We start from the raw sequence: 57,671 nt of genomic DNA on the forward strand, positions 1-57,671 counted from the left end.
GGGGGGCTCGGCCGGTAGGTGAGGGGCGATGGCCCAACCGTCGTGTTCCGTCTCTCAGAAGCACGTTGGCGAGCAGGATCAAGGAGTTCTGAACGTGAATCCTTCGCACGATGGCCGCCGCGAGTCGCAAGCTCTGGTGGGCGCCGCCTGGCACAAGAGCACTTACAGCGGTGAGGCGGTGGGCTGCGTCGAGCACGCCTCTCTCTCCTCCGGTCGTCAGGCGGTCCGTGACACCAAGGACCGGGCGCGTGGAGTGCTGCTGTTCAGCTCGGACAGCTGGCGGCATTTCCTCGGTGGGGACCTTGACCAGTAGGTCCACCGGTAGGTCCGGCTGAGGCTTCCTGTGCCTCGGCGGGACCGCCGCACTGGCTGAACGAACCGGCTCCGCCCCTTCCGTGATCGCGGAAGGGGCGGAGCCGGTTCGGCGTCGGGATCGGGGCGGCGGTGGGCGCGGTCGGGCAGCCGTCTTCGTGCGGAGGTGTGCTCCGCTGTCCAGGGTCGGCATGGCTCGGCGGAGACCCCACGCACCGAGCCGTGCAGCGTTTCGTCCTGGCGGGGGTGTCCGGTCCCACGGCAACGTACGGCAACGTACGGCGACTTGGTGGTCGATGACCTGGTGCCGGTGCCGGTGGAAGCATTACCCCGGACGTTGTTGGCCGGTCCGCCGCAGGTGCGTGTTCGGTTCGGTGCAGGTGCTGCGGTGGTGGTCTGGGCCGGTGTCTCGCAGGGATCGGCAGGAGCCGTGACGGGGCAGCCGTGACAGGGACAGCCGTGACGGGGTTGGGTGCCCGAAGCGACGCCCCCGCTCCCTCGCCGCCCCCCTCACAGCTCCCGCAGGCCCCGGTCCGTGAAGGCGATGAGCCATTCGAAGCTCTGGTCGTTGTCGTCGCTCCACTGGAAGCCGTTGCCCGCCTCCAGGGTGGCGAAGCCGTGGCACAGGCTGCGGAGGGTGCGCAGGGCGTGGTTGAACTGGGGTTCCGGGATGTCGTAGCCGCGCAGGACGGCCGTGAACGCCTCCAGCAGGCGTTGGGCTCCGAGGATCATGGGGTCGTCGGGGCCGGACGGTTCCATGCCGATCGTCGCCGCGTACCGGCCGGGGTGCTGCAGGACGAAGGCGCGGAAGGCGCGGGCGGCTGCGGCGAGGGCGTCGCGGCCCGCGTAGCCCTGGATGGCGCCGCCCACGGCGTCGGCGGCCTGCGACAGGGCGAGGGCCGCGATGCGGTGGTTCAGGTCCTCCTGGCTGCTGACGTGTTTGTACAGGGACGGCGGGCGGACACCGAGCCGTCCGGCCAGCGCGCCCATCGTCAGCTTGGCGATGCCGACCTCGTCGGCGAGGGCGGCGCCGGCCGCGACGACGGTCGCCGGGTCCAGTCCGGCCCTAGGCACGGGCGGTGTCCTGGCGGAGGAAGGTGAGCATGAGGGAAACCACCTGGTCGGGGAACTGGTCGTGCGGGTAGTGCCCGGCGCCCTCGATCATCTCAAGGCGGCCGAGGCCCGGCGGAAGGGCCTCCACGATCGCCGCGCCCTCGGCGTGCGGGTCGGCCCAGTCGGGGTCGAGCGTGCCCATCACGACCAGGACCGGGGCGTGGACGTTGCCGAGCTGCGCGCCCGCGTCGGTCGGAGCGCTGCGGCCCATGGCCTGCATGGCCTTCATCCGGCCCGGCTCGCGCAGCGAACTGTCGATGCGGTCGAGCCGTTCCGTCCAGTCGGCCGGTTTCACGCCGGGGTAGGCCACGTCCAGGTACGAGCGCCACAGCCGCTTGCTGCCCAGGACGCCCGCGCCGAGCAGGCGCACCATGCCCTGGCGGAAGCGCTTCACCCGCAGGTCACCGAGGCGCAGGGACTGCTTGCGGGTGAACGGTCCGAGTTCGACGACCGCCGTGATCAGCGCGGGCTCCTGCGCCGCGGCGATGGTCGCGGCGCCGCCGGAGACCGAGTGGCCGACGAGCACGGCCGGGCCGCCCAGGTGGCGGATCACGGCGATCAGGTCGCCCGCGATGTCGGTACGGCTCCAGGCCGGCCAGTCGGTGCTGGACTCGCCGCAGCCGCGCAGGTCGACCGCCGCGACCCGGTAGCCCTCGGCCACGAGCAGCGGGACCATCGCGCGGTACGCGGCGCGGCTGTCGCCCATGCCGTGGGCGAGGACGACGAGGGGGCCGGAACCCGTCACCTCGTAAGCGATCGTGCCGCCGTCGACGGTGAGGTACTCGGTCATGGCATCCCCCAGGTTCGGTGAGCTGTCGGCGCCTGTCGGCTAACCGCGTTAGCCAAAAGCTATGCGCGTTAGCCGGATCTGTCAACGGGTGCCTCTCCGCACCTCTGTTGGACGGGCGGCTGGCGGGAACTTCGCCGAACGGCGGCTGGCGGGGGCTCTGCCGGTGACGCGCCACGGCACGTGTGGGGGTGCCGGTGGCGCACACGTCGGCGGCCCCGCCGTGTCGCACACGGAGAGGCCGCCGAAGGACGAGGGAACCGGACCGGGTCAGCCGATGCCGACCGGGTTGACGAAGGTGCCGGGGCGGCTGGCGCCCGACTGGTCCAGGATGGCGCCGCCGTACGGCCAGGCGAGGGTCGCGTGGGTCGTCTCGTTGGGCGGGGTGAGCAGGATCTGCGCGGGGACGAACGGCTTGACGTCCGGGTCGTTCTTCTGGGCCGGCAGGATGCTCATGCTGACCATGGCGGTGTCGTCGCCGGGCTTCAGGGTCAGCGTGGACGGCATGTCGCTGGAGCGCAGGAGGTCCCACGTCTCGCCGGTCGTGCTGACCAGCTGCACGCCCGGGTAGCCGCGCAGGGTGCAGGTGTGCGTGCTCTTGTTCGTCAGCCGGATGGTCACCTGCTGCTGGTACGTGGTGTTCATGTCGGGGCGTCCGCCGTGCGGGCCGCCCCAGGTGTAGCCGAGTTCGTTGGTGTGGCAGCGGCTGGTGGTGCTGGTGGTGGAGACGGGGTTCACCGCGTCGGTGCGGGAGCCCTGCTGGGCGGTCGTCCGCGCGGGCGTCCCGGAGGACTCCTGCGTACCGGCCTTGTCCGAACCGGCGTTGCCCGAACCGGCGTTGTCCGTACCGGCGTTGTCCGAACCGGCCTTGTCCTGTGATCCGCCCTGCTTGCCCGACGAGGACAGGTTCAGCGCCGTGTCGGAGTGCGAGCCCGCGGCCTTCGACGAGGAGTCGCCGGACGAGTCGCACGCGGTGGCACCGGCGCCGATCGCGACGGCGGCCAGTACGGCGGCGGTGCAACGAACGGCGCGGTTGAGCTTCGCGGTCATGGTTCCTCATTTCCGGCGCCGGGTCTTCGTCCGGCGCTCCCCGTGTGGAGTGCGGCTTACGGGAGGTGTGATGCGGCCTCCCCCGGGGGAGTTCACGAAAGATTGTCCGGAGCGTGTAACAGGCCCCGGCAGCGGTCGCGGCTCCCCACCGGAGGCCCTGCCGGCGTACGGCGGACGGCCGGTGCCCCACCTGGGACACCGGCCGTCCGCCGTACCGCGCGCCTCTCGTGCCGGGCCGCCCTCAGGCCGCCGCCTGTTTCCTCAGGGACGTCAGGTGGGCGAAGACGACGACGTTGGCCGAGTAGCCCTTCTTCTTGTCGAAGCGACCGCCGCAGGTCATGAGCCGCAGTTCCGGGCGGCTCGCGGGCCCGTACACCTTGTCGTCCGGGAACTCGTCCTTCGTGTACGTCTTCACCTGGTCGACGGTGAAGACGGCGGTACGCCGGTCCGCGCGGGCGACCTTCACCGTGTCGCCCCGGCGCAGCGCGTTGAGGTTGAGGAAGATCGCCGGGCCCGTCTCGGTGTCGCGGTGGCCGACGATCAGGGCGGTGCCCGCCGCCCCGGGGGGCGGGCCCTTCGCGTACCAGCCCACCTGCTTCGGTCTGCTCATCGGCGGGGTGCGGAGCCGGCCGTCCTTGTCGAGGCCCAGGCTCATGACCGGGGCCTCGATGAAGAGGGCGGGCACGCTGACCTTCAGCGGCCGGGACGGCACCAGGGGCGCGTGCGAGGCCGGCGCCTTCCGGTGCGGCGCGGGCGAGGCGCGGCGCGAGGGCTGTTCCCCGCCGCCCGCGGCGTCCCCGCCGCGGGCCGTGGTGACCGGCGGTTCGCCGGGCGAGTCGGAACACGCCCAGACGATGCCGGTCACCAGCGAGAAGGTCACGCTGAGCGTCATCGTGAGACGGCACGCGCGACTCGGTCCCCGGCGTCGCCTTCGCCGTCGTACGGGGGCGCTATGCCTCGTTGCGGGCACGGCGGCGTGCGGATCGGCGGACCAGGAGCAGCCCCGCGATTCCGGCCGCGCCCGCGGTCAGCGCGACGGGCGCCGCGAAGTTCGTGTCCTCCTCGGAGCTGACGCTCTTCATGTCCGGGACGCCCCCGCCGCCCGCGGGCACCGCGCCGGACGGCCGCTCGTAGCCGTTCTCGGAGCCCGGCGCCGAGGGACGGCCGTGCCCCGTGTGGCTGCCGCTCTTGACGGGCCGGTCGCAGTTGACCTTGAAGCTCCGCTGCTTCGGGCCCGCCGGTACGGTCCACACCAGCTGGTACGTGCCCTCGGGGAGCAGGTACTGGTGGCTGCGCGCCGCGCCGTTGATGAGCGGCAGCGTGCTCTGGAGCGTGTCGCCCGGCGGGACGGTCGGGGGCTGCGCGGTGATCGTCCAGGGGACCGCCTGGAGCGACTCGAAGTTGGTCGCCACGAGCACGAAGTGGCAGACCTCCACCCCGTTGCGGTCCCCGCGCGAGTGCCAGCCGACCGAGCGGACGTCGAGGTTGCCGCTGTCTCCGGGCGCGGCGTGGGCGGCGGGCGCCCCGGCGAGGGTGGCTCCGGCGACGGCGACCGCGGCGGCCACCGTGGTGCCCGCACGGGCTCTGCGGGAACGGACGGAAGCGGAAGTGCGCATGGCTGGGCTCCTTCAAGCCGAGATGATTGTCATACTGATCACCTGATCGCCTAAGGAATGCCATGGGCCACCGAAGGGGCGCGCCGAGACACGGGGAAATCGCCCGGAAGAGACCTGAACGGCCCACCGGGCCCCGTGGAGGGCGCCGTGGAAATCTCGACGAGGTCCCCCGGCGGAGAGGCTGTCAGCCCTCTTTCCCTCCCTCTCCCTCTCCCTCTTCCGCCTGCTCCTTCTCGGGAGTTTCGGGAGTTTCGGGAGCTTAGGGAGCCTCGGGAGTTTCGGGAGCCTCGGAGGCCTCGGGGGCGCCGTTGAAGAAGTCGAGGAACCCGTTGGGGGCGTTGTCGCCGAGGCACAGGTCCAGGATTTCGCGCGCGTCCTCGTAGAAGGCGGCGCTGCGCGGGAACATCGCCTCCTCGTAGGCGGTGAGTGCCGCTTCGACGTCGCCGGGGTGGGCGGCGATCGCCTTGCCGAGTTCGGCGCCGTCGAACATCGCGAGGTTCGCTCCGTCGCCGGACGGCGGCATCAGGTGCGCGGCGTCGCCGAGCAGCGTCACCCCCGGCACGCGGTCCCACCGGTGTCCGTCCGGAAGCGTGTGGATCATGCGCGCGACCGGGGCGGTCTCGCCCTCGGTGATCAGCGCGGTGAGGTGCGGGGCCCAGCCTTCGTACTCGGTCGCGATCCGGGCCCTCGCGGCGTCGGCGTCGGCGAAGTCGATCTCGGCGAACCACTCGGCGGAACGGTTCAGCTGCACGTAGGTGTGCAGCACGTCCCCCGCCTCACGGTGCGCGGTGATGCCCTTCCCCGGAGTGAGTACGTACAGGGCGCCGGGGCCCACTGCCGCAGCCGTGGCGGGGTGCCGTACGTCGACGTCGTGCAGGTAGGTCTCGACGAAGGTCGTGCCGACGTACTCGGGCCTCGCGTCCGACAGCAGCGGCCGGACCCGCGACCAGGCGCCGTCGGCGCCGACCAGGAGGCCGGTGGTCACGGTCGAGCCGTCGGCGAAGGACAGCTCGTGCCGGCCCTCGCCGAGGGAGCGTACGCCGGTGACCTTGCGCCCCCACTGGACCGTGCCGTCCGGCAGCGAGTCCAGCAGGATCTGGCGCAGGTCGCCGCGCAGGACCTCGGGGCGTGCCAGGGAGTCGCCGGGGGCGTCGAGCAGCAGCTCGCCGTTCTCGTCCAGTACGCGCGCCGCGTCGGCTCCCTCGTGGATGATCGCGTGGAACTCGTCGGTGAGGCCGGCGTCCGCGAGCGCGCGCTGTCCGTCTTCCTCGTGGATGTCGAGCTGACCGCCCTGCGTGCGGGCGGCGGCCGAGGGGTCGGACTCGTAGACCGTCGAGGCGATGCCGTGGACGTGCAGGACGCGGGCGAGGGTGAGGCCACCGAGGCCGGCGCCGATGATCGTGACAGGTGTGGTCGTCATGGCTGGTTCCTTTCGCGGTACGCGCCCGGGAGGCGCGTGGGCCGAGTGAGGCGGAAGCTCATGGAACACTGTTCCATGACTCCATGTTGGAACATCGTTCCATTCATGTCAAACTAGGCGCATGGCGACCAGGGAACAGCGAGGCGAACGGCGTACGGACGCGCTCTCGAAGCAGCGGATCGTCGAGGCCGCGATCGAGCTCCTCGACGCGGGCGGCGAGAGCGCCCTGACCTTCCGCGCGCTCGCGGCGCGCCTGTCCACCGGGGCCGGAGCCATCTACTGGCACGTCGCCAACAAGGACGAGCTGCTCGCGGCGGCCACCGACGACGTCATCGCCCGGGTCGTGACGGACGTGGCCGGGGACGCGGAACCGCGAGAGGCGATCCGGACCGTCGCCCTCGGAGTCTTCGACGCGATCGACGCACACCCCTGGGTGGGCGCCCAGCTCTCCCGCTCGCCGTGGCTGACCGCGATGCCGCAGATATTCGAGAGCATCGGCAGCCAGCTCCACGCGCTGGGCGTTCCCGAGCGGGCGCAGTTCGACTCGACGTCGGCGCTCGTGCTTTACGTCCTGGGCGTCGCCGGGCAGAACGCCGCGAACGGCCGCCTGTACGCGCACGGCACCGACCGCGCCGCCTTCCTCGGCGAGGTCGCCCGGCGGTGGACGGGGCTCGACCCCGCGCGCTACCCGTTCGTGCACCGGGTGGCGGCCCAGCTTCCCGAGCACGACGACCGCGAACAGTTCCTCGCCGGTGTCGACCTGATCCTGAACGGCGTCGAGACGGGGCGCTAGGCGCGGGGCCGGCAGGGCGGCCCGCACCAGGTCCGGGGGGCAGGGGTAAACCGGTGGACGGTTCCGGGAGGGCCCGCATACTCTCCCCGTCCGTGGTCCGTCCACGCCGACTGAGGGGGGAAGGCCGTGCGCGACGCCGTGGTGACACCCGGGGGTGACCGTATGCGCTGGGTCGAACTGCCGGGGCAGGAGCCGTCCCGGGTGTACGTGCACGGTCTCGGGGCCTCCTCGCCCGCCTACTTCACGGAGTCGGCGGTCAACCCCCTTCTGGCCGGGCGCCGTTCACTGCTGGTCGACCTGCTGGGACACGGCATCAGCGACCGGCCGGCCGGTTTCCGCTACACGCTGGAGGACCACGCCGACGCGCTCGCCGCCGCCCTGACCTCCGCCGGTGTCACGGGCGGTGAGGTCGTCGGCCACAGCATGGGCGGCTCGGTGGCGATCGTGCTGGCCGCGCGCCACCCGCACCTCGTCTCCCGGCTGGTCCTGGTCGACGCCAACCTCGACCCGGTCCCCGCCGCGACCGCCACCGGGGGCAGCGGCCACATCGCCTCCTTCACGGAGGAGGAGTTCCTGGACCACGGCTGGCAGGAGGTCCGGGACCAGGCCGGACCCCACTGGTGGGCCACGATGCGCCTGACCGGCCGGGAGGCCCTGCACCGCAGCGCGACCCACCTCGCACGCGGCACCGTCCCCACCATGCGCGAGCTGCTGCTCGACCTGAAGATCCCCCGCACCTTCCTGCTCCCCGAGGTTGACGGCCCCCTCCCCGGCACGGACGCCCTCACCGAGGCCGGGGTACGCGTCGTCGCGATCCCGGACTGCGGGCACAACATCATGCTGGACAACCCCGAGGGCTTCGCCCGGGCGACAGCGACAGCCCTCACGGAGCCGGACCGGGGCTAGGCAGTCGATTCGACGCCCTGCCGTGCTCGTCAGCGCGCGGGCCCCGGCGCCACTGTCCCGACGAAGGACGGACTCGGACGGTCCCGGCGCCACTGTCCCGACGGAGGACTCGGACCGGTCCCGGCGTCGCGTCGCGAAGGCTCCGTTCCCGCCCCATCGCCGCCGGGCCGGACGTCCGTTGACCGGTGGAGCTTCCCGGTCGCAGCGCCATCGTGTTGACCGTCCCCGGCAGGCAGTGTTTGAGTCGGCGCGTGGACAGCGCCTCTGCCAACCGGCGGTTCTGGAACCGGATCAGCAGCGCCTACCAGCAGGAGCACGACCCGCAGATCGGCGCGACGCCCCGGCTGTGGGGCACGTACGCCGTCCCCGACGCGCAGCTGCACGCCCTGGGCGACGTCACCGGCAAGCGCGTCCTCGAACTCGGCTGCGGCGCCGGTCAGTGGTCCAGGGCGCTCGCCGCCGAGGGCGCCAACGTGGTCGGGCTCGACCTGTCCGAAGCCCAGCTCGCCGCGGCAGCTCGCGCGAGAGGAGCGGCCCGCTACCCGCTGGTGCAAGGCGCCGCCGAACGCCTCCCGTTCGCCGCCGACAGCTTCGACCTGGTGTTCTGTGACTACGGCGGGCTCAGCTGGGCGCCCCCGCGCCTGGTCGTCCCGCAGGCCGCACGGGTCCTGCGCAGCGGTGGGCGCCTGGTGTTCAACGTCGCCGGCCCGTGGTTCGAAGCCTGCTACGACGAAGCGGCCGGCCGCGCCACCACGACGCTGCACCAGGACTACTTCGGGCTGGACGCCATCGCCGAAGGCCAGGACGCGGTCAGCTATCAGCTCACCTACGGCGGCTGGATCAAGGTCCTGCGCGGCGCGGGTCTCCTCGTCGACGACCTCATCGAGCCGCGGCCCGAACCCGGAACAGCCAACGGCTACAACCGGACCGAACCGCCCGACTGGGCACACCGCTGGCCGGCGGAAGCGCTCTGGGTGACCCGCAAACCGTAAGCACCGCCGCACCGGTGCGGCTTCGGCTGAGCCAACTCCTCCTCGTGAGACCTCCATCGCGAGATCGTTCCGGACAACGAGATCGTTCCGGACAACACCCCGGCGCCACCACGGCGGCCCGGCGCGCGCGGGACTGACAACCCGTCGCGGTGGGCAGGTGTGGGGCGTGCGCCGTGAAGTCCGGGCGGTGGCACAGGTGGGGGCCGACGCCCTGAGTACGAGTGGCTGGAGTGCAGATGTCCGACGCGGTTGTCGAGGTCACGGACGAGTCGTTCGAGACCGATGTCCTCGGGGCCGCAGGCCCGGTGCTGGTCATGTTCTGGGCGGAGTGGAACGGGCCGTCCAAGATGGTGGCCCCGATGCTCGACGAAGTCGCTCGCGACTACGCGGGCAGGCTCACCGCGGCGAAGCTGAACATCGACCAGAACCCCGAGACGGCGCCCCGCTACGAGGTGCGCGGGCTCCCGACGCTGCTGTTGTTCAAGGACGGCCAGGTGGCGGCGACCAAGGTGGGGGCCGTGTCGAAGGGGCAACTGACGGAGTTCCTGGACGCGAATCTGTGAGGTGGCGGCGCGGCCCTGGGCCGCGTGGGCGCGGGCCGCGTGGTCGGGCACGGTGAGACGGCCGGCCGCCGACCCGGCCCGGGCGGACCCGTCACCACTTCCGCGCCGCGCCGCGCCGACTGCGCCCCGGGCCCCGGGCCTCAAGCCCCGGGCCTCGGGCCCTTTTTGGGTTTTGGTGGTGGGGGGTAACTACCTACCTCCCTCCCCACCCTCTCCGTCCCCTTCGGCGTGCCTTCGCCGCGCCTCGGCGTCATCGCGGGGCCGCGCGTCACTCGATTAGCTGACGTTGCGTGATCAGCTTGCGTCAGCGCGTGACATCCCTCTAGCTTCAGCCCCAAAGGGGATCTCGAAAGAGGTCGACCCCAGGCGGAGGATTGGAACCCGTATCCGCCCAGGGCCTGACCACGAGATCGACTGAATCCACAACCCAACAAGGAAGTCGACATCTCATGGCTGCAAGCCAGGTTAGTGCTGTCCGTTCCCGTTCCGCGTGGCAAATGGCCAAACCCGGATTCGGGAAACGGCTCGCCCCCGGCCAGACCGAGGCACTTCCCGGCACCTTCGCACACCTGCCCAAGAGGGAGGCGGCGATCGCCGGGTTCATCGACCGGCTGCCCGTGGGTGCCGCCATCGGCTACAAGGCGCTCGCCGCGCAGATCAGCGGCTACGGGCAGCAGGCGTGCCGCCGCGCCCTGGAGTTCCTGACCGACCGGGGCCACCTGCGGCGCGTCAAGCAGCACGTGACCGTCGAGGACGGCTCCCGGCGCTGGGTGACCCGCACGTTCTTCTCCCGTACGGCCCGGGACGCCGCCTGGTGGCGGGAGTTCGTCCGGTCCGTCAAGGGGATCGACCTGGACGCCGCCGCCTCCGGCGCGCCGGAGACCGCCGGGACCGCCGTCCCGGCCACGGGAGCGGAAGGTGCGCGCGCGGCTGGGCCTGCTGGGCCTGCTGGGCCTGCTGAGCCCGCTGGGCTTGCTGGGCCTGCTGAGCCCGGGGCCGAGGCCCCTGGAGCCCCCGCCCCCGACGTCACCGACTCCGACGCCACCGCCCCAGGCACACACGGCACCACCGACTCCGACCCGACCGCAGGTGAGCCGTACCGACTGCTCGCCCGGGTCGGCCGTGTCGAGCCCCGGATGGCCCTCTCGCACAGCGAATGTCTCGCCCTCGTGCCGCTCGCCGCCGAGTGGATCGCGCGTGGCGCGGGGGCGGTTGAGCTGACGCGTGTGCTCACCGACCGTTTGCCCGACCCCGTGCACAGCCCGGCCGCCATGGCCCGTACCCGACTGGAGAACAAGATGCCCCCGAAGCCCGCGCCCTTCCGCGAGACCGTGCTCGAAGCGTTCGAGATCTGTGTCGGCTGCGAGGTGCCCGAGAACGTCATGCCGCTCACCAACGGGCTGTGCCAGGAGTGCCGGCTGCACCTGGACCACGAGTGCGACGAGCGGTGCGGCGGCTGGCGTGACGACGACGAGGACGAGGACGGCTGGGAGGTGCTCACCCACGGCACCGTCGTCCCGGACACCTTCCTCTCGGCCCCACGCGGTACCACCACCCAGGACACGCGCATCCCTGACGTCGCCGAACGCGTCGCGCTGCTGCGGCAGATGGCCGCCATCGGCAGGGAGCGCGGCTGAGGCAGGGGGCCGTCCGGGGCGTCGGCCTGGCGTCCGTCAGGCGTCGGGTCGCGGGCGCGCCGGTGGGTCCGTACGGGCCAGGACGGCCTCGGCGACGGTGTCACGGACCGCTTCCCTCGTGAGCGTCCTGCCGGGTCCCGGGAAGGTGCGTGTGAAGAGCGGTTCCTCCGCGCCGGTGGCCGCCGGGCGGCGTTCCCAGCGCTGCCACAGGGGGCGGAAGCCGTGCCGGGCCCAGAAGACGCTGGAGAGCGGGTTCAGCGGGTGGAACCACAGATAGGCGTGGTCCGCGCCGCGTGCGCGGAGTCCGGCGAGCGCTGTCTCCGTGAGGGCGTGACCCGCCCCCGTCCCCCGAGCGCCGGGGGCCACGACGACGCTGTTGAGGTACGCGTACGTGCCGGGGCGCAGCCTGCGGGGGGCCGTCGTGTCCGTCACGGTCACCAGGGCGCAGCCCGCGACGCCGACGACTCCGTGTTCCGTCTCGGCGACCCACACGGCGCCCGGCTCCTCGGTGAGGTCCTTCTCCGTCGCCTCGCGCACGAGCCGGGCTGTGCCGGGCCGTGTCCGGGTGTACGAGTAGGGCTCGGCGAACGCGAACTCGGCGAGCCGCAGCGCCGTGATCGCCTCGACGTCCTCGGGGCGCGCGGCCCGTACCCGGGGGCCCGCACCGGGCGGTGGCGGCGCGGCGGGCGTGGTCCGGATCGCCAGGACCGTGAAGACCTGGAGTCCGGCGGCGGCCAGGACGCGGTGTGCCTCGTGGTCCCGGGCGGGCCACAGTACGACGGCCGCGCTGTCGCCGGTGGCCGGGAGGCCCGCCGTCCAGGACGCCATGATCTGCGCCAATTCGACTTCTGCCTGCGGCCCTTGACCCATATACGGGGTGAGTGTGCGGGTGTCGCGGGCGAGGACGGCGTACATCAGGTCTTCGGGGGACACCTTCACGGCGCCCGGCACGGCCGCGCAGTGGGCCGCGTCCGGTCCGGCGGCGGGCCACAGTGGTCCGGCCTCCGGGGCGGGTGGTGCGGGAGTGGGCAGCAGGGGGTCCAGTCGGGCCAGGCGCCGGGCGTGTTCCTCGGCCACGCGCGCGAGTGGGGTGTCCGAGGACTGTTCCGGCACCATGTGCACTCCCTTCACGGCCGAGTTGTACGGCACCCGGTTGCCACGCAGGGGACGTGCTCACTGCTTGCCGGTGCCGACCGGGTCGACGACGACCTGGGCGGAGGCGTCGGGGGTGACCGGGAAGTTGATGCTGACCGACAGGGACTTGGAGTGGGTCTCGTTGGGCGGGGTGACCTTGACGGCGCTGACGTAGACGCCGGTGCCGCCGGTGTTGTTCGGCGGGTAGTGCACGGTGAAGCGGGTCGACTCGCCGGGGAGGACCGCGACGGCCGGGGCGGCGAGTCCGCTGCGCTTGGCGCTGAGCGGGCCGGAGGCGTCCTGGGACAGGAAGTCGACTCCGGGGAAGCCCTTGAGCGTGCAGGCGTCGCCGCCGTTGTTCTTGAAGCTGAAGAGGAGGTCTCCCTCGCCCATGCCGTGGGAGACGCTGAAGCCGAGGTCCGCCGTCTTGCACATGCCGGTGGTGATCTGGCCGCCGCCGCTGCCCTTGTCGGCGTCCATGCCGGAGTCGGTCGAGCGGCTGCCGGTTCCGGTGCCGGTGCCGGTGCCGCTGCCGGTGTTGCTGCTGGTGTTGGTCGCCTTGCCGCCCGAGGTTCCGCTCTGCGAGGAGGAGCCCGAGGTCCCGTTCTGCGAGGAGGAGTCCGACGATCCGGCCGAGGAGTCGGAGGAGTCCGTCGATCCGGCCGAGGAGTCGGAGGTACCGGCCGAGGAGGAGGACGCGGCGGAGCCGTTGTCGTGCAGGCTCGTGGCGGCGTCGTCGCTGCCGTTGCAGGCGGTGAGCGAGAGGCCGGCGGTGAGGGCCAGGGCGGCGAGGGTGAGCTTCTTGGCGCGCATGGTGTCTTCCTTCGCGGTCGGTGTCCGGTGGCGGTCGGCGGAGTCGCTCGTACCGGTGTCGGTGTCGGTGTCGGTGCCGTCTGTCCGGCCCGGTGTGCGTTTCTGGGAGGTGCGATCCCCCGGGGCCGGGAAAAGTTCGGGCCGGACGCCCGCCAGGACATTCCTGTTACACGCGCGTCGGCCTCCGGGCCCGGGAAACGGGGCCCGCAGGCCGCTTCCGCACGTGCCGCCCACCGCCCGGCCGCCGGTTCGGGGGTCCTCCCGCGCGCACCGTCACGGGCGCGGGCCGCCGGGACAGAGCCGTGACGGACGGCCCCTTGAAGAACACCGGTTCCATGGCCTACGGAGCCGTGCCACGCGATGCCGCAGCGCCCCCGCGCGTGGACGGGGGCGGGCGATCGCCCCGGCTACCGGCCCGGCCGAGAAGTGGTTTCCCGGGCGTGGCCCGGCCGGACTCCCGTTACCCTCCCGCGCATGTCTGTCGCCATCCCCTCCGGCCAGGCCCCGGTGGCGGTGTTCAGGGTTCAGGTGCGCGCGCCGCCGTGGGCGGTCGTCGGAGTCCCGGCTGCCCCCGTGGTCCCCGTGGTCCCTGTGGGCCCCGCGTTCTCCGTGGCCCGCCCCGTCAGTTCGTCCAGCTTTCGCTGTGACTCCGAGCCGGGCTCCGCGTGGTAGACGACCATGACCTGGCCCTCGACCCCGTTGATGTTGAGTTTGTCGCGGTACAGGTCGAGGTCGCCGGCCTGCGGGTGGTGCATGGGGCTGCGGACGGAGTCGGCGCGGGACACGTCGTGGCGGGCCCACAGGCTGTGGAAAACCTCGCTCCGCTGCGACAGCTCGTCCACCAGCCCGGCCAGCCTCGGGTCGGGGTCGAAGGGCCCCACCGAGGCACGCAGCTGGGCCACCATGCCGACCACCTCCGTGTCCCAGGACCGGTACAGGGCGCGTTCGGCCGGGTCGAGGAAGGTCGCGAGCAGCCGGTTCGCCCCCGGGGCCATGTTCGGGGACAGCGCCTCGGCCTGCGGGTTCGCCGCCAGGACGTCGAAGAACCTGCCGTGCAGGAACGCCGGCGCCGGCATCCGGGACAGCAGGAAACGCACGCTGTCCGAGACCCGCTCGCTCGCCGGCGCGTCCTCGGCCGTCCCCGTCCCCGTCCCCGTCCCCGTGGACGTGGACGTCACCCCGCCGTACGCCCGCCGGGGGCCGCCGGCGGCCAGGCCCTCCAGGTAGGCGCGCGCGTCGGCGTCCAGTCGCAGGACCCGGGCCAGCGCGCCCACGACCTGCTGGGAGGGGTTGCGGTCCCGGCCCCGCTCCAGGCGCAGGTAGTAGTCCGCGCTGATCCCGGCCAGTATCGCGACCTCCTCCCGCCGCAGCCCCGCCACCCGGCGCACCCCCTGCGGCGTGATGCCCACGTCCTCGGGCCGCACCTGTTCGCGCCGCGCCCGCAGAAAGGCGCCGAGAGGGTTGGTGTGCTCCATGCGCCCAACGGTATGCCGAGGCGGCCCCGCCGGACGGCTCCCGCCCCGGCACTGGCCCCACCTGGGGAAACCCGCCTGCCAGGGACCCGCGGTCCTAGGAACACGGGGGCACTGGCCGCTCTCCGCAGGATGCCGGAGAGTGGAAGACACGGGAGAAGGACGCCGAACCCGGCACACGGCACCCGGCGGACACCGCGACCAGCGGCGGACGCCGTACCCGGTGGACACCGCGACCAGCGGGCGGACGCCGTACCCGGCGCCCACGGTGCCGACCGGTCGCCGACACCCCGGTGGCCGACACCCCGGTGGCCGTAGACAACGCCGGTCGCCCGGGAGCGGCCCCCACCGCCCCCACAGTCCCCACCGAGTCCCCACCGAGTCCCCGCCCGGGAGCCCCCTCTCCCCGTCCCACCACCCACGCACTTCACAAGGAGCGGCCCCATGAGCAGCAGCACCACGCTTCCCGGCGGAACCCTGACCCTCGCCGAGGACCTGACGGTGACGCGGATGGGCTACGGGGCGATGCAGCTCGCCGGCCCCGGTGTGTTCGGGCCGCCGAAGGACCGGGGCCAGGCCCTCGCCGTCCTGCGTGCCGCCGTCGACGCGGGCATCACGCACATCGACACGAGCGACTACTACGGGCCGTACGTCGTCAACGAGCTGATCAAGGAGGCGCTGCACCCCTACCCGGAGGAGCTGCACCTCGTCACGAAGGTCGGCGCCCGGCGGGACGACACGGGGGCCTGGCTGCCCGCCCTCGACCCCGCCGAGCTGAAGACCCAGGTCCACGACAACCTGCGCCGCCTCGGCCTCGAAGCCCTCGACGTGGTGAACCTGCGGGTCGGCACCGACCTGGGCACCACCGAGGACCCCCTCACCGAGCAGTTCGCCGCCCTCGCCGAACTGCGCGAGCAGGGGCTGATCCGGCACCTCGGGATCAGCAACGTCACCGCCGGGCAACTGGCCGAGGCCCAGACCGTCGCACCGGTCGTGTCCGTGCAGAACCTGTACAACCTCGCGCACCGCAAGGACGACGCCCTCGTCGCCCTGTGCGCCGAGCAGAACACCGCCTTCGCCCCGTTCTTCCCGCTCGGCGGCTTCAGCCCCCTCCAGTCCGCGACCCTGACGAAGGTCGCCGAGCGGCTCGGCGCGAGCGCCCAGCAGGTGGCGCTCGCCTGGCTGCTCCAGCGCTCCCCGAACATCGTCCTCATCCCCGGCACCTCCTCCGTCGGGCACCTGCGCGAGAACATCGCCGCCGCCGCACTCGTCCTCCCCGAGGCGGAGATCGCCGAACTCGACGCGATCGGCGGGTAGCGGGGCGCCCGCGCCGGGCGGAAAAGCGGAGGCGTCGAGCGGCCCCCTCCCGTAAGGTCGCCGCCCATGCGCGTTCTCGTACTGGGTGGTACCGCCTTCGTGGGCCGGGCGATCGTGGCGGAGGCCCTGCGGACCGGCGCCGAGGTGACGCTCTTCGGACGGGGCAGGACCGGCCGGGACCTGTTCCCCGGGGTGCCCAGACTCCTCGGGGACCGCGACACCGGGGACTACGCCTCCCTCGTCCGGACCGTCCAGGAGGCCGCCGGGCAGGGCCGCGCCGCCTTCGACGCCGTGATCGACGTCAGCGGCTACGTGGTCCGGCACGTGCGACAGGCCATGGACGCGCTCGACTCCGCCGGCGGCCACCTCGGCCGGTACCTGTTCGTCTCCAGCCACGCCGTCTACGTACCGGGCGGCGGCCCCGGCTCCGACGAGGACGCCCCGCGCCGCCCGCCCCGGTACGACGTGGACGACGCCGCCCTCCTCGACGGCTCGACGTACGGGCCCGCCAAAGTGGCCTGCGAGGACGAGGTGACCGCGCGGTACGGGACGCGGGCCACCGTCGTACGGCCCGGGAAGGTCGCCGGGCCGCACGACCCGTCCGGCATGTTCACCTACTGGGTACGGCGCGCCGCGCGCGGCGGCCGGATCGCGCTGCCCGGCGACCCGGACCAGCCGATCCAGATCCTCGACGTACGGGACCTCGCGCGGCTCGTCGTACGGCTCGTGCGGGACGAGCGGCCGGGCGCCTTCCACGCGGTCGGCCCCGCCCGGCCGGTCACCCTGGGCGAGCTGATCGAGACCTGCGCGCGCGTCGCGGGCACGGCCGCGTCGACCGAGATCGTCCCGGTCCAGGACCCGCAGGCCCCGCCGTTCTTCCCGCTCGTCCGCGCCGACCACGACGGCCAGCGCCGCAGCCCGGCCCGCGCGCGAGCCGCCGGGCTCACCGCCACCCCGCTCGACGTCACCGCCGCGGACGTCCTCGCCTGGGACCGCGCACGCGGCCGGCCCCCGCTCACCAACGGCTACTCACCGGAACGGGAGGCCGAAGTCCTCGCCACGGCAGGGCAGTCCGCCGCCGCCCGCCGTCCCGTCAGGCCACTCGGCTTCTTCCCGGAACTGGAACCGGGCAGGGACTAGGACCAGCCGCTCGCGGGCCCGATCCGGGACGCGGTGCGGGAGCACGGCGAGCCGGACGAGGCGCGGATCCTGGAGTACCTGTACGAGGGGACCGAACTGTTCAGCTGGATGGGCGGTGAGCCCGATGTGCTCCGGGAGGACGACGGCGGCCCGGTGCTGCTCGGCGGCTCCTCGGGTCGCCGGGCAGAACCGACTGCCGGGATGAGGAGGAGGGCGGCGTCGGGCTCGGCGGAGGTGTAGGACTGGGTGAACGTGTTGCGGACGGGGTCGAAGCCCTTCTCGCACACCTCCGCATGGATGCGCGCGGCCAGCTCACGCAGCGGGACCGGGTCGAGGGTGAGGGTGCCGGCCTCGGCGAGGCGGGCGGTGCGGTCCACGGCCCCCCATAACATCACCTTCGAGTGCACGTAGGTTCGCGACTCCTAGGACACGACCCGCTCTTCGCTCCGCGTGAGCCCGCACGCTTGGGAGGAGTTCCTGCGGACGACCAACTGACCTACCACGCGAGACGGGGCCTCCCGGCGAAGTTTGGCGAGGCCCCACCTCGACACCTTTCAGTCAGAACTACTCGTCTCCGTACCATCGCGGAGAGATGGAGAGATTCTCTTCTCTCCCATCGATCCGTCGCCGCGTTCTTGCACACGACATGCAAGAAGATCGAGTGACGCGCTGTCGTCATCGGGCCGATAGGCGCCCATGCGCGTGTACCCGAGCCGGTCGTAGAACCTCTGCGAAGCGGAGCCGGGCAGAGCGAGGAGTGATGCCCACTCGGGCCTTAGACGCTCAAGCAGCACGTCATGGAGAAGTGTGCCTGTACCGCGTCCTTGCTCTGCCCGGCGTACGGCGATTTCACAGATCCCGGCGAGACGTGTGGCAGTACGTTGTCCCGCCGGTATGGCCGGTAGGAGGTCTGGGCCGTACCAGTACTCCGGGGTGCACAGGAAGCCGTACGCGAATCCGGTGCAGTTCCCGCCTTCGTCGTGAGCCGTCACGAGCGTGAAGGTGTCGTGTCCTGCGTGTCCGCCGACTTGACGGCGGAGCGCTTCCGGCGTGAATCCTGCCGCGAAGACGGCGGGGTCGGCGGAGTGAGCTTCGGTCCAGACCGCGACGAGGGTGTCGACGAGGGCGGGCAGGTCCTCAGGGCCGTGGATCTGTAGGTCGGGGGCGGGGTGCGGCACGTACGTTCTCCTCAGGCGGCGGCGCAGGCATCGAGATACGCGGCGACGCTCGACACCGAACGGTGAGGGGCCAGTTCCTCGGCGATGCGGTCCAGCGAGTGCATGAGGCGGCTCGATCCGACCTGCGGGAGTTGGGCGAGAGCTTCGCGCGCGGCGGCGGTCGCCGCGTCCAGGTCGGGCTTGTCCTTTCGGGCGTTGAGGAGGGCGAGGTCCGCGGTGTAGAGCGCGCGGTTGCGGTGGTGGTGAGGGGCTTGGAGCAGTACGGCCTGTTCGGCGCCTGCGCAGGCTCGGTCGTACTGGTGGAGGTCCGCGAGGCAGAGGCTTTCCAGTCCGGCGAGTTCGGCCGGGGTGTAGAAGCCGAGCCAGTCCGGGTCTGCCTCGCTCGTCCCCTCCTCGTACAGGCGATAGGCCGTTGCGAGCGCGCGGCCCGTGGCGCGAGCGTCGCCCTGGAGAGCCCACCCCCGTGCTTCGCGGCAGTGCAGGAGTGAGAGCCAGCGGGGTGAGCCGAGTCCCGCTACGGCGCGCTGTGCGACTTGGGCTGTGCCGATGGCTTCGCGGGGGTGGCCCGTGGCTGTGGCGAGGAGCGAGAGGCATCCGAAGGCGTGGGCCTCCAGCGCCGGATCGTCGACCTGGCGAGCGTTGACCAGGGCCTCGGTATAGAGGCTGCGGGCCTCGGTGGTGTGCCCGGAGTCGAGGGCGATCCACCCGGCCGCGACGGCGAGTCGTCCGGTCGCGGTCTGGAGCGCACGTCCTGTGGCCGGTGAGTACCGGCCGTGGCCGAGCCACCAGTTCGCGCAGCCGAGCACCGCTTCCGCGCTGAGGTCGGCGGAACCGAGTTCGCTGTCGTGGGCGTAGAGACGCTGCTCGGCGGCGAGGAGGGTTTCCACGTGCCGCTGGCCCAGGGCCGGGGCGTGGCCGGAATGCAGCGCGGCCGAAGGGATGGCCGCAGCGGTGCCGGCCATGAGCGTGCGTCGCAACATGTCCTCGGTCCCTTCGTCGAGGCGTGGGGCGTGCCCGGGTACGAGGAGCGCGGCGTACGGGGGTGTGAAGCCCAGCGCGGTGGCATTGCGGCCGGTCATGGCGCGCAAGATGCGTAAATACACCGGGCGCGGGCATCGGGTGGTGCCGTCCTCCCATGTGGTGAGGGTACGGGCGACACAGCTGACGGGCTCCCCGAGTTCGATCGATTTCTGGACGATCCGCTTGGCGGCCTCCGTCCTGCTGCACTGCCACTCGGTCTCGCGGATGGCGCGGAAGACGTGGTTGGGGTTGCCGCCCATGGCGCCTCCAGGGAGTTCCTACCTCTGCGACGACGGTAGCGGCTACGGCACTAGTCAGGAGAGGTTCTGTGCCCGTTCGTGGGCCCGACGGGACGTTCTTTCCGCGCTTCTTCCGCTCTTCTGCTTCTCGCCGACATCGCTTCGCCACGTACTCCCCGGCTTTGCTGACTCACGTACACCGCGCTGCCTCCCGTACGAGAGCCGGCGTCCCGGTGTGCGACTGCCCCCACCGAGGGAGGAGTTGCTGTGCGCATCCTTGTCGACGGACTCGACCTGTCCGGCAAGACGACGCTTGTCACTGAATTGCTCGCCGCGTTCGAGCGGGCCGGGATCTCCGCCGTGCGGCACCGGGGAATGCTCTCCGAGCACCACCCCTTCGAGAAGCCGCTCAAGCGGCTCCCGCTGGCGCGGCAGGCCCGTTCGTCCGGCATCACGGCGGCCTATCTGGCCGCCGGTTTCGTCGTGGACGGGCTGCTCGTGAAGGTGGACCCGCCTCGATCGGACGGGGCTTGGCTGATCCAGGAGGGGTACGCGGACCGCACGATCGCAGTAGGCATCGCGGGTGGCCCCTATCTCCCGGCGCTGTTGGCGCTGCGGGCACAGCGGATCTTCGCCTCCTTCGACCTGGCGGTGCTGCTCCACACCTCGGACCAGAGCGAGCGCCTGGCCAGGCTCGGGCAGCGAGGACTCGGGGACGAGGGCGACCGGCGCGCAGCCCTCGACCAGGACTTCGCCGAGCGCTTCAACTCCGCGCTCGTGCATCACCTCGCGCTCCGGCACCGCCACCGGCTGATCGTGGACACCGCCGTCATTTCGCCTGGCGAGATCGTCGATCTGGTCTTCGAGCACCTCGGTATCGAGCCCTGCGCGCCGCCGCTCGGCAAGATTGCGGCGGCCTGACATGGCGGAACTCTTCGACTCTCCGGAAAGTGCCTCGCTACGCGCGGTCGCGGACGCGCTGGTCCGGCCGGGAGAGTTGTCCGTCGACTCCGGCGAGACGGAAAGTTTCCTCCTGGCTCGAACGGGCCGAGGCTCGGGCCGTATCGGGAAGGACACCGCCGTCGGCCCGGTGCCGTTGCGCTCCATGGTGGCTCTAGTCGCCGAATCGGGCGACCGACCGCTGCTGCTGAGCGTCAACCAGGAGGGCGGACGCCTCAACGCCCTCGACTGGCCCGGCACGGAACAGCTACCGGGAGCACTCGCGCTCGGAGCGGCGGACTCGGAAGAGCTTGCCGCGCTCGCGGGGGCGGCGACCGGAGCGCAGCTGCGGGCGACCGGGCTGCGATGGAATCTGGCGCCGGTGTGCGACCTCGCCCGGTGGCCTTCTGCGCGAGTCGTGGGGGCTCGTGCCTTCGGCCCGGACCCGGGGCGCGTCGCCGCTCTGGCCGCCGCGTTCGTCCGGGGCTGCCAGAAGGAGAACGTGGCCGCCTGCGCCAAGCACTTCCCCGGGCTGGGAACGGCGACCACCGACCCGCACGAGACCCTGACGGTCGTAGACGCTTTGCCGCCGGGCAGTCTGCTGCCGTTCCGGGAAGCCGTAGGCGCGGGCGTCGCAAGCGTCATGGTGGGCAGCCACGTCGTCCGGTGTTTTGGTGATCGTCCCGCCTTCGCCTCTCCCGAGGTTCTCGCCCTCCTGCGTGAGGAGTTGGGTTTCGACGGCGTGGCGGTGAGCGAGAACCTGTCGATCCCGGCTGCGCACGCGCCGTTCGGAAGCGTTGAAGCGGCTGCGGTCGCGGCCGTGGCGGCGGGCATCGATGTCGTGATGCTCGACTCGGAGATCTCGCGGGGCGGGCAGGACGTGGAACGACGCATCGCGGCGATTCACCTGCGACAGCGCGTTGTCGCCGCCCTCTGCCGGGCGGTGGAGAAGGGGAGCATCCCGGCGGAGCGGGTGTACGAAGCCGCGCGACGCGTTACGGCGATGCGCGCGCGGTACGGCCTGCGTCGCGGCGAGACGCTTCCCCCGTGGGCGGCGGCGAACCACCGTGCCAAGGCGGCGGCGCTGACCATCGCCAGGGCCGGACTCGCCGTGCCTCGTGGCCAGGACCTGCTTCCTCTTCCCGAACGGCAAGCGGTCGTCGTCGCGCGTGTACCGGATCGCGGTTCCCGGCGGGCGGACAGCGCGCGCTTCGCACCGCATCTCCTCCCGGAGTGTCTTGCCCGGTCCGTGCCCGTGACCAGCGCAGAACCCGCGTCCGTCGTGCCGGGGACTGGGCCAGTACTGGTCTGCGGCTACGACACGACGACCCCGTCCGGCGGAAGCGCATCGGCGGTCGCGGCGAACCGGATCGCGGCTTCCGGTCGCTTCGTCGTCCACGTGTCGTTCGGCACCCTGGACGAGTTCGATGGCTCCCTCGCACCCGTGCTCATCGCCGCCGGTTCTCCGCACGCGGCCAGTGTGCAGGCGGTGGCCGAGGCGCTGCTCGGCCGGCTCCGGCCGTCCGGGCGTCTCCCCATAGGTGGACCGTGGTGACGCGCGTACGCACTGCCGAGCTTGCGACCCTGCTGACCGGCTTGTACCGGGCGACGGGGATGACCCGGGGCGGCGCGCGTGTCCTGGCGGAGGCACACCTGAGCGCGCAGGCGAGAGGTGTCGAGAGCCACGGGGTCCGGCTGGCGCCGGGGTTCCTCGCGAAGCTGCGAGCCGGACGTCTCGTGCCGCGACCGAGGCTGTGCGTGACGCGCACGTCGAGCGTGACGGCTTGGGTGCGGGCGGACCGTGCCCCGGGACCGCTGGCCGCTCACGCGGCGATGTCCTTGGCGGGTGCACGGGCGCGACGCCACGGGGTCGGCTTGATCACCGTAAGGGGAATGGGCCACGTCGGAGCCCTCGGCGACACCATCGTGCCGCTCGCTCGTACGGGACTGATCGGCCTCGCCGTCGCGCAAACCTCCTCACCCGGCGTCGCTCTCCTTCCGCACGGCACCGAACCCGTTCTCGGGACCACTCCCTTGGCCTTCGCCGCCCCGGCCGGGAACGCACGCGAGCCCTTGCTCTACGACGGCGCACCGGCCGCGCTCTCGTGGGGCGCCGTCAAGCACGCCCGCCGCGCCCGTACCCCCTTGCCGCCCGCCGGCGCGCTCGACGGCGAGGGCCGGATGACCCGGTCCGCGAAGGACGTCGCCGCGCTCCTGCCCTCGTCCCCGCAGGCTCAGGCCCTCGCCCTCTGCCTTGAACTGATGGCCGGGCCCCTCACAGGCAGCGAACCGATCCCCTCGGGGAAGGACGGACGTGGACTCCTCGTCCTGGCCGTGTCGCCCGCCTTCCTCGGGCTGAACGCGGCCACCGTGCCCTCCGCCGTCGAGCTGCTCCGCGGGGCAGCTCACGCCGCCGGAGCACGACTGCCCGGCGACGGCTCCTGGCCACACGCCGCAGCACACACCGACCACTACGACCTCGACGACGACGTGCTGGATTCCCTGCTAGCCGCCGCACACGCGGGCGGCGTCCGCGTCACCCTCACTCGACCCCCTGAAAAAGGCGGTACGCCATGAGCACCACGCCCCTTGCCCCCGACCCCCTCACCGCTCCCACAAGCTCCCTCAGCGCGGGAGCCGGGCGACGCCGCATCGCCAAGGAACTCGGCGCCTCGCTCGATCTCGCCGACCCGTACCCGACCATCGTCGCCGCCTCCTCCCACGCGCAGCCGCCGGTGCGTGCAGCGCTCGACGAGGTGGCCGCCGGGCGTCTGCTCCACGAGCCGTACGGCCGCCGTGTGCCCCTCCAGGAACTCTCCTCGCGCGTGGTCGCCCCTCTCGCCACCGCCCACCAGCTCGACGCGGCGGGCACCGACGAAATGGAGTTCGCTCTGCGCTGCACCTTCGCGTTCCCGGGGCGCGTGGGAACCCCGGACGCGCCCTTCGCTCTCAAGGAGACGTTGCCCGACGGCTTCCACCCGGCGGCGACGCTGGAGGAGATCGCCCGGACACAGGCCGCCGCTGGCCCCGACGGGCTCAACACCGCCTACATGGTGTCCCAGATGAAGGGCGGCATGTCGGCCGACTTCGGTATCGGCTGCCCTCTGATGTGCGCCTACTGCTACCGCAGGGAAGGCGACACGGTCGACGGGTACCTCGGCTCCTGGGAACCGAAGGGCTTCCTGGAACCCGAGGAGATCGTGGATCGGCTCCTGTCCCACCCGTGGTTCACCCCGCACGTGACGCCGATCGGGCTGCACATGTCCACGAGCGAGGCGTTCCTGCCGAAGCTGTGGCCGCGGACCTGGAAGTCCCTCCAGCTCCTCGACGGCCTGGGGCTGACCAATCGCGTCTCGTGCATCACCAAGTACGCCTTGACCGACGAGCAAATCGGCCTGCTGGAGTCGCTGGCGAACATCAGCCTGGACATCAACATTTGCTACGCCGCGATGCCGGAGGCCATCGAGCCTCCGAACAGGCGACGGCGACTCGATTTCCTCCGTCGCGCGCTCAGCTCCGACAAGCTGAATGTCCTGGCCTACTACCGGCCCATCGCCGAGGGCCTGAACACGACCGACGCCCATCTGCGCCACGTCTGGCAGGAGTTCAAGGACGCCGGGGCCCGTACCGTCGTCCTCGGCGGTCTCAAGTTCGGCGACGACCACGTCCACAGCTTCATGTCGTACGGGCTGCCGCTGCCCCAGGGCTCCTTCACGCCGGGCAAGAAGCTGCTCACCGCCGACACCGAGAAGCGGATCATGGCCGCGTTCCACGAGGTCTACGCGGACGTCGTCGAGGGAGACCGCCCCGCCGTCCTCAAGCGCTCCTCCTGCGGCCGTACCGTCGAGCGAGGCAGCCACCTCCCCGACTACAACGGCCACTACGACCTCCCGGCGACCAACTGCCGACTGCGCTGCCCCGCCGCACAGCACGGCGCGTGCGCGACCGCGAAGGCCCCGGACACGGAGGTCGTGCACCACCTCCTGGACCGCATCGGCCGCGGTGCCACCCGTTTCGACATCGTGCGCACCACGGTGATCGTCTACGCCGAACTCTCCCAGTTCGAGCGCACGTTCCTGCGGCAGAACCTGCTCTTCCCCGTCCACACCGCCGAGCAGGCCGCCGTACTCTTCGCCGGGAGGCTCAACCGATGACATCCACGACCGGGCGGATCTTCCTGCCCCTGAGCGAGTCGCCGTTGTCCCGTCCCCTGGCCCCCGCCGAGGACATGAACGCCGTCATGCGGCTCGCCCACCGGGCAACTCCGACACCCAAGCTTGTAAAGGCTCTCCTGTCGGTGGGCGACCCCCAGTCGGCTCTCCGTGTCGCCTACGCGCTCGACGCCCGGGACGACCTCCCGCCCGAAGCCCTCGCACTGCTCGTCGCCGCCCGGCCCGAGCTGCGCGCCTCCGTCGCCAGACTCAGGAGGGACCTCTTCCCCGGCGACACCGGCTCCTGCCACTCCTTCGCACGCACCATCGCCCAGATCCTTTACGCCCCCAGCCTCCTCGACGCCGACTACCTCGACAGCCCCAAGTTCGCGAGGGCAGCGGCCCACGCTGACCCGGGCGTACTTCTGGACCTCCTGGCCGAGCTGCTGGCGAAGGACTCGCCCGCGCCTGCCGCCGTCGCTGCACTCCAGCACCTGAGCGACGCCCGCACACACGCGAAGGTCGCTGTGGCCGCCCTCGACCTCCGGACCGACGCGGCCTGTGCCCGCTGGTACGGGAACAATTGCCGACGGCTCCTGCACGCGAGCCGTTCCCGGGGCGTTGCCGCGCTCACCGCACAGACCAACGGGCTCAGCCTGCTGGCCGAGACCTGGTACTCCGCGCTCGTCGACGCCGTCGAGACTCCGGCGCAGGAACGCGAGGCCCTCGCGGCCATCGACCACGCTCCGAAGGCTCTCGCGGCAGGACAGCCGCTCGTCACCCCTTCGCCCGCTGCAGACGCTCGCTGGCCCCACCTGATCGCTCTCGCGGCCCGTCGCTCTCCTGCATCGGACCGCTGGCGCACCGCGTGGGATGCGGCCGAGCACACCCCCGACGGTTCCGCATGGGACCCGGTGCAGCGCGGCCTGGTCGCCGGGTACGAACTCCTCACCGAGCACACCCGCAGCCGCCTCACCACCAGCGACGAACTCCCCACCCCGGACCGCTTCTGGGCCGCCGACCCCGACGGCCGCGCGCTACTGCACCGGATCGCCGACGGACTGACCGGCTACCTCGGGCACAGCCCCCTCCCGCACTTCGACGAAACCCTCCTGATCGCCTTCATTCGGGGGCTCGCCAAGAACCGTCGCGACAAGGTCCCCGGCGCCCTGCACGTGCACGGCCTCGTGGCCTCACTGAAAGCAGCACGGTCGAAAGCGTCCGTCATCACCCGCGCCACGCCGACGGACATCGGGCTCGTCATCCCCATGCGCGGCGAAGCCGAGCGCGCCGCCGCCACGGCCGATGTCCTGGGCGTCAAATGGGCCCAGCTCACGTGGCTGGTCGACCAGCGGCCCGATGCCCGCATCAACGTGCTGCTCGTGGACGAGGACCCCGACCAGGCCAGCACCAAGGCACTTGCGCAACCACCGGCGCACCCGCAGATCACCCTCCGCCGGGCGGCCCGGCCGGATGCCGCCAGCGCCAAGGGAGGCGCCGTCCTCTGGGGCCTCGGACAGCTCGTCGCAGCAGGGGCCGCCACCGTCGCCTACACCGACCTCGACCTCACCTATCCCCTCGACCAGCTCGGCGTGCTCCAAGCCGCCCTGGACACGAAGGGAGCGGTCGCCGCGATCGGCTCCCGCGTCAGGCCCGACTCGTACGGGTACTACCGCCCCGGCGGCCCGTCGCCCACGACCCAGCGGTACCGCACCCTCGTACAGGAACTCCTCGGCCTCGACGTACGAGACCCGCAAGCCGGCTTCAAGGCATTCCCCTCAGAGCCGCTCGGCCGCCTCCTCCCTCGGATCGCCGAACGCGGCCTGTCCTTCGACACCGGCCTGCTCGCGGCCCTCAGCCCGCACGGCAAAATAGTCGAGACCGGGATCGCCGCCCTCCACCGGTACACCGACGCGCCCACCGGTACACCGCGCGACTACGACGCGATGCTGCGAGCGGTCCACCTCCAAGCACACCGCAATGGCCGCCCGCCCGAAGAACGGCCTACACCCGCCTGGGACCGCTACCTCACTGCAGGAACCCTCCGCGCGATGAACACGCCCGATGAAGGCGGGCCTGCGGGGGCCGCCCGCCCTTGACGCAGCGCCTGCCGTTGCCACGCTGTCCGGTCGCCGTACGTACGGCGACCGGACAGCGTTTCTCAGGCGTAAGGCCCGGCTTTAACCTCCCGGCCCGCGCTCGACGATTAGACTCGATGGCCTGTCCGGACGTGGCCCGCCGCACCCGCGCGGGCACCGAGCGAAGGGTGCGCGCGATCAAGGCCGTCATCGCAGTTGCCGGAGCGGGAAGCCGCTTCTTCCCCATCGGCAAGACCATCAACAAGAGCATGCTGCCGATCCTGGACCGCCCCGTCCTCGACTACGCGGTCGCCGACTGCGTCGCCGCCGGAGCCCAGGAAATCGCCGTCGTCGTCGGGCCGGGACCTGCGGGCCAGCAGGTACGCCACTACCTCAGCCACGACACCGACCTCGAACAGTACTTCGCCGAACGCGGCTGGGAAGAGAAGTACAAGCCCCTCGCCGACCTCCACACCAGGGCACGCTTCACCTTCATCGAGCAACCCCGAACCCATCGCTACGGCACGGCGCTCCCGGCCATGATCGCCGCCGACTGGGTAGGAGCGGACGACTTCCTCCTCATCGCCGGAGACGACCTCCTCCTACGCCAGGACGGCGGCTCGGATCTCGCCGACCTCGTGCGCACACGCGCTGAAGGAGGCGCGAGCGGAGCGATCGCAGCAGCGAGCGTCCCCGGAACCCAGGCATACCGCTACGGCGTACTCAGGGCCCACTCCCGCAACGAAGCCCAACTCTTGGATGGCTTCGACGAGAAGCCCCTCAACTACGAGGGCGCCACGGCCTACATCAACATCTCCCGGAGCCTGCTTCCTAGCGAAGCACTCGACTGCTTCCGAGCGCTGAAACCGTCGCCGGTCAACGGCGAATACCAGGCGACCGACGCCATCGCCGCCTTCGCACGGGACCACGACCTCCTCGTCCACCCCGTGCAAGGGGCCTACCACGACTGCGGGAACCCCGCCGGCTGGCTCACGGCGAACAACGCTGCCGCGCGCCTTACGGGCGAAGGTGAGGAGCGGTGAGCGATCAGACCGAAGCAATCGCTGTCCGGGCCTGTGCCGCCATACTCAACCGCGGTTCCCTCTGCCTGATCCGGCGCGGTCGCCTCGACGGAGACCAGTACTCCCTGCCAGGTGGGCTCGTCTGCCCGGAGGAGAGCGTCGCACAGGCCCTGGCCCGAGAGCTCAAGGAAGAGCTCCACCTCGATATCGACACCCTCGACGGACCTCCAACCCTCCTATGGGTACAGGATCAACAGAACACGCGACCGGATCACGAGGGTGCCTTCCGCCGCCTGCACCTCATCCACCGCCTGTCGATCCCCGACGGCACACGCCGAAGTCTCCCGGCCGTCGAGCAGGACGCCGATGACGCGAATGCCGTCATGTGGGTACCGCTGCGGCGAGCCGCCGAACTCCACCTCTACCCCGCGGTGGGCCCGTATCTCGGCGCCATCGACGAGCTTCCGTCTGAGCCGAACGTCATGCTGCCGCCGATGAATGATGAGAAGTTTGCTTGGCGGTGATCTCCTTGTGAGCCGGGCACACTGAGAATCCGGAGGGAGTGCGAGGCCGCGTCGATGACGTCGGGCGCGCCCGACGCGAAGAGTTCGGCGGACGACGGGGCGTGTGGCGGTTCTCGACGCGGACCAGCCGATCCAGATCCTCGACGTACGGGACCTCGCGCGGCTCGTCGTACGGCTCGTGCGGGACGAGCGGCCGGGCGCCTTCCACGCGGTCGGCCCCGCCCGGCCGGTCACCCTGGGCGAGCTGATCGAGACCTGCGCGCGCGTCGCGGGCACGGCCGCGTCGACCGAGATCGTCCCGGTCCAGGACCCGCAGGCCCCGCCGTTCTTCCCGCTCGTCCGCGCCAACCACGACGGCCAGCGCCGCAGCCCGGCCCGCGCGCGAGCCGCCGGGCTCACCGCCACCCCGCTCGACGTCACCGCCGCGGACGTCCTCGCCTGGGACCGCGCACGCGGCCGGCCCCCGCTCACCAACGGCTACTCACCGGAACGGGAGGCCGAAGTCCTCGCCACGGCAGGGCAGTCCGCCGCCTCCCACCGTCCCGTCAGGCCACTCGGCTTCTTCCCGGAACTGGAACCGGGCAGGGACTAGGACCAGCCGCTCGCGGGCCCGATCCGGGACGCGGTGCGGGAGCACGGCGAGCCGGACGAGGCGCGGATCCTGGAGTACCTGTACGAGGGGACCGAACTGTTCAGCTGGATGGGCGGTGAGCCCGATGTGCTCCGGGAGGACGACGGCGGCCCGGTGCTGCTCGGCGGCTCCTCGTTGTGCAGCGACGGGACGTGGGTGTGGCGAAAGTACCTCACCTCCTACTTCCCGACGTACCACCTGGCCGTCCCCCCCGGACTTCCTCGCCCACGTGCGCGGCGCGGACTACCGGCCGCCGCCGGTGACGGAGGAGCGGGGACGGGAGATCCTGGCCGCGTTCGGTCTCCGGTGAGGCGACCCTTGACACGCATCAGCATCGACGACCCCGCCGTGGACAGGGAGCCGGACCAGTCGCTCACGTATCGCGGTGAGCTGTTCACGGGCGAGGCGGTCGAACCGCGTCCCGCCATCCCCCGGCCCCGACGCGCCCCGCCCCCTTACTCCTCCCGGCCCCTTGCTCCTCCCGGTCCCGGACGCGCCCCTCCGTTTCCGCCCCTCCCGGCACCACGTGCCGGACGTGACCTGTCCCACAATCCGAGTGCTCCCCGGCCCGCTGGGCAAGGGCTGGTAAAGAGTGGCACCGGGTGCCGCAGCCGTCTCCCGACGCGGGGACGGCCGGTACGGCCGGTGGGCGCGGCGGGCGGGACGGGCTCGGCGGGCGGGGCGGGCGTGATGTCCCACCGGTCGATATGTCTCACCTGTCGGTACCCGCCGGGCGAAAACCCGCCGCTCGTTAAACTGAGCCGATCGCAACACTGACTACCGAGGAGCGCACGTGGGCCTTGTCGTGCAGAAGTACGGAGGCTCATCCGTTGCCGATGCCGAAGGCATCAAGCGGGTCGCCAAGCGAATCGTGGAAGCCAAGAAGAACGGCCATCAGGTCGTCGTCGTGGTGTCCGCGATGGGTGACACGACGGACGAGTTGATCGATCTCGCGGAGCAGGTGTCACCGATGCCTCCCGGCCGCGAGATGGACATGCTGCTGACCGCGGGGGAGCGGATCTCCATGGCCCTGCTGGCCATGGCGATCAAAAACCTGGGCCACGAGGCCCAGTCCTTCACCGGCAGCCAGGCAGGTGTCATCACCGACTCCTCCCACGGAAAAGCGCGCATCATCGATGTCACGCCCGGCCGTATCCGTACGGCCGTGGACGAGGGCAACATCGCGATCGTGGCCGGCTTCCAGGGCGTGTCCCAGGAGAAGAAGGACATCACCACCCTGGGGCGCGGCGGCTCGGACACCACCGCCGTCGCCCTCGCCGCCGCGCTCGACGCCGAGGTCTGCGAGATCTACACCGACGTGGACGGGGTCTTCACCGCCGACCCGCGCGTCGTGAAGAAGGCCCGCAAGATCGACCACATCGGCTACGAGGACATGCTGGAGCTGGCCAGTTCCGGTTCCAAGGTGCTGCTGCACCGCTGCGTCGAGTACGCACGCCGTTACACCATCCCGATCCACGTCCGCTCCTCCTTCTCGGGGCTCCAGGGCACGTGGGTCGGCCAAGCGCGAGGGAACGAAGCGATGGAGCAGGCACTCATCTCCGGTGTCGCGCACGACACCTCCGAGGCGAAGATCACCGTCGTCGGGGTGCCGGACAAGCCGGGCGAGGCCGCCGCGATCTTCAAGACGATCGCGACCGCCGAGGTCAACATCGACATGATCGTGCAGAACGTGTCGGCCGCCTCCACGGGCCTCACCGACATCTCCTTCACCCTCCCGAAGGACGAGGGCCGCAAGGCCATCGACGCCCTGGAGAAGCTCAAGGCCACCGTCGCCTTCGAGTCCCTGCGCTACGACGACCAGATCGCCAAGATCTCCCTGGTCGGCGCCGGTATGAAGACCAACCCCGGGGTCACCGCCACGTTCTTCGAGGCGCTGTCCAAGGCGAACGTCAACATCGAGCTGATCTCGACCTCCGAGATCCGCATCTCGGTCGTGACCCGCGCCGACGACGTCAACGAGGCCGTGCGCGCCGTGCACACCGCCTTCGGGCTCGACAGCGACAGCGACGAGGCCGTGGTCTACGGAGGCACCGGGCGATGACGTCCCCCTCCGGCGGCGCGGGCACCCCCGGCCGCGGTCACCTCACCGGTGACCGCGCGGGCGGTGCCCGCGCCGCTGTGGCGGTCACCGTGCCGCGTACCGGGCGCCGCCGCGCGGCCGCGTCCCGTCCGGCGGTGCCGAGGTGACCGCGCGTCCCACGCTCGCCGTGGTCGGCGCCACCGGCGCCGTCGGCACCGTACTGCTGGGCATCCTGTCCCAGCACGCGGACATCTGGGGAGAGATCCGGCTCATCGCCTCCGCGCGTTCCGCCGGGCGCAAACTGACCGTGCGCGGCGTCGAGACCGAGGTCGTCGCGCTGAGCGAGGCGGCCTTCGACGGCGTGGACCTCGCCCTCTTCGACGTGCCCGACGCCGTGGCCGCGCACTGGGCGCCGGTCGCCGCCGCGCGCGGCGCCGTCGTCGTCGACAACTCGGCCGCCTTCCGCATGGACCCCGAGGTGCCCCTCGTCGTCCCCGAGGTCAACCCGCACGCCGCCCGTAACCGGCCGCGCTCGATCCTCGCGAGCCCCAACTGCACGACGCTCTCCATGATCGTCGCGGTGGGCGCGCTGCACGCCGAGTTCGGGCTCAGCGAACTGATCGTCTCCTCCTACCAGGCGGTCAGCGGTGCGGGCCGCGCGGGCGTCGACACCCTGCGCGAACAGCTCGCCCTCGTCGCCGGTACCGAACTCGGCACCTCCCCGGGCGACGTGCGCCGCGCGGTCGGCGAGGCCAACGGGCCCTTCCCCGCGCCGCTCGCCCTCAACGTCGTGCCGTGGGCCGGTTCGTACGCCCGCGACGGCTGGTCCACCGAGGAGCTGAAGGTCCGCGAGGAGTCCCGGAAGATCCTCGGGCTGCCCGGCCTCAGGGTCACCGCGACCTGCGTGCGCGTCCCCGTCGTCACGACCCACTCGCTGACCGTCCACGCCCGCTTCGAGGACGAGGTGACCGTCGATCACGCCCGGGAGATCCTGGCGACCGCGCCCGGTGTCGTCCTCTTCGACGACCCGGCGGCCGGCGAGTTCCCCACGCCCGCCGACGTCGTCGGCACCGACCCCACCTGGGTCGGACGCGTACGGCGCTCCCTGGACGACCCGACCGCCCTCGAACTCTTCGTGTGCGGGGACAATTTGCGCAAAGGCGCGGCGCTCAACACCGTGCAGATCGCGGAGCTCGTCGCCTCCGAGTCCCGCGGCTGAGCCCGTACCGCCCGGCCGGGCCGCTTACCTGACATACCCTCGGTTCCCGTCCTTCCCGGTGGCTTCCGCGCATAGCGGAGGCTCGGGAAAACCGTTCCCAAACCGCCCAGTTGGGACCCGGCAGGGCACACCGGACCAGCTGCGGGCAGCCCTCGGCGCCGCCCGCCGTCATGTGGCCTCCCTGTGTGATCAATGTGATGCCCGTGTGCTCAAATCCATGACCGGGGCCACTTGTGTGCGGTTGCCTTCGCAACGGACGATGCGAGGGAACTTCCCTGCAACCGTGTACGGGATGTGTGGCGTCTATGCGGACATCCGGCAGGTGGCATCCGCAGGGCGACGTTCGGTGCGGTGAGGGATGAGCTGGTGCATGTGAGGGCGGTGGGGGCGGTTTCCCGGGGGACCCGGAACAGGGGCGAGGGACGGCCCGGCGAAGGGGGAACGGCCACCGGTACGGCCGGGAGCGCACCCGTGTGCGCGGCGGCGGCGGACGCCTGCCGCGTCCACCCGGGCGGGCTCGTACGGCGGTCGCGGCGGGCCTCACGGGCGGGCGGCGCGGCGCGCGCTCCGCACGAGCTTCAGGTCCCGTACAACCCTGCGGTGGGCAGGCGTGTCCAACTGGCGTGGCAGAGGTTCTCGAATTCACGGTGGCGCGGGCTGCGACAGCCCCCTTGCGCCCGCTCAGGCGACCCCGCGCGCCAGGTGCCTCCGGCACGATGCCGGTGATTGCGCCGATGCCCTTGACCAGGCCCTCGGCCCGTATCCCGGGACAGCGTGAGGCGTCCGCCGAGCAGACCGCGGCGGCCGGCACGACTGTCGACCACCTCACCGAGACCTACCGCGCGCACTACCGCTCGCTGCTGGGTCTCGCCGCGCTGCTCCTGGACGACACCGCCTCGTGCGAGGACGTCGTGCAGGAGGCGTTCATCCGTGTGCACTCCGCGCGCAAACGCGTCCGGGACCCGGAGAAGACCCTCGCCTACTTGCGGCAGACCGTCGTCAACCTGTCCCGCTCCGCGCTGCGCCGGCGCATCCTCGGCCTCAAGCTGCTCTCGAAGCCGATGCCGGACATGGCCAGCGCCGAGGAGGGCGCGTACGACCTGCTGGAGCGCGACGAGCTGATCAAGGCGATGCGCGGTCTGCAACGCCGCCAGCGCGAGGTCCTCGTCCTGCGCTACTTCGCGGACATGACCGAGGCCCAGGTCGCCGAGACCCTCGGCATATCGCTCGGCTCGGTCAAGGCATACGGCTCACGCGGCATCGCCGCGCTGCGGATCGCGATGGAGGACCCGGCGTGAGCGAGACACCCCCCGCGCGGCACGACGAGACACCCCCCACGCCGGACACGGACGACACCACGGAGACGGCAGCGGCGCCCGCCCCCGAGCGCCCCGCCGCCCCGTCGGACACTTCGCAGGACACGCTTGATGAACCGCAACCACAACCACAACACCGCTCGCACCCGCACCCGCGCCCGCACCTCTCGGCCCTGTCCCGGTCGCCACGGAATGAGCCCCGCGCTCCCGGAACCCCCGGTGGGGACGAGGGCGGGACGGCGGCCATGACTCAGGAAACGGACGACCTCGACGAACTGGCCCTGCGCCGCCTCCTGCAGAGCGCCGTCGGCGGTATCGAGCCCTCCACGGCCTCCCTGGACCGGCTGCGCGTCGCGGTCCCGGCCCGCAGGGCCAGGAAGCGGCAGGCGCTGGTCGGTGTCGCGGCCGCCGCCCTCCTCCTCGGTACGGCGATCCCCGCCGCCGTGCACGTCGTGAGCGCCCCGGCGGGCGAGGACGACACGGCGATCGCGGGCAGCAGCCAGGACGCCCGCGACCACCCGGCCGGCTCCGGCAGCCCCCGGGACGGCCACCGCGCCGGGCCCGGACCCCGGCACAGCGGCGACTCCGGGGAGGACGGCACCGACGAGAGCGGCGAGGGGAAGCACGGCGGGAAGGGCGCCCCCAGCGGCATCCCGGAACCGACGAGCAGCGCCGCCCTCGCCGCCGCCCCCGCGTGCGCGGCGACCCAGCTCGGCGACACCGTCGCGAACTCCGGGAGCCCGGGGCCCGACGGCACCGTCTACGGCAGCTTCCGCGTCGCCAACGTCTCCGGCAAGGGCTGCACCGTCGACAGCCCGGGGCAGCTGAACGCGACCGCCCACGGCGCGGCGGCCCGCACCGTCATCCAGGTCGTGGAGCACACGGCCGGCGACCCGGCGGGCCGGCTGCCCGCCCCCTCGGCCGCGGTGCCCGCCATGGTGCTCGCGCCGGGAGCCTCGTACGAGGTGCGCTTCGCCTACGTGCCGAAGGCCGAGTGCCCGAGCGACCCCGGCACCGTACCGGGCGAGGGCGAGAACAGCGGCGGCACGGGCGGCGGCGAGGGCGACAGCGGCGGGGGCGGCGGTACGGCGCCGAGCCAGCCGGCCGAGCCGACCCCGTCGACGTCCGCGGGCACCCCCGGGGAGGGGCCGGACTCCGGGCCCTCACCCGTGGTGGACAGCGGTACGGGGGGCGGGAGTCCGCAGGGCGGGCAGAAGAGCGGCCCGGCGACGGCGGACACCGCGGTCACCACGCAGCTCCTGACGACCGCGCTCGTCCAGGACAAGGGGGAGCCGGGCGGCGTCTCGCTCACCCACACCACGCTGCCCGGCGGACCGAGCGCCGGTACGACACTGCCCGAGGCGTGCGGCGGAGGCACCGTCTACCGCACGGGCATCCTCCAGACACCCGGCACGACGGGCTGAACCTGAGCCCCACGGACTGAGCCCCACGGACTGAGCCCACGGTCTGAGCCCCACGGACGGGCCGAGCCGACGACCGGCGGGCCACGGCGGGGGGGGGCGGGGCGCCTCGCGGAGGGGACGAGGCGCCCCGTCACCGCTCCCCGGGCAGCCCCCGCCGGGCAGGCACGGTCAGCGGGAGCCGGCCTCGGCGGTCTCGGCCACCGCGTCCCCGGACTCCGTGCCCGCCCTGTCCGCGTCGTCCCCTTCGCCGTCCGCGCCGTCCTCGCCGTCCTCGCCGTCCTCGGGGAGGATGCCGAGCAGCGCGTCGCGCTGTGCCTCGACCTCGCGCCGCAGCAGCCGGTACCACATGAAGACGACGAACCCGGCGAAGACGAACCACTCGCCGGTGTACCCGAGGTTCTGGAACGCCTTGAGGTCGAGCCCGCTGTCCGGCGCCGCCTCCGCCGGGACCGGCTTCATCCCGCCCTCGGCCTTCTCCTGCGTGATCCAGCCGTCGTACACGTCGTCCGGTACGAGGTTGACGAGGGAGGCCGCGCTGATCATGCCGAGCTGGCCCTCGGGCAGACCGCCCTCGGTGTGCACGCCCTTCGTCTCGGTGGTCTCCGGTGCCTGGAGCGCGCCCGTGACCGTGACCTCGCCCTTCGGCAGCGGCGGCGCGGCGTCCGCCCGGGCCGTGCCCGGCAGCCAGCCGCGCACGACGGGCAGGACCTTGTCCTCGTCGGTGCGCAGCAGCCCCAGGACGTAGAAGCCCCGCCGCTCGTCCAGCTCGCGCCCGGGAACCAGGTACTGCCTGACGTACCGGCCGTCGGCGACCGTGCGGTCCCCGACGGTGTCCGTCGTCACCGGCAGGACCTCGGCGAGCGGCGCGGCGCGCTCGTGGCGCTGCGCGGACTGCGCCTGGTCACTGTCCTTGTGCTGGTCGACGCGGTCCTCGAACCGGCCGAGCTGCCAGGAACCCATGAACACGCAGAACGGGATGGCCAGCAGGACGAACACGTGGATTCCCCACCACCGGGGAGTCAGCAGGAACCGGTACACACCCCCACGGTACGGGGCGACCGCCGGTCTCCCGGCGGCGGCCCCGTACCACGACGGAGCGACCCCTCCTCCCGGCCGGTCGCCGCCGGCCCCGGATCAGGGCTTGAGGTGCCTTCGTACGAAGTCCATCTCCAGCCGGAGCTGCTTGATCCGCTCGTCGACGACGAGGGAACCGTGCCCGGCGTCGTAGCGGTACACCTCGTGCGGGGCCGCGCGGGCCGCGAGCCGGTCCACGTAGTTCTCGACCTGCCGGATCGGGCAGCGCGGGTCGTTGACGCCCGCCGAGATGTACACCGGGGCGCGCACCGCGTCGACGTACGTGAGCGGCGAGGAGTCCCGGAACCGCTCCGGCACCTCCTCCGGCGTACCGCCCAGCAGGGTGCGGTCCATCGCCTTCAGCGCCTCCATCTCGTCGTGGTACGCCGTGACGTAGTCCGCGACCGGCACCGCCGCGACCCCCACCGCCCACGCCTCGGGCTGCACGCCGAGACCCAGCAGCGTCAGGTAGCCGCCCCAGGAACCGCCCGAGAGGACGAGCCGCTCCGGGTCCGCGAGCCCGCTGTCCACCGCCCACGCGCGGACGGCGGCGATGTCCTCCAGCTCGATGAGGCCCACCCGGTGCTTGAGCGCGTCCGTCCAGGCCCGCCCGTACCCGGTCGACCCCCGGTAGTTGACGCGGACGACGGCGAAGCCGTGGTCGAGCCACGCGGCGGGCGCCGCCGCGAAGGCGTCGCTGTCGTGCCAGGTCGGGCCGCCGTGGATCTCGAACACCGTCGGGAACGGCCCCTCGCCCCGGGCGGGACGCTGCACCAGCGCGTGCACCCGGCCGCCGGGACCCTCCACCCAGGCGTCCTCCACCGGCACCGAACCCGGCGCCTTCGTCCCGGGCGGGTCCAGGACGACCCGGCCGCTCGTGGACCGCACCACCGGCGGCTCGGCGGCCGAGGACCACAGGTACTCGACGCTCCCGTCCGGCCGCACCCCCGCCCCCGACACCGAGCCCGCCGGGATCTCCACCCGCGTCAGGGCCGCGGTCGCCAGGTCGTAGCGGAACAGTTCGTCGCGCGCCTCGAAGCTGTGCTCGACCAGCAGCGCCGAACCGTCCGGGTACCACTCGGCGCTCACATCGCCCGGCAGGTCCACGGACAGACCGGTCTCCGTACCCGCCACCGGGTCCCAGATCATCGGCTCCCAGCGCCCGCGCCGCTGATGCCCGACGAGCAGCCGCGTGTCCCCGTCGACGGGCGCGAAGCCCATGACGGCCAGGCCCAGCTCCTTCGTCCCGCCCTCCGTGTCGTCCAGTTCGGCGACGACCTGCGGGGAAGCGGCCCCGGTGGGCGCGCCCGCCGTGTCCAGACGCAGGACGCGCAGCGCCGAGTGCATCGCGTCACCGTGCTCGGTGTGCTCGATCACCAGCAGCGACTCGTCGTGCGACAGGTCCCCGACCCCGGCCGACTCCCGGTGCCGGTACACCTCGACGGGCTCCCCCTCGTCCCGTACGACGTGCACGCTCGACCCGTGCTCGTCGGTGGACCGCCCCACGACCACGGTCCGCCCGCCCCGCCCCAGCGCCAGCCCCGCCGGGTACGAGGGCGCGAGGCCCGGCACCGCCTCGGTGTCCTGCCCGCCCGGGAAGGGCTGCCGCATCCACACCCCGAACTCGTCGCCGTCGCTGTCGTTGAACCACCAGATCCACCGCCCGTCCGGGGACAGCGTCCCGTCGGTCGTCCCGTTGGGCCGGTCCGTGACCTGCCGCTGCTCCCCGGTCGAGCGGTCCCAGGAGTACAGCTCGTAGGTCCCCGTCGCGTTCGACACGAAGAGGGAATGGTCCGGAGCGTCCTGTGCCCACTCGGGCAGGGACACCCGGGGAGCCCGGAACCTCTTCTCCCAGTCGGGCATGCCGGTACCGGTGTCGGTACCGGTGTCGGGACCGGCGCCCGTGCCGGCACCCGGCCCGGTGTCCGTACGGGGGAGTCCGGCCGCGTCATCACTCATGTCACTCATACCGCCATCCAACCCGATGGGGCGGGGCAGGGGTGGCGGGCCCGGGGCGGGTAACGAGAGGGAACGAGAACTGACGGCCCCGGTCCGCACAAGGCGCGACCGTTGCGGGAAAGGCGGTACGGCGTGCGCACGGTCGGTGTGGAGGAAGAGCTGTTGCTGGTGGACGAGGAGACGGGCGAGGCCCAGTCCCGGTCCTCCGCCGTCCTGGCCTCGGCGGAACGGGACGGGGGCGTCGGCGCGCCCGACGACCCCGAGGAGCTGCCCCTGGAGCGAGAACTCCACGGCCAGCAGATCGAGTTCGCGACCCGCCCCGCCACGGACATGACGGAACTGGCCCAGGAGATCCGGCGGCTGCGCACCGAGGTCTCCACGCACGCGGCCCGCGCCGGAACGGCCGTCGCCCCGCTCGCCACCTCCCCGCTGCCCGTCAACCCCCGCCTGAGCACCGGCGAACGCTACCGCTGGCTCGCCGAACAGTTCGGCCCCACCGCCCAGGAACAACTGACCTGCGGCTGCCACGTCCACGTCTTGGTCGACTCCGACGAGGAGGGCGTCGCCGTCATCGACCGCCTCCGCCCCTGGCTGCCGCTGCTCCTCGCCATGAGCGCCAACTCCCCTTTCTGGCAAGGGGAGGACACCTCCTACGGCAGCTACCGCAGCCGCGTGTGGAACCGCTGGCCCTCGGCCGGCCCCACGGAACCCTTCGGCTCGGCCCGCCGCTACCACGAGGAGACCGAGGCGATGGTCGCGAGCGGCGTGATCCGCGACAAGGGCATGGTCTACTTCGACGCCCGCCTCTCCCACCGCTACCCGACCGTCGAGATCCGGGTGGCCGACGTGTGCCTCGACCCCTCCACCCCCGTCCTCCTCGCCGCCCTGACCCGCGCCCTGGTCGACACGGCCGCCGAGGAGTGGCGCGCGGACACCCCCGCCCCCACCACCGGAGTCCCCCTCCTGCGCCTCGCCGCCTGGCGCTCCGCCCGCTCCGGCCTCGACGGCGACCTCCTCCACCCCGTCACCCACACCCCGGTCCCCGCCGAAGAGGCCCTCACCACCCTCCTCGACCACATCCGCCCGGCGCTGAAGAGCAACGACGACCTCACCCTCGCCGAGAACGGCATCACCAGGCTGCTGCGGGACGGCAACGGGGCCCGCGTCCAACGGGAGCTGCTGGCGCAGACGGGGAGCCTGCGGGAGGTGGTGGGGGAGTGCGTGCGGCGGGGGGAGTGAGCGTGACCCACGGGTGAACGCCCTGGGCACACCGCGCGGGTGCTCGTGGCAGGCGCGGGTGACCTCGGCAGGCGCGGGTGCTCCGGCCCGGCGGCTGGTCAGTCCGCGTCGTCCAGCCGTCGGCGCAGCTCCTCCATCAGACCGGGCGGGCTGCCCATCTCCGTGTGAAGGGCGATCGCCCGCGTCAGGTCCTCCCGCAGGTGTGACCGGTCCCCTCCGGGGCGTTCGGCGATGGACGCCAGGTCGAGCAGCGCCTCGGCTTCGTAGGCGTACGTCTCCTGCTCCCGCAACGACCGGGCCGCCTCCCGCAGGGTGGTCACCGCCTCCTCGGTGCGCCCCAGATGATCGAGGACACGGCCGAGCGCCGCGGTCGCCCGGGCCGCCATGCGACGGTCCGGGGCGGCCAGGGACAGCAGGTCCGTCCTGGCCTGCCGAAGAGTGGCGAGTGCCTGGTCCGCCTCGCCGTGCGCGTCCTGGGCGCGGCCGAGGAAGAAGGCCGCGATCGCCGCACCCCGCGGCTCGTCGCCCCGCAGGTTCAGTTCCATGGAGCGCTGGTACGCCGTGACCGCACGGGCCGGGTCGAAGCGGTCCCAGTAGCGGCCGGAGAACTCCAGCACGGACGCGTGCAACACCTGGTCGCCGGCCACCTCGGCGCAGGCCAGGGCCGTCTCCAGCGCCTCGCGGGCCGAGCTGTACTCACCGAGGTCCATCAGCGGGCGGGAGAGCAGACTGCGCAGCCGGGCCTCGGCGGCCGGGGCGACAGCGGCCGCCGCGTACCCGGCGCCCAGCTCCAGGGACTCCCGCCAGTCACCGAGATGCCGGTGGTGCAGGAACAGTACGGTGAACCCCTCGGCGAGCTGCCAGCCCGGCGTGAACAGACCGTGCTCGCCCGCGCAGCGCAGGACGGCCATGATGTTGGAGCGCTCGGCCTCCAGCCAGTCCAGAGGACTCGGCCCCCCTGAGACGGCGAACGGGTCCGCCCGGTCGGCCAGGAGGGAGCGGAGGTCGGCGACCCGAGTCCGGTCGGCGCGCACCGCGCGATCGGCGAAGGCCGTGAGTACCAGGTAGTGCGTCAGCACCCGCCGCACGACTGAGGACTCGCCGTCCGCCGGCTCCTCGGCTGCCGCGCGCTCCCGGGCGTGCAGGCGCACGAGTCCGTGGAACCGGTAGCGACGGTCCTCCGTCGTCTCAAGGAGGCTCATGTCCTCCAGCACGTCGAGGAGCAACTGCGCGCTCACCACGTCGCAGCCGAGGGCGGCCGAGGCCGTCGCCGCGTCGAAGGACAGGCCCGGAATCCAGCCGAGCAGCCGGTAGCCGTGCGCGAGGTCCGGCGGCAGCTGGCGGTAGGACGAGTCGAAGACGGCGGACACGGGGAACCGGCCTCCCACGCTCAGGGCGGACAACCGCCGGTCTTCGTCCGCGAGCGCCGCGGCGAGCGCCGCCATGGTGAGGTGGCGGTCATTCAGCAGGCGGGCGGCGGCGACATGCAGCGCGACCGGCAGTCTGGAGCACAGCTCGGCCACACGCCGTGCGGCAGCCGGATCGGCGTCGACCCGTGCCTGCCCGCACCGGTCGGCCAGAAGGAGCAGCGCGGCCTCCGGGGAAAGGGGCTCGACGGACAGTGTCCGCGCGCCGTCCAGGGAGAGTTCGCCGAGCTTCGCGGTGCTCGTGGCGAGGACGGCGCTGCCGGGACCCTGCGGAATGAGCGCCCGCACCTGGGCCGGAGCGGTCACGTCGTCGAGTACGAGCAGCACCTTCAGGTCGGAGGTGCGTCGGCGAAAGAGCGCGGTCCGCTCGGACAGCGACGGCGGAAGGACCGCCTCGGAGACGCCGAGAGACCGCAGACAGTGACCGACGGCGTCGAGCACGTCCGCACCGGCGACCGACCGCGTGCGCAGCTCCGCGAAGTCGACGTAGATCCGCCCGCCCGGGAAACGGTCGCGCATCCCGTGCGCCCAGTGGCAGGCGAGGGCGGACTTCCCGACCCCGGGCGGCCCCGCGAGTACACGGACGTCCACGTGCGAGGAGTCGCCGCCCGCCCAAGCCGTCGAACGGTTCAGGTCGGACAGCTCGACGGTCCGGTTGACGAAGGGGCTGCGCAGGGCCGGGATCTGCGACGGTGGGCCGTCGGGGCGCAGGGCCGGAGGCACGTCATAGGTGACGCCGGGGCGGGTGACTGTCGCGGGCCGGGCGGCTGCCGAAGAAGGCCCACCTCCGTCCAGCTCATCCAAGTCCCGCAATAAGGTGATGAGTTCATGAGCGGCTTCGGAGTCCTGTCGCAGGGCGTGCCGAAGTCTGCGCCGCAGCCGGTCGGCGGCATCGCCCAGTGCGTGCTGGCCGCCCTCCTGGAGCGCCGTCGCCAACTGCTCCACGGCGTGCTGGAGTTCCTCGGCCTCGGCGCCCGCCGGGTCCTGTTGCCGCCGCCGGACGAACAGGCGACGGATACGGGCCCGGGCCTGGGTCCACGCCTCGGTGACAGCCAGCCCGACGACCGTGCTCGTCGCTCCCGATGCGGCGAGCGCCACCACCTCGACTGTCACCGGGCCCCCTTCGTTTACGCGTTGACGACCACCGTAGGGGCATCCAGGACGTCCCGGTAGTGCGCCACTGGTCAACCGATCAGGTGATCAAGAGCCCGGGGCGCCGGCCGGGCGCAGCGTCAAGGAGATCGCCGCCGTCCGTCGCGCGGTCCCGTCACCCGTGTCACCGGCAACCCCCGTGTCACCGGCAACCCCCGTATCACCGCCGTACGCCGTATCGGTGCCGTACGGGGTATCAGCGCACCCTGTGTCCCCGACGTGCAGGGTCACCGTCTCGCTCGATGGTGCGTCCCTGGCGCGCAGGCCGGCGTAGACGGCGGCGGCGGCGAGCCCCGCGTCGGCCGGGCCGGCCCCGGCCGAGACCAGTACGGCCGGCCCGTCACGCCGGGCCACCAGGTATTCCCCCGTCGGCAGGCCGGTCGCGGCCAGGAGGCTTCCGGGCCACCGGGCCAGTGCGTCGCGCACCCAGCGGAAGGCGGCCTCGGAGGAAGGGGCGGCATCGGAGCCCAGCAGGACCGAGGCGCTTTCGGCCAGGCGACGATCGCGCTCCTCGTCGGGACGGACAGCGACATGGACGAACAACGTCTCGTTCTCGCACTGTTCAGCGGCGACAACAGTGGGACTGCGGCTGACACGCACCTGTTTGCGGCCGCGGGAGTCGTAGCGAATCCGGGTGGTCACCGTCCACGAGGTGACGGCGGTCGCCGACGTGCCCGGGGCCGTCAGGGCGAGGGGGAAGGGCGGCGGAGTCGACGGCTGTTCCAGACGGAGCAGGCGGTAGAGAGCGGAGCGCAACCGGGCGAGGGCGCTGCCGGGCTCGCAGAACGCGCCGGCGGTCACCCTCGCATACCTGTCGGGCTCGCGCGCATGGGTCCTGACGATGTCCTCGACCTGCCGTAGCGCGTCCTGGTCGGGGCGGAACCGCGGGGCGAGGCGTGCCAGGTCCGCGGCGGCGGTCCCGGGCACCGCGTCCTCGCCGTGGGCGGCCAGGGCCACGGGCTTGTCGAGCGCGGCACTGTACTGAGTCACCGAGCCGTGGTCGCCGATGACGAGGTCCGCGGCCACGAGGGCGGGGCGCCACTCGTGCACCGGCGGCATCAGCAGGAGACCGGCGTCGAGGGCGTCCGCCTGGAGAGCGCGAATGTGCCAGGCGCCGTGCGCGGACCAGACGTTGGGGTGCAGGACCAGGCCGACGCGGTAACCGTCCCAGGGCAGTTCGGAGAGCAGCCGAGCGGGCAGGCGGGGGCTTGTGCCGATGAGGGACGTGGGGCCCCACGTCGAGCTGAGCACCACCAGGTGCTGATGGTCGGCGACGTCGAGCGACCGGCGGTAGGCACCGCGCCGGTCGGCGCTGACGCGCAGCTCGTCCAGGCAGGGGTCGCCGACCAGCAGGGTGCGCCCGGACGTCTTCGGATGCGAGGCGAGCAGTTGCCGTTCCTGCTCCGGGTGCGAGACGGCGATCCAGGCCCGGCCGGCTTCGAGGAGCGCGTCGGGCACGACCCCCGACAGGCGGCTGTCCGGGGAGCGGGAGTCCGGTACGTACTTCTGGAACCCGATGCCGTGCGGGAGGACGAGGACGGGGCAGTCCCCCTCCGGTACGTCGATGTTCTCGCTCGCGCTGAGAATCAGGTCCGGGGAGATGTCGGGCAGCTGCCCCCACGGCATGACGCGGCAACCGGATTCGTGGAGCAGATCGAGTGAGCCGTCACTGAAGGCCGAAGTGGGGTCGTGGGCGAACACCACCGTCACCCGGGGATCCGCGCGCAGCAGGGCAGGCAGCACCTCCAGGACCCGGATGGTGGAGGTGAGTGTGCGGGCGGCGACGACAAGGACGCGCTCCCCGGGGAAGGTGTTCCACCGCCGGGCGTCCCGCCCCACCGGAGCCCGCAGGAACGAGGGGTCAACGGTCTGCGCGGCCATCCCGGACCCCCTCGTACTCAGCGCTGCCTATGCGGTTCGCGGTTCGCGGTTCGCGGTTCGCGGTTCGCGGTTCGCGGTTCGCGGTTCGCGGTTCGCGGTTCGCGGTTCGCGGTTCGCGGTTCGCGGTCATCGTCGCTAGCGGATCTCACCCTCTTTTGCAACCTCTCCGGTATGGCTGTTTCCCAGGCACCCCTCAGAGTATGGCGCGAGCCCACACGGCGAGAGGGGTCGTCTTCCGGGCCCGGCGCCAGGAGCGAGAGCAAGCTCCCCTGTGGCGCCGAGGTGTTGGCGGTCGAGTAGTCATGTACGGAGTCCCCTTGGGCAGGCTGCCAGGGATCCTTCCAGATTCCGCTGTGCGGGGCACAGGAAACGGACGTATCCGCGTTCGTGGGCTGGTGCGTGGCTGAGGGGGAGTCGACGGCGCGAACATGGCCACCCGCACACCACCCCCCGACCTCAGCCGACCACCCGGAACCGGCGCGCGGACCGGCAGTCCCGGCAGTGTCCCGGCTCCGGTGCGCGGAAGGCCCGCTCGCAGCCGTCGCAGTTCTGCCAGGGCTGTACCGCCGGTCGCCTCGGGGGCTGCGGCGCGGCGGTGGGGAGCGGGGGCGGCGCGGGCAGCGGGGTCTCGCGGAGCCGGAAGGCGAGGACGGCCGCCGGGCGGGCCAGGAAGTGGTCGGGGAGCCGGGCGCTGAGGACCTCGGTGACCTGGTGCGGGGACAGGCCCGCGGCCAGCCACCGCCCGATGCCCGGCACCAGCCGGGCGGCCTCCCGCTCGGAGAGGACGAGACGGGGGTCGACGCGGCGGAGCGAGGCGAGGACGGCGACCGCCCGGGGGTCTGCGTCGGCGAGCGACACCGGTTCCTCCGCCTCCCGCTGTGCGGGCACGGGGGGCTGTGCCGGGGGCGGCACCCGCGTGAGCGCCGTCCTCGTGGTGGCCCTCCTGGGCGAGGGCGCGGGTGACCGGCGCGGCCGGGGTGGCTTCGGCGGTTCCGGCGGGCCGTCCGGACGCGGGGCCCGGTCCCGGAGGGGGACGTCGTGGAAGTACGTCCGGGTACGGATCTGCCCCGAGGGCAGCCGGACACGCGGACGCTCCAGATAGCCTTCGGCCTCCAGCTCCCTGAGCGCGCGGGAGATGACGATCTCGCCCTCGCTGAAGTGCGCGCAGAGGGCGGAGATGCTGACGGGAGAGCCGTCGGGCAGGGACAGGATGTAGGCCGCCACGCCGATGGTGACGGCGCTGCCGCGTCGCTGGGCGAGGGCGTTGGAGAGCACGGTGAAGTCGGCCGTGAGCCGCGTACGGACGTGGATGACGCCGGTAGTTGAAGCTCCGGTCTCGGCGCGCGAGGGCGCGTTAGACTGCCTGTCAGCCATCGGGAAGGTCTCTTCTTCCTGAGCGGTCAGGCCCTCGATCGGGAGTGCAATCCCGGCCGGGGGCCGTTTCTGTGTGCGGTTGTCCGCGGTCGTCTGCGGTCGGTTGTCCGCGGTGATCTGCGGTGGGTGTCCGCGGCGAACGTAACCGTCCGTGCACTGAGCGTGCAAACCCGTCACCCGCAAGGGTGAGCGGGGCCGCCGCGCCGTGGTGGGTGGGCGGGTGGGTAGTTCTTTACCTCAGTTCTTTGAGGAGGCCACCGGGCCACCGGCCCCTCGCGAACAAGGACCCGGCGCGTCCGGTGAGGGAAGGCGGCCGGGTCCTGGCCGCCGGGGAAACGGCGAACGCCCGTACCGCACCGGGAAAGCGCACCTCAAGACCGCTCAGGGAAGGCACACCAGGAGACCGCACCGGGAACCCGCACCGGAAACCCGCACCGGAAACCCGCACCGGAAACCCGCACCGGAAATCCGCGCCCGGAACAGGAGAAGGCCCGATCGCTGACGACGGGGGATGCGTCAGCGATCGGGCCATGGCCAACGGTACTCGCCCGCCGAGGTGTTGCAGCAGGTCCCCCCGGTCCGGATGACGTGATGTGACTGGTATCACGTGACCTGCCCGATGAGAGGGAAGGGCTGGACCGTCACTCGCCGCAAGGCGGGTCGAAAGAGAGGCGGGGCAGCAGCTCGTCCCACTTCTCGCGGGTCAGAACGCCCCGGGTGGCGGAGCAGATCCGGTGGATCGCCGCGTCGGTGTCGAGGTTCCACAGGCGGACGGTGTCGGTGCCGCTCGACACTCCGAGCATGTTGCTGTGCGGGCGGAAGGACAGGAAACTGCCCGTCTTGGCGTTGGGGCTCATCGACTGGCCGACGGCGGACACCGCGGAGGGGCGTGAGACGTCCCAGAGGCGAACGGAGTTGTCGTTGCCGCCACTTGCCAGGCTGCGGCCGTCCGGGCTGAACGTCAACGACACGACCGCGTCGGTGTGGCCGGTCAGAGGCGGCCCCAGCCGGGCCGCCCGACGAGGTGTGCTCACGGCCCAGAGCCGGACGGTGCCGTCGTCACTGCCGCTGGCCAGCGTGTGCCCGTCCGGGCTGTAGGCAAGGGTGTTGACGGCCCCCAGGTGTCCGGTGAGCGGTGCGCCGAGCCGGGAGGCGTGACGCGGGTCCGACACGTTCCAGAGCCGGACGGTCCCGTCCGCGCTGCCGCTCGCCAGGGTCCGTCCGTCGGCGCTGAAGGCCAGGGCGTTGACATAGCCCTTGTGGCCGGTGAGCGGGTGACCGACAGGGCGGGGCCGGGACGGATCGCCGACGTCCCACAGCTGCACGGTGCGGTCGGTGAGAGCGGTGGCCAGTCGCCGCCCGTCCGGGCTGAACGCGAGCGCGCGAGGGCCCGCGAACCGTGTGCGCAGCGCGATCGGTGGCCCGCAGGGCACCGGCCGGCCCGGGGCCGTCACATTCCACAGTTGCACCGCGTGGGTTCCCGTCAGCACGGCCAGGGTGCGGCCGTCGGGGGAGAAGGTCAGCGAACGCGCGCTTCCCTTGCCGGGGTTGAAGGGATCGCCGAGGGCGGTGGGCCGGTCGGGGCGCTCCACGTTCCACAGCCGTACCTTGTCGTCACCGGCGGCCGTCGCGAGCACCTTCGCGTCGGGACGGAACGCCCCGATGCGGCCGATCACGTCCGACGTCGGCACCGACCACAGACGGACCTTGTTGTCACCACTGCCGGTCGCGAGGGTTCTGCCGTCGGGGCTGAAACCGATGGCGTACATCTCGCCGCTGCCGCCCGCGAGAGGTTCACCGACCTGCGAGGGATGGGACGGATCACTGACGTTCCACAGACTGGCCTTACTGTCGGCGCTGCCGACCGCGAGCATGGTTCCGGCGGAGTTGAAGGCCACGGACCATATCGGGCCGGTGTGTCCGGTGAGCGGCGTGCCCAGCGACTTCGCGCGACGGGGGTCGGCGACGTTCCAGAGGCGGACGGTACGGTCCGTGCCGCCGCTGGCGAGCGTACGACCGTCGGGGCTGAAGGCGACGGAGTGCACCGTGCCGGTGTGGCCGGTCAGCCCCCGGCCGAGTGCCCGCGGACGGCGTGGACCGGCCATGTCCCACAGCCGGATCGTGCCGTCGTCGCCACCCGCTGCCAGGGTCCGTCCGTCGGGACTGAAGGCCACGGACCGTACGGCCGCGGTGTGACCGGTCAGGGCGCCGAGTGCCTTCGGCCGACGCGGGTCGTCCACCTTCCACAGACGTACGGTGTGGTCTTCGTTGGCGGAGGCGAGAGTGCGCCCGTCCGGGCTGAAGGCGAGCAGGTAGATGGCACCGCCGTGCCCGGTCACGGGAGCGCCCAACAGCCGGGGGCGCGCGGCGTCCCGTACGTCCCACAGACGGATCGTGCCGTCGTCCGAGGCGCTGGCGAGCGTGGTGCCGTCCGGGCTGAAGACCGCGGTGCTCACCCAGCTCGTGTGACCGGCCAGTGGTCTGCCCAGCGGCCGGGGCTGGTCCGGGTCCGACACGTCCCACAGCCGGACGGTCCGGTCGTAACTGGCGGTGGCCAGGAGCTGCCCGTCGGGGCTGAACGAGGTGAGGTAGACGGCGCCGGTGTGACCGAGGAGCGGGGAGGCCAGCGGGGCGTTCACGATGGACAGCAGCCGGTTCCTCGTGTCCTTGTCGTCCGGCCGCAACCGGTGCGCCACCAGGTCGAGTTGAGCGGACAGCGACGGGTCGGAGTCCTCGGCCCGGTCGGCTTCCGCGACCACCTGCTGGAACACGGCGTCGTTACGCTGCTCCCAGGCGACCACCGCCGCGGTCACGGCGAGCATCGCGAGGACGACCAGCGCCGACACCGCGCCGCGCCTGAGCAGAACCGTGCGCTGCCGCAGCTTCGCGGAAGCCGCCAGGAAGTCGGCCGCGATCCGGGTCGGGCCGTTGTCGTCGGCGGACTTCACCCAGGCCCGGGCGTGGTCCAGCCGGGACCCCCGGTAGAGCAGCGCGGCATCCCGTGCGGACTCCTCCCAGGCCCGGCCGTCCTCCTCCAGCCGCTGGCGCAGCAGGTGGTCGTTCTTCCCCTCGTCGATCCAGCCGCGCAGACGTGGCCAGGCGTGCAGCAGTGCCTCGTGCGTGATCTCGACGGTCTCCGCGTCGAGCGTCACCAGACGAGCGCGCACCAGGGCTTCGAGCGACTGCTCCGTTTTCGCGGGGTCCGTCGACTCCTCCGTGAGCTGGCGCCACGTCCCGCGTCTGCGCGTGGCCCGAGTGTCCTCGCCGAGCCGTACGAGCCGCAGGAGCAGTTGCTTCGCGGCGACGCGCGCCGCCGGGTCGAGAGCGGACCACGCACGCTCGGCGGTGGCCGCGACCGCCCCCTGGATACCGCCCGCCGCGCGGTAACCGGTCAGGGTCAGCCGCCCCGACCTGCGACGCTGCCAGGTGGCGAGCATGGCGTGGGAGAGGAGCGGGAGCACTCCCGCGTCGTGCGCCCCGCGCGGCCCGTCGACAGTCACTTCGCGGACGATCAGTTCCGCCAGGCCCGGTTCGAGTTCCAGCCCCACGGCCTTGGCCGGGCCCGTCACCGCCTTGCGCAGGTCCGCGCTGGTCAGCGGGGCGAGCACGGTGTGCCGGCGTTGCAGTGCCTGGGCCAGTTCGGGATACCCGAGGCACTTCTCGTAGAAGTCGGCACGGACGCCGACGACCACGAGTGCGCCGGCCCGCTCCCCGTCGTCCGCGGGCGAGCTGACGGCGTCGAGAACCCGGATGAAGGTCTGCCGGTCCGCCTCGTCCGGGCAGAGCGTGAACAACTCCTCGAACTGGTCCACGATGACGACGGGGCGGGCCGGGGCCCCGGACGCCGCCGTCCGCCGAGCCCACCGGGCGACGGCCTGCCGCACCGCCCGGGAGAACTCCGGCGCAGTCGAAGCGCGGAAGGCCGAGCCCGCCGCGCCCGCCGCGACGGAAGCGAGTTCGGGGACGTGCCCGGTCAGCTCCGCGAGGGGGTCGCTGCCGGGGACGAGTTGCAGTACCGGCCCGACACGGGCGTCCTCCCCTCCCAGCTCACCCTTCCGCAAGGCCGGCACCAGGCCCGCGTTCAGCAGAGAGGACTTCCCCGCCCCCGAGGCGCCCACGAGCACGACCAGCCCGCCCGTCACCTCCGCCGTGCGCAGCAGGCCGATGAGGGTCGCGGTGCTGCGCTCCCGGCCGAAGAACCACTGGGCGTCCTGCTGACGATACGAGGCCAGCCCCCGGTACGGGCACACGCCCGGCCCGGACGACGCCTCGGCCGGGCGCCGCTCCGCGTCCTCCTCGGCCCCCGCGCGCTCCCCCGGACCGGCGATCGCGCTCTCCCACAGGAGGAGCCAGTGGGACATGTCGTAGAGCCCGGCGGAGACCGGCACCGGCCGTCTGCGCCGGGCCTCGGGTATCAGGACGTGCAGGACCGCGCTCAGGGCGGCGAACTGGGCCGGCACGTTCCTGGCCCGCCGCCAGTCGCTGATCCGCTGCGCGGACACCCGCACGGGGCGCCCCCGCTCGTCGGCCCGCTGAAGACGGACGACCGCCTCGGACACCCGCTTCAGGGGAGGGTCGCCGGCTTCCTGGTACAGCAGGGCGAGACGTTCCGCGAAGGCCGTCCGCGCCCCCGAGTCGGAACCCAACTGCCCCACCCCTCACCCTCTGCCCCACCTGTGTGTCCGGACCGGAAAACTCACCCTATAGGTCTGACCTGCACTTATGTCATCCGGATAAAGAGGCGGCCTCCTCCGCGGGCCACGCGAATGACAGGATCAGTCCGCAGTAGCGAACCGAACACGTTGCGTCCGGGCAACCATCTTCACCCACGCCCGGAGAGGCCGTACATGGCGGCGCTGGCGCCATTGCCGAACCGCCTCGTGCAGCCGTTCTCCTCCGGGCCACTCCCACTACGCGAAGTGGCCCCGGAACCCGCCTGCCCCGCGCCGCCACGCCGACGCAGCGCGAGGCGGAACAGCCCACGTCGTTCGGTACCGGTCCGCACGAGGGGAGGGACCGGCACCGGACGACGGGGGGCCGCTCGTCAGCCCGCCGGGAGATGGCCGTGCAGGCGATACCCCATCTCGTCAGGGTGCCGAGTGACGCGGGCTAGCCGCCAAGCCGCCTCGTACGACATACGTCCGTGGTTCTTCTGGGCACGGAGTCGCACCGCCAGCAAGCTGGTGACCGGATCGAGAAGCCAGCGCAAGAGCATTAACCTCACTGGAACTCGCCAGCGATGGCGGTCAGGGCACGGGCGGCGTCCTCGTCACCGAATGCTCCTACGGTGCCAGCGAGTAGGACGAGTAGTTCCTTGCAGCCTTCGGGGGTCAGCTTGCCGGCGAAATCGTGGATCACCTGAGCGACAACGACCCACTGCTGTCCGGGCTGCCACTGCCTGACTGTGCGAACCAGTTCTTCGAGATCCGTACCGGTCGGCGGTCCGCCCAGGCGGGGCCAGTTCTCGGCCGCGCCTTCCAGAGCTGTGTAGAGCCGGGCGGTGGCGGGGTTGGCGAGGATGTGGTTCTGGAGGAATTCCTCGCGTGCTTTGACCTGGCGACGGGCCAGTTCATCCAGTTCGAGTTCGCGGCGCAGCAGCTCTTCCTGGCGGCGGTGGTTCTGCTGGAGCTGTTCTGCGGCGAGCGCGGCCTCCCGGGTTGGTTCGTCCACACCGATGCTCACAGTGGCGTCCACGACGATCACGCCCGCGCCGCCGATCGGCATGGCCTTGGCGAGCGCGGTGCCGATGTCCTGCTCGGCGGCTGCGGGGCGAAGGACGTCGCAGGTGGCTGCCGCCTTGTCGATCACAGCTCTGACGAGTCGACCGGCTGCGTACCGGTCCACGGGAACGTCGGTGTGGTCGCGGCGGCGCCAGGTCGCCCGTACATCTGCGCAGGCAGAGCGTTGGGTCCGCGCTGCGAGGCCGGTCGGAGAAGGCAGAGACCCAGGTGGCGGCGCCCGGCTCGGGGGGTTCTTCGGGAACGGTGCGGCGCTTCATGCGGCTTCGGACTCCTCCGTCTCGTCGGCCTCGGGGCCTTCCGTCAGCAGACGTTTCTGGACCTTGGCGAGGTCGGCGTCGAGGAGGGACGAGAGTTCCTGCTTCAGGCGTGCCCGGTCGGGTGAGTACGGACGGTTCTCGCCCTGGACCCATACCTGGGAGCAGGTGCGGAGGGCTTCACGCAGGGTCGGACCTTCTGGACCGCGGACGTCCACGGCCCGGCGGAGGGTGTCGAGGATGAGTGATCGCAGCGGCGGCTGATCTAGGGCCGCGTCGAGCCACAGGTAGATGGCGCGGTCGACTTCACGGTCCCCTGCCGGTCCGGTTGCCTGACGCAGGAGAGTGCGCCATCCGGTGACCAGGCCGGCGACGGGCGGCCGGAAGTCCTCGTCCTCGTCGGCGTCCGGCGTGGTGTCGTTGTGCAGCACCAGCGGCACACGGCCGGATTCCCATGCGGATGACGCGGCGAGAGCCGCGAACGTGCGCTGGCCCACGGTGTCCCTGATCTTCTCGTCACCGCACCAGTCGACGACGTACCCGAAGAGTGTCTTCCGGACGGATGTGTCCGCCCAAAGCACCTGGATCGCCTCTCGTAGACTGCCCACGACCTCCGGCAGCCCGCTGTTCGCCACGCGCTTCAGACGGCGCAGCGCCTTTCCGGTGTGCCGACGTCCGAACTGCCCGGTGCAGACCTCGACGACCGCCCGCTGGAGGGCGGGGTCCTTGCGCTTGGCCCAGGACAGCAACAGCGTGTGTACGTATGGCGCGCTGGCGGCATGGATCGCCGCGTTGTCGAGCAAATCCACGGCTAGGGGCCACAGATCCTTATCTGCGCCATGGGCATACCACGCCGTGACGATCTCCTCCAACGGTTCCTGCCTGCGGTGGCGCACGGCCCAGCGCAGCGCGAACTCGCCGATGCGGCCCGCCAGGGCACGGCGGGCGTCCTTGGTGATGGTCTCCAGGGCTTCCTTGTTCGTTCCTGTGTCATCGATGGGGACTTGGGCGAGCCACTTCAAGAAGGAGGTGCGGGCCAGTGGACGGTCGTTCCAAAAGTACTCGATCGCGGCGTCATCCCAGTGGGGGCGGTCGAAACGGAGCGTCCCGTCCGCCTCGCGGCGCGCCTTGATGGCCTTGGTCATGGCGATCACGCCTGGTGCCTGTTGCCCGTGGACAGGGACAGGCGTGTCGCGTTTGTCGAGCGTGTCGGTCAACTCCGCGGCCTTGGCGTACACGTGGCCTACCGGGTCACCGCGCAGGACAGCTGCGGTCAGCAGGAAGTTCCGTTCGAAGCTGGTCCGGACGCGACCTTCTGGTTCGTGCCACTCGTAGAGCGCCTCTTCCCAGTTGCTGAGGACGGCTACGACATTGGCGATCTGGTCGTCCAGGGAGCGTCGCCGCTCGGCAGAAGCCTGCTGCGCCGAATCCCGGGCTACGTCCGAGAGGTCATCGGCCGCGAGCCGCTCGGCTGCCCGGTGCTCATCGAGCATGAGGGGAGTGACGTTCAAGATGTCCGTGGGCGTCATGCCGTCGATGAGGCGGCGTATGCCGGCGTTGCCGAGCCAGGCACGGACGGGGAACGACGGCTCCTGGGCCAGCAGCCAGCGCGTGGCGATGTCGCGAGGGTAGATCTCGCCCAGATCCAGTGCAGTGCTCGGCGGTGCGCCGTGGCTGATTCGTCGCCACTGTTCCGGTCGGGTCAGGACGATGAGTCGGTTGTCTCGTCGGGCCAGCCGCTCACCGAGCTTTCCGAGGCCGGAACCGAATGTGTCGGCTACCTGGAATCCGTCCTCGTCTGGCGGGAGTTCGAGCAGGAATCCGCACCGGCGGTCATGAGGCAGACGGCGGGCGGGGAAGTGCTGGGAGCCGCCGAAGGAGAGTGGGCGTACTTCCGAGATCAAGCCTTCTTCAACGAGCCGGTCGAGAAGGGCGTATGCAGTCGTGGTCCTGCTGCTGTTCGGTGGGCGGTTGATGACTAGGGCGGAACCTGAAGGTCGCAGGACCTCAAGGGCCTGGGCGAAGGGACTGCAGGGCCGGTCTGTATCTTCAGACCGGGGCTTGGCATAAACCCTGCGGATCACTGACAAGTATTCGGCGTCGATAGGCGCGTCGGCGTCCAGCGTCTGCTCGAACACGTACTTCGTGCCGATCATCTCGCCCAGGTTGATCAACGCACGCTGGAGTGTGGCCGCCTGCCCGACGGCTTCGATTGCCTCAGGGGACGGTGGTTCCGTCCTGATCCGCTCCGCTTCTCGATGAGCGGCGGGTTCCGGGTTGTTCGGTGGGTTGGCATCGAGCTGGTTCCCCACGAGTGGACCACTCGGGAGACACGTTACGTCTTTCGTCTCGATCTTGTCCGGCCGGGGCATCCTGCTCGAAGAGATTTCCAGGTTGGTCGGGTATTCCAGCGCGGCCGTGACCGAGGAGGTGTACCGGAAGCAGATCCGCCCGGTGATCCAGGCTGGCGCGGTGGCCATGGACGGGTTCTTCGGCACGGGGCCGGGACCAAAGCGGTAGTCACGCAGTTAGACACGCAACAACACCAGAGGGCCCCCATCGATCCGGTGAGGGCCCTCTGCTCTGCTACTTAGCTGTCGGGGTGGCGGGATTTGAACCCACGACCTCTTCGTCCCGAATGAGGTTCGGGCGAGATCCTGAACAGCCATGATGGGTATCAGTGCTGGTCAGGGGCTTGGTCCCGAATGCTTTCGCGTGGTCTCGGCGGGCTTCCAGATGAAGATCATCTCCCAGATTTCTCCCACGCTGGGCGGCGATGGCGTCTGGGCCGCGATCGTGCGCAACGTTGCGTGAGCAAGTTTGCGCCAGGTGCGGTGATCCTTGACGTGCTGCAGCAGTGCGGTTGCCCTCCGGAGAAGACGGTCGACTTGCATCCAGCAGTGATCATGGGGCGTGGGAGGAACCGGGCAAAGCCCAGAGTTGATGGAGCGGCCGGTGGAGGCTACCAGCTTGATCGCGTCCTGCTTGAACTCTTCCGAATACCGGGCTGTACCCACCACGACACCTCCATGCCAGATCCCACGATCTGACCCTCAAGAGATGTCCACAAACGCGGGCAAACCCCATCGCTCAACTACACCTGCGTCCTCTTCAGCCCGGGAGAGCCGCAGTAGCCATCGCGACGGTACGGAACGTGACCAGCCGCCATCCAATTTCGTGTGCCGCGTCGAGCACGGACTTATCTGTCATTTCGAACTCCGTGAGGAGTGCCTCGGTCTCGGTACGGTCACTGCGATATAGAGCATTGAGGAGGCGGAGAACCAGCAGCTTCAATGGTCCGTCAGCCGCTCTGTCCAGGTGCTCCTCGTCGACATGGGCGATGATCTCCGTCAGCCTGTATAGCGAAGGGATAGCATGGGTCTCGTTCTGGACGAGGGCCATGCCGACCTGCAGACCGACGTTGTGCACAGCAGTTGCGATTGACTGAGGGTTCAGCTTCGATGTGGTCGCGTAGCCGTCGAGTGTTGCGAGCTCGATGGCGACCTCGGTCCAGCGGCCCTGGAATGCTAGGGATTCCGCAAAAAGGGCAACAACGTTGATCCGCTGGACAATGGGCAATTGCGCATTGTCCAACAGCGCCCGACACCGAGTCTCGATCTCGGTGTCATCAACACTTCTATCGCTCAATGCCTGCGTGATATATCCGATTTCAGCAAGGATCTCGGAGACGTTTGTATCCGGCAGTCGTGCGCCAAGTGCTTGCAGGTCGGCGATAAGGCGGACGACCGCTTCACCTGGAACCTCACGATGCGTTGCTGTACGGAGTGTTGTCAGGACGTTGGCGACCGCGTTGGCTGCATCGGTTGGACGGGAGCCAGCGAGTTGTAGAGCTAGCCCGTAGATGCGCTTCAGATGCGGGAACAAGTGGTCCAGCGGCGCGCCCTGCTCCCGCATCACGGCAACGAGCGGAAACAGCGTCTTGATCTCAAGTGCGGGTGCCGGAGCGGTGCGGGCCCTGATGACATTGAGCTCTGATTCGAAGCAGGATCGTGCTGCTGCCAGACTCCCGATGCGGAAGTAGGCGCCGCCGAGGTTGCCGTAAAGGACTGCAAGGTCGTCGGAGCTGATCCCGAGCCGCAGGGCATGGCCGGCGATGCTCTGTGCGTGTGGAACCAGCCGATGCATGCGGTGCTCATCCTCATCATCGATGAACTCAGCAAGCCAGCCCTGTGTGTGAAAGGCGGCGCGGCTCAGAATCGGCTCCACGCTGCTGGAGCCTTCCAAGGTGGCCCGTACTACGTGCTGCACGATCTCGTTGATGCTGATCGTCTCGTCGAGCTCGTCAGGATGCTCCGACTTCGCCTGCCGGTGAGGCCCGCCTGAGCTGAGTGGCTCACCCCGCTGCACGAGGGACTCGGTCCGCAAGGCACGGTGGATCTCCAGGACGCTGAGAGGATTCTGGCTCGATTCCACCATGATCAGCGGCCCCTTCAGGCCACTGCGCATGACGGACTCCTTGGGCACCACGGCTGCGGCGACCAGGAGCTGGAGCGGAATCTGGCGAGAGGCCAGGTAAGAGGCGGTGCTGATCGACGCGATTGCCGCGTTCGATATGTCCTGCTGTCGAACGCCTCTCGTGGCGCGGCCGATTCGTTGCAGGGCTACCCGGATTGCCGCGACGAGCGTGCGCGGATACCCAGGCGGGACAGACTGCTCGTCGTCCAAGGCACGATCGCGGATGAGTTTCAGATAGCGAGGTACCTCCGCAAGGCCGAGCCCGCAACTGGCCAGGTAGCCACAGGCCAACTCGATGGCTAGAGGCCAGTACTCCAGGTTCTGCGCAAGCTCGGCTGCTGCCTGTTCGCTCACCTTGTCCCAGACGGAGCCGTCGTCGGATAGACGCAGGCGGATCAGCGACACGGCCTGGTCGGTGGTGAGGTGAGTGATGGGTACTCGTCGGGGGTGGGTGGCCCAACTGCTCTGGTTGGTGGACGTAATGATCAGATGCCCACGCCCGCTGGTGGGCAGCCACGGAAGTAGACGGCGACGGTCCGAGGCGTTATCGACGACCATAAGCCAGCGGCCTGGGAAGGCACTCAGGAGCGCGTGTACGCGGTGGCGTAGGGCAGAAGAGTCCATGTTCGCCTGCGCTTGCTGCGGGGCGAGCCAGTCATGCAAGACGTGATAGGAGGCGGCCAGGCTGGCGTCGCTCTCCGCATCAATCCAGAAGATGTGGTCGTAGGAGTCCGCGACGTCGTGGGCATACGCAGCTGCTGCACTAGTCTTTCCGATACCGGACAATCCCAGCAGTACGCAGGCCCGCACCACTCGATCCTCGGGTGCTTCCGTGAGTGCCTGGTGAATGTGCGCCAACAGGTCGGGCCTTGGGAGATCCGGCGGCGACGGGACGGGGCCCACCATGATGCCCCAGTCGAAGCCGCCAAGGTCATGGGCGAGGTGAGCCGCCTCTGTCAAAAGTTCGAAACGGAAGTCCGCCAAGGTGAGCACTCCATCGAACTCGCCACAGGCTCTACGGAAGATCTCCGAGACCAGGTGATTGGTCATGCGTCCTGCCGAGCGAAGTCCTAGGCCGCTGCGCTGCTGCGAACGGAATTTCCTGATGCGTTCCCTTAGTTGCTCGCGCAGCTCATGTGGCTCGCGGGTATCCCGCACGATGCGGGCGCGATGCAACCGCAACAGCTCGTCATGGTTAAGACCCTTGGCGTTTTCTTGCTGTTTTGAGCTCCGCTCCAGGAGCGCGGTCAGCTCCTGTTGGAGCTCATCGGGATCGGTGAGGCACAGAACCCGGTTCAACTGAACTGCCTTGGAGTGCAGTCTCATATTGGTGATCAAGCTGTAAGCCTTGGCGCTTGGTCTGGCCTTGATCATCCGCATCAGCACAGCGAAAGCAGCCGGAGCAGACAGCTCGGTACCCGGTCCTCCTGATTTCACTTGCGCGGCCAGCACGGGGGACCGGTCGCCATCTACCAGATCGAAGTCGATGGCGTCCGGGTCGTCCACTCCCTGTGCGTCGGTCTCAGTCGGTTCGATGACCGCGGCGTATACGCCAGGTTGGAGCCCCTCGGCAGCAGCCAGCAACCCCTCCAAGGTGACCAGATACTGGTACTGAAACCCGAAGGCAGCAGCCTGCCCTCCACGCTCCGCCATGCCGCCGCCTTCGTCTCAGTGCTCAAGTCTTCTTGCCGTGATCAACGTGGTGGCTGCTGTGGATGGTTCCGTCGCTGCCGGGGCCTCATGACCAGCCTGACCAAGCACGGAAGGGCGCGCTCGACAGTCCTCTCAGCGCCCGCCTGGAGTCAATCACTGAGAGTGATACCTGGAGCCAGCCTCGACGGCTGGCTCCAGGCAATTCAGGCGCCAAACACTGCTTGGTATGCGCTCTGCCCTGCCCCGACGAGCATGGTCAGGCCAGGGGTAGCCGTACCGATCGCGGTGAGGGTTGCGTTCAGTCGATCAAATGCGGCCCGTATACGTCCCGGTTCAGGCACACCAGTGGTGGCAGCCTCTTCCAGGACCTCTGCGTCCAGAATCAGCTGGCTCTGCTGCTCAGTGGAGGCCCCCAAGCTCGGCGCGAACTGCCGTACCTGCTGGGCGAACTCCGCGAGTTTGGATGCGTCCAGGCCGAAGGAATTGTTCTGTACGACGTGCTGCTGGGAGCCAGCAACGAAGCCGTGGGAGTCAGTGATGTTGTAGGTGTCGCCGGTCGGTTGACGGCTCAGAAAGTCATTCACGGTGCCTCCA

The 57,671-nt window shown here is 71.3% G+C and carries 42 protein-coding genes and 2 pseudogenes (1 of these 44 running past the window's edge); 22 read left to right on the forward strand and 22 right to left on the reverse strand.

What is annotated here, in order from left to right; translation table 11 throughout:
* Positions 1–94 precede the first annotated feature (94 nt).
* On the forward strand, positions 95–313 hold the full coding sequence (locus AB0J21_RS10865; RefSeq protein WP_363145526.1) for a DUF397 domain-containing protein: 219 nt from the start codon (positions 95–97) through the stop codon (positions 311–313).
* A 509-nt stretch (positions 314–822) separates the two neighbouring features.
* On the opposite strand, the gene AB0J21_RS10870 is transcribed toward AB0J21_RS10865, so the two are convergent.
* The 6 genes from AB0J21_RS10870 to AB0J21_RS10895 all read right to left on the reverse strand — a co-directional run bounded on the left by AB0J21_RS10870 (position 823) and on the right by AB0J21_RS10895 (position 6,298).
* Positions 823–1,386, reverse strand: a complete 564-nt coding sequence (locus AB0J21_RS10870) for a WHG domain-containing protein (protein WP_363145527.1) — start codon at positions 1,384–1,386, stop codon at positions 823–825.
* A complete protein-coding gene (locus AB0J21_RS10875; RefSeq protein ID WP_363145528.1) occupies positions 1,379–2,215 on the reverse strand; it encodes an alpha/beta hydrolase in 837 nt (278 codons plus the stop codon). Before AB0J21_RS10875 ends, AB0J21_RS10870 begins: the two co-directional genes overlap by 8 nt.
* 267 nt (positions 2,216–2,482) lie before the next feature.
* The gene (locus tag AB0J21_RS10880) at positions 2,483–3,262 is read right to left on the reverse strand and encodes a DUF4232 domain-containing protein (protein ID WP_363145529.1); all 780 of its coding nucleotides are present in this window, start codon (positions 3,260–3,262) and stop codon (positions 2,483–2,485) included.
* Between the two features lie 241 nt (positions 3,263–3,503).
* Entirely contained in the window at positions 3,504–4,154 is a 651-nt protein-coding gene (locus AB0J21_RS10885; RefSeq protein ID WP_363145530.1) for a class F sortase, read from the reverse strand.
* A 58-nt stretch (positions 4,155–4,212) separates the two neighbouring features.
* The gene (locus tag AB0J21_RS10890; RefSeq protein ID WP_363145531.1) at positions 4,213–4,878 is read right to left on the reverse strand and encodes a hypothetical protein; all 666 of its coding nucleotides are present in this window, start codon (positions 4,876–4,878) and stop codon (positions 4,213–4,215) included.
* Positions 4,879–5,137: 259 nt separating this feature from the next.
* Positions 5,138–6,298 (reverse strand): NAD(P)/FAD-dependent oxidoreductase, encoded by a 1,161-nt coding sequence (locus AB0J21_RS10895; RefSeq protein ID WP_363145532.1) that lies wholly within the window; start codon positions 6,296–6,298, stop codon positions 5,138–5,140.
* A 121-nt stretch (positions 6,299–6,419) separates the two neighbouring features.
* On the opposite strand from AB0J21_RS10895, the gene AB0J21_RS10900 reads away from it, so the two are divergent.
* The 5 genes from AB0J21_RS10900 (at position 6,420) to AB0J21_RS10920 (ending at position 11,189) form a co-directional block, all read left to right on the forward strand.
* A complete protein-coding gene (locus tag AB0J21_RS10900) occupies positions 6,420–7,091 on the forward strand; it encodes a helix-turn-helix domain-containing protein (protein ID WP_363145533.1) in 672 nt (223 codons plus the stop codon).
* A gap of 126 nt (positions 7,092–7,217) precedes the next feature.
* On the forward strand, positions 7,218–7,997 hold the full coding sequence (locus AB0J21_RS10905) for an alpha/beta hydrolase (RefSeq protein ID WP_363145534.1): 780 nt from the start codon (positions 7,218–7,220) through the stop codon (positions 7,995–7,997).
* A gap of 251 nt (positions 7,998–8,248) precedes the next feature.
* The gene (locus AB0J21_RS10910; protein ID WP_363145535.1) at positions 8,249–8,989 is read left to right on the forward strand and encodes a class I SAM-dependent methyltransferase; all 741 of its coding nucleotides are present in this window, start codon (positions 8,249–8,251) and stop codon (positions 8,987–8,989) included.
* Between the two features lie 236 nt (positions 8,990–9,225).
* The gene (gene trxA, locus AB0J21_RS10915; RefSeq protein WP_363145536.1) at positions 9,226–9,552 is read left to right on the forward strand and encodes a thioredoxin TrxA; all 327 of its coding nucleotides are present in this window, start codon (positions 9,226–9,228) and stop codon (positions 9,550–9,552) included.
* A gap of 497 nt (positions 9,553–10,049) precedes the next feature.
* The gene (locus AB0J21_RS10920; RefSeq protein ID WP_363145537.1) at positions 10,050–11,189 is read left to right on the forward strand and encodes a hypothetical protein; all 1,140 of its coding nucleotides are present in this window, start codon (positions 10,050–10,052) and stop codon (positions 11,187–11,189) included.
* Positions 11,190–11,414: 225 nt separating this feature from the next.
* On the opposite strand, the pseudogene AB0J21_RS10925 reads toward AB0J21_RS10920, so the two are convergent.
* From AB0J21_RS10925 to AB0J21_RS10935, 3 genes and pseudogenes are all read right to left on the reverse strand, one after another.
* Positions 11,415–12,305 (reverse strand): annotated as a pseudogene (locus tag AB0J21_RS10925) (GNAT family N-acetyltransferase); the annotation flags it as partial.
* Between the two features lie 57 nt (positions 12,306–12,362).
* Positions 12,363–13,136: a DUF4232 domain-containing protein gene (locus tag AB0J21_RS10930; RefSeq protein WP_363145538.1), complete on the reverse strand. Its 774-nt coding sequence runs from the start codon at positions 13,134–13,136 to the stop codon at positions 12,363–12,365.
* Between the two features lie 524 nt (positions 13,137–13,660).
* Positions 13,661–14,611 (reverse strand): helix-turn-helix transcriptional regulator, encoded by a 951-nt coding sequence (locus tag AB0J21_RS10935; RefSeq protein ID WP_363145539.1) that lies wholly within the window; start codon positions 14,609–14,611, stop codon positions 13,661–13,663.
* A 441-nt stretch (positions 14,612–15,052) separates the two neighbouring features.
* Here AB0J21_RS10935 and AB0J21_RS10940 point away from each other — a divergent pair, with 441 nt between their 5' ends.
* Both AB0J21_RS10940 and AB0J21_RS10945 read left to right on the forward strand, forming a co-directional pair.
* The gene (locus AB0J21_RS10940) at positions 15,053–15,925 is read left to right on the forward strand and encodes an oxidoreductase (RefSeq protein WP_363145540.1); all 873 of its coding nucleotides are present in this window, start codon (positions 15,053–15,055) and stop codon (positions 15,923–15,925) included.
* Between the two features lie 66 nt (positions 15,926–15,991).
* The gene (locus tag AB0J21_RS10945; RefSeq protein WP_363145541.1) at positions 15,992–17,065 is read left to right on the forward strand and encodes an NAD-dependent epimerase/dehydratase family protein; all 1,074 of its coding nucleotides are present in this window, start codon (positions 15,992–15,994) and stop codon (positions 17,063–17,065) included.
* 188 nt (positions 17,066–17,253) lie between these two features.
* Here the strand turns inward: AB0J21_RS10945 and AB0J21_RS10950 are convergent.
* From AB0J21_RS10950 to AB0J21_RS10960, 3 genes and pseudogenes are all read right to left on the reverse strand, one after another.
* Positions 17,254–17,481, reverse strand: a pseudogene (locus AB0J21_RS10950) (glycoside hydrolase family 15 protein); the annotation flags it as partial.
* Between the two features lie 138 nt (positions 17,482–17,619).
* Positions 17,620–18,243 carry a GNAT family N-acetyltransferase gene (locus AB0J21_RS10955; protein WP_363145542.1) on the reverse strand — a complete coding sequence of 208 codons (624 nt, stop codon included), beginning with the start codon at positions 18,241–18,243 and terminating at the stop codon, positions 17,620–17,622.
* A gap of 11 nt (positions 18,244–18,254) precedes the next feature.
* Entirely contained in the window at positions 18,255–19,523 is a 1,269-nt protein-coding gene (locus tag AB0J21_RS10960) for a hypothetical protein (protein ID WP_363145543.1), read from the reverse strand.
* Positions 19,524–19,769: 246 nt separating this feature from the next.
* Between AB0J21_RS10960 and AB0J21_RS10965 the strand changes: the two genes are divergently transcribed.
* The 12 genes from AB0J21_RS10965 (at position 19,770) to AB0J21_RS11020 (ending at position 34,847) form a co-directional block, all read left to right on the forward strand.
* Positions 19,770–20,423: a hypothetical protein gene (locus tag AB0J21_RS10965; RefSeq protein ID WP_363145544.1), complete on the forward strand. Its 654-nt coding sequence runs from the start codon at positions 19,770–19,772 to the stop codon at positions 20,421–20,423.
* 1 nt (position 20,424) lies between these two features.
* Positions 20,425–21,996, forward strand: coding sequence for a glycoside hydrolase family 3 N-terminal domain-containing protein (locus AB0J21_RS10970; protein WP_363145545.1), 1,572 nt, complete (start codon positions 20,425–20,427; stop codon positions 21,994–21,996).
* Positions 21,993–23,018: an Ldh family oxidoreductase gene (locus tag AB0J21_RS10975; protein ID WP_363145546.1), complete on the forward strand. Its 1,026-nt coding sequence runs from the start codon at positions 21,993–21,995 to the stop codon at positions 23,016–23,018. Before AB0J21_RS10970 ends, AB0J21_RS10975 begins: the two co-directional genes overlap by 4 nt.
* The gene (locus AB0J21_RS10980; RefSeq protein WP_363145547.1) at positions 23,015–24,595 is read left to right on the forward strand and encodes a hypothetical protein; all 1,581 of its coding nucleotides are present in this window, start codon (positions 23,015–23,017) and stop codon (positions 24,593–24,595) included. The genes AB0J21_RS10975 and AB0J21_RS10980 overlap by 4 nt, the downstream gene beginning before the upstream one ends.
* On the forward strand, positions 24,592–26,691 hold the full coding sequence (locus AB0J21_RS10985) for a hypothetical protein (RefSeq protein ID WP_363145549.1): 2,100 nt from the start codon (positions 24,592–24,594) through the stop codon (positions 26,689–26,691). Before AB0J21_RS10980 ends, AB0J21_RS10985 begins: the two co-directional genes overlap by 4 nt.
* A gap of 116 nt (positions 26,692–26,807) precedes the next feature.
* Positions 26,808–27,713, forward strand: a complete 906-nt coding sequence (locus AB0J21_RS10990; protein ID WP_363145550.1) for a sugar phosphate nucleotidyltransferase — start codon at positions 26,808–26,810, stop codon at positions 27,711–27,713.
* Positions 27,710–28,216, forward strand: coding sequence for an NUDIX hydrolase (locus tag AB0J21_RS10995; protein ID WP_363145551.1), 507 nt, complete (start codon positions 27,710–27,712; stop codon positions 28,214–28,216). Before AB0J21_RS10990 ends, AB0J21_RS10995 begins: the two co-directional genes overlap by 4 nt.
* A gap of 103 nt (positions 28,217–28,319) precedes the next feature.
* Positions 28,320–28,808 carry a hypothetical protein gene (locus AB0J21_RS11000; RefSeq protein WP_363145552.1) on the forward strand — a complete coding sequence of 163 codons (489 nt, stop codon included), beginning with the start codon at positions 28,320–28,322 and terminating at the stop codon, positions 28,806–28,808.
* An 832-nt stretch (positions 28,809–29,640) separates the two neighbouring features.
* The gene (locus AB0J21_RS11005; protein ID WP_363145553.1) at positions 29,641–30,909 is read left to right on the forward strand and encodes an aspartate kinase; all 1,269 of its coding nucleotides are present in this window, start codon (positions 29,641–29,643) and stop codon (positions 30,907–30,909) included.
* Positions 30,910–31,051: 142 nt separating this feature from the next.
* Positions 31,052–32,107 carry an aspartate-semialdehyde dehydrogenase gene (locus AB0J21_RS11010; protein ID WP_363145554.1) on the forward strand — a complete coding sequence of 352 codons (1,056 nt, stop codon included), beginning with the start codon at positions 31,052–31,054 and terminating at the stop codon, positions 32,105–32,107.
* Between the two features lie 623 nt (positions 32,108–32,730).
* A complete protein-coding gene (locus tag AB0J21_RS11015; RefSeq protein WP_363145555.1) occupies positions 32,731–33,405 on the forward strand; it encodes a SigE family RNA polymerase sigma factor in 675 nt (224 codons plus the stop codon).
* Positions 33,406–33,668: 263 nt separating this feature from the next.
* Positions 33,669–34,847, forward strand: coding sequence for a hypothetical protein (locus tag AB0J21_RS11020; RefSeq protein ID WP_363145556.1), 1,179 nt, complete (start codon positions 33,669–33,671; stop codon positions 34,845–34,847).
* A gap of 168 nt (positions 34,848–35,015) precedes the next feature.
* On the opposite strand, the gene AB0J21_RS11025 is transcribed toward AB0J21_RS11020, so the two are convergent.
* Together AB0J21_RS11025 and AB0J21_RS11030 are read right to left on the reverse strand one after the other, a co-directional pair.
* On the reverse strand, positions 35,016–35,885 hold the full coding sequence (locus AB0J21_RS11025) for an SURF1 family protein (protein WP_363145557.1): 870 nt from the start codon (positions 35,883–35,885) through the stop codon (positions 35,016–35,018).
* A gap of 96 nt (positions 35,886–35,981) precedes the next feature.
* Positions 35,982–37,784: a prolyl oligopeptidase family serine peptidase gene (locus AB0J21_RS11030; protein WP_363145746.1), complete on the reverse strand. Its 1,803-nt coding sequence runs from the start codon at positions 37,782–37,784 to the stop codon at positions 35,982–35,984.
* Between the two features lie 228 nt (positions 37,785–38,012).
* On the opposite strand from AB0J21_RS11030, the gene AB0J21_RS11035 reads away from it, so the two are divergent.
* Complete coding sequence (locus AB0J21_RS11035) at positions 38,013–39,119, forward strand: glutamate--cysteine ligase (protein ID WP_363145558.1); 1,107 nt, start codon at positions 38,013–38,015, stop codon at positions 39,117–39,119.
* 98 nt (positions 39,120–39,217) lie between these two features.
* Here the strand turns inward: AB0J21_RS11035 and AB0J21_RS11040 are convergent, their stop codons facing one another.
* From AB0J21_RS11040 to AB0J21_RS11065, 6 genes are all read right to left on the reverse strand, one after another.
* Positions 39,218–41,659, reverse strand: coding sequence for an NB-ARC domain-containing protein (locus tag AB0J21_RS11040; RefSeq protein WP_363145559.1), 2,442 nt, complete (start codon positions 41,657–41,659; stop codon positions 39,218–39,220).
* Positions 41,660–41,746: 87 nt separating this feature from the next.
* On the reverse strand, positions 41,747–43,579 hold the full coding sequence (locus AB0J21_RS11045; protein ID WP_363145560.1) for a hypothetical protein: 1,833 nt from the start codon (positions 43,577–43,579) through the stop codon (positions 41,747–41,749).
* 456 nt (positions 43,580–44,035) lie between these two features.
* On the reverse strand, positions 44,036–44,953 hold the full coding sequence (locus AB0J21_RS11050; RefSeq protein WP_363145561.1) for a hypothetical protein: 918 nt from the start codon (positions 44,951–44,953) through the stop codon (positions 44,036–44,038).
* Positions 44,954–45,594: 641 nt separating this feature from the next.
* Positions 45,595–49,608: a WD40 repeat domain-containing protein gene (locus AB0J21_RS11055; protein ID WP_363145562.1), complete on the reverse strand. Its 4,014-nt coding sequence runs from the start codon at positions 49,606–49,608 to the stop codon at positions 45,595–45,597.
* A gap of 565 nt (positions 49,609–50,173) precedes the next feature.
* Positions 50,174–50,761, reverse strand: a complete 588-nt coding sequence (locus AB0J21_RS11060; RefSeq protein WP_363145563.1) for a hypothetical protein — start codon at positions 50,759–50,761, stop codon at positions 50,174–50,176.
* Positions 50,762–50,947: 186 nt separating this feature from the next.
* Positions 50,948–53,428, reverse strand: coding sequence for a hypothetical protein (locus AB0J21_RS11065; protein WP_363145564.1), 2,481 nt, complete (start codon positions 53,426–53,428; stop codon positions 50,948–50,950).
* A gap of 187 nt (positions 53,429–53,615) precedes the next feature.
* Here AB0J21_RS11065 and AB0J21_RS11070 point away from each other — a divergent pair, with 187 nt between their 5' ends.
* Positions 53,616–53,762, forward strand: coding sequence for a hypothetical protein (locus tag AB0J21_RS11070; protein WP_363145565.1), 147 nt, complete (start codon positions 53,616–53,618; stop codon positions 53,760–53,762).
* 297 nt (positions 53,763–54,059) lie between these two features.
* Here AB0J21_RS11070 and AB0J21_RS11075 read toward each other — a convergent pair whose 3' ends face one another.
* Both AB0J21_RS11075 and AB0J21_RS11080 read right to left on the reverse strand, forming a co-directional pair.
* Complete coding sequence (locus tag AB0J21_RS11075) at positions 54,060–57,077, reverse strand: hypothetical protein (protein ID WP_363145566.1); 3,018 nt, start codon at positions 57,075–57,077, stop codon at positions 54,060–54,062.
* A gap of 203 nt (positions 57,078–57,280) precedes the next feature.
* Positions 57,281–57,671, reverse strand: partial view of a hypothetical protein gene (locus AB0J21_RS11080; RefSeq protein ID WP_363145567.1) — the 3' end only. 671 nt of this gene lie beyond the right edge of the window; the window shows 391 of its 1,062 coding nt (coding positions 672–1,062); its start codon lies off the right edge, out of view; the stop codon is at positions 57,281–57,283.

Origin of the sequence: Streptomyces sp. NPDC049954, from assembly GCF_040656295.1 — a bacterium.
Taxonomy (GTDB): Bacteria; Actinomycetota; Actinomycetes; order Streptomycetales; family Streptomycetaceae; genus Streptomyces.

Bases quoted from the DNA above. Each gene is read 5' to 3' on its own strand.
- AB0J21_RS10875 (WP_363145528.1), bottom strand. From the start codon at position 2,215: ATGACCGAGTACCTCACCGTCGACGGCGGCACGATCGCTTACGAGGTG.
- AB0J21_RS10880 (WP_363145529.1), bottom strand. From the start codon at position 3,262: ATGACCGCGAAGCTCAACCGCGCCGTTCGTTGCACCGCCGCCGTACTG.
- AB0J21_RS10885 (WP_363145530.1), bottom strand. From the start codon at position 4,154: ATGACGCTCAGCGTGACCTTCTCGCTGGTGACCGGCATCGTCTGGGCG.
- AB0J21_RS10890 (WP_363145531.1), bottom strand. From the start codon at position 4,878: ATGCGCACTTCCGCTTCCGTCCGTTCCCGCAGAGCCCGTGCGGGCACC.
- AB0J21_RS10895 (WP_363145532.1), bottom strand. From the start codon at position 6,298: ATGACGACCACACCTGTCACGATCATCGGCGCCGGCCTCGGTGGCCTC.
- AB0J21_RS10900 (WP_363145533.1), top strand. From the start codon at position 6,420: ATGGCGACCAGGGAACAGCGAGGCGAACGGCGTACGGACGCGCTCTCG.
- trxA (WP_363145536.1), top strand. From the start codon at position 9,226: ATGTCCGACGCGGTTGTCGAGGTCACGGACGAGTCGTTCGAGACCGAT.
- AB0J21_RS10920 (WP_363145537.1), top strand. From the start codon at position 10,050: ATGGCCAAACCCGGATTCGGGAAACGGCTCGCCCCCGGCCAGACCGAG.
- AB0J21_RS10930 (WP_363145538.1), bottom strand. From the start codon at position 13,136: ATGCGCGCCAAGAAGCTCACCCTCGCCGCCCTGGCCCTCACCGCCGGC.
- AB0J21_RS10935 (WP_363145539.1), bottom strand. From the start codon at position 14,611: ATGGAGCACACCAACCCTCTCGGCGCCTTTCTGCGGGCGCGGCGCGAA.
- AB0J21_RS10940 (WP_363145540.1), top strand. From the start codon at position 15,053: ATGAGCAGCAGCACCACGCTTCCCGGCGGAACCCTGACCCTCGCCGAG.
- AB0J21_RS10945 (WP_363145541.1), top strand. From the start codon at position 15,992: ATGCGCGTTCTCGTACTGGGTGGTACCGCCTTCGTGGGCCGGGCGATC.
- AB0J21_RS10960 (WP_363145543.1), bottom strand. From the start codon at position 19,523: ATGGGCGGCAACCCCAACCACGTCTTCCGCGCCATCCGCGAGACCGAG.
- AB0J21_RS10970 (WP_363145545.1), top strand. From the start codon at position 20,425: ATGGCGGAACTCTTCGACTCTCCGGAAAGTGCCTCGCTACGCGCGGTC.
- AB0J21_RS10980 (WP_363145547.1), top strand. From the start codon at position 23,015: ATGAGCACCACGCCCCTTGCCCCCGACCCCCTCACCGCTCCCACAAGC.
- AB0J21_RS10985 (WP_363145549.1), top strand. From the start codon at position 24,592: ATGACATCCACGACCGGGCGGATCTTCCTGCCCCTGAGCGAGTCGCCG.
- AB0J21_RS10990 (WP_363145550.1), top strand. From the start codon at position 26,808: ATGGCCTGTCCGGACGTGGCCCGCCGCACCCGCGCGGGCACCGAGCGA.
- AB0J21_RS11020 (WP_363145556.1), top strand. From the start codon at position 33,669: ATGACTCAGGAAACGGACGACCTCGACGAACTGGCCCTGCGCCGCCTC.
- AB0J21_RS11030 (WP_363145746.1), bottom strand. From the start codon at position 37,784: ATGCCCGACTGGGAGAAGAGGTTCCGGGCTCCCCGGGTGTCCCTGCCC.
- AB0J21_RS11045 (WP_363145560.1), bottom strand. From the start codon at position 43,579: ATGGCCGCGCAGACCGTTGACCCCTCGTTCCTGCGGGCTCCGGTGGGG.
- AB0J21_RS11050 (WP_363145561.1), bottom strand. From the start codon at position 44,953: ATGGCTGACAGGCAGTCTAACGCGCCCTCGCGCGCCGAGACCGGAGCT.
- AB0J21_RS11065 (WP_363145564.1), bottom strand. From the start codon at position 53,428: ATGGCCACCGCGCCAGCCTGGATCACCGGGCGGATCTGCTTCCGGTAC.
- AB0J21_RS11070 (WP_363145565.1), top strand. From the start codon at position 53,616: ATGATGGGTATCAGTGCTGGTCAGGGGCTTGGTCCCGAATGCTTTCGC.
- AB0J21_RS11075 (WP_363145566.1), bottom strand. From the start codon at position 57,077: ATGGCGGAGCGTGGAGGGCAGGCTGCTGCCTTCGGGTTTCAGTACCAG.